The organism is Atlantibacter sp., assembly GCF_032062175.1.
In the GTDB taxonomy this organism is placed as follows: Bacteria; Pseudomonadota; Gammaproteobacteria; order Enterobacterales; family Enterobacteriaceae; genus Atlantibacter.
Genome location: NZ_DAMBQK010000019.1, coordinates 1 through 56,745, shown reverse-complemented (window position 1 = coordinate 56,745; position 56,745 = coordinate 1). Strand labels below are relative to the sequence as shown.

Annotated in this window: 55 protein-coding genes and 1 tRNA gene (1 of these 56 only partly in view); 34 read left to right on the top strand and 22 right to left on the bottom strand. The window is 55.2% G+C overall.

Features of this window, described 5'->3' with window-relative positions; translation table 11 throughout:
- The 4 genes in view from rhaA to rhaM are tightly spaced (at most 51 nt apart) and all read left to right on the top strand, a layout consistent with a single transcriptional unit that may run on beyond the window.
- Positions 1 to 856, top strand: partial view of an L-rhamnose isomerase gene (gene rhaA / locus RT120_RS16125; protein ID WP_312984163.1) — the 3' portion only. 404 nt of this gene lie to the left of the window's left edge; only the last 856 of its 1,260 coding nucleotides appear in the window; the start codon falls outside the window, past its left edge; its stop codon occupies positions 854 to 856.
- A 51-nt stretch (positions 857 to 907) separates the two neighbouring features.
- A complete protein-coding gene (gene rhaD / locus RT120_RS16120; RefSeq protein WP_312984161.1) occupies positions 908 to 1,732 on the top strand; it encodes a rhamnulose-1-phosphate aldolase in 825 nt (274 codons plus the stop codon).
- Between the two features lie 12 nt (positions 1,733 to 1,744).
- Complete coding sequence (gene fucO, locus RT120_RS16115; RefSeq protein WP_312984159.1) at positions 1,745 to 2,893, top strand: lactaldehyde reductase; 1,149 nt, start codon at positions 1,745 to 1,747, stop codon at positions 2,891 to 2,893.
- Entirely contained in the window at positions 2,890 to 3,204 is a 315-nt protein-coding gene (rhaM, locus tag RT120_RS16110) for an L-rhamnose mutarotase (RefSeq protein WP_312984157.1), read from the top strand. The genes fucO and rhaM overlap by 4 nt, the downstream gene beginning before the upstream one ends.
- A gap of 33 nt (positions 3,205 to 3,237) precedes the next feature.
- Here the strand turns inward: rhaM and RT120_RS16105 are convergent, their stop codons facing one another.
- Positions 3,238 to 3,786, bottom strand: coding sequence for an XRE family transcriptional regulator (locus RT120_RS16105; RefSeq protein ID WP_312984155.1), 549 nt, complete (start codon positions 3,784 to 3,786; stop codon positions 3,238 to 3,240).
- A 102-nt stretch (positions 3,787 to 3,888) separates the two neighbouring features.
- On the opposite strand from RT120_RS16105, the gene RT120_RS16100 reads away from it, so the two are divergent.
- From RT120_RS16100 to RT120_RS16075, 6 genes are all read left to right on the top strand, one after another.
- Positions 3,889 to 4,548 (top strand): AzlC family ABC transporter permease, encoded by a 660-nt coding sequence (locus tag RT120_RS16100; RefSeq protein WP_312984153.1) that lies wholly within the window; start codon positions 3,889 to 3,891, stop codon positions 4,546 to 4,548.
- The gene (locus RT120_RS16095; RefSeq protein WP_312984151.1) at positions 4,548 to 4,871 is read left to right on the top strand and encodes an AzlD domain-containing protein; all 324 of its coding nucleotides are present in this window, start codon (positions 4,548 to 4,550) and stop codon (positions 4,869 to 4,871) included. Before RT120_RS16100 ends, RT120_RS16095 begins: the two co-directional genes overlap by 1 nt.
- A 180-nt stretch (positions 4,872 to 5,051) precedes the next feature.
- Positions 5,052 to 5,498, top strand: a complete 447-nt coding sequence (locus RT120_RS16090) for a PTS fructose transporter subunit IIA (protein ID WP_312984149.1) — start codon at positions 5,052 to 5,054, stop codon at positions 5,496 to 5,498.
- A 14-nt stretch (positions 5,499 to 5,512) separates the two neighbouring features.
- The gene (locus tag RT120_RS16085; RefSeq protein ID WP_312984147.1) at positions 5,513 to 6,967 is read left to right on the top strand and encodes a PTS fructose-like transporter subunit IIBC; all 1,455 of its coding nucleotides are present in this window, start codon (positions 5,513 to 5,515) and stop codon (positions 6,965 to 6,967) included.
- A complete protein-coding gene (locus RT120_RS16080) occupies positions 6,957 to 8,018 on the top strand; it encodes an aminopeptidase (protein WP_312984145.1) in 1,062 nt (353 codons plus the stop codon). Before RT120_RS16085 ends, RT120_RS16080 begins: the two co-directional genes overlap by 11 nt.
- 2 nt (positions 8,019 to 8,020) lie before the next feature.
- Positions 8,021 to 9,766, top strand: coding sequence for a putative frv operon regulatory protein (locus tag RT120_RS16075; protein WP_312984143.1), 1,746 nt, complete (start codon positions 8,021 to 8,023; stop codon positions 9,764 to 9,766).
- Here the strand turns inward: RT120_RS16075 and fdhD are convergent.
- The gene (fdhD, locus tag RT120_RS16070; RefSeq protein WP_312984141.1) at positions 9,756 to 10,586 is read right to left on the bottom strand and encodes a formate dehydrogenase accessory sulfurtransferase FdhD; all 831 of its coding nucleotides are present in this window, start codon (positions 10,584 to 10,586) and stop codon (positions 9,756 to 9,758) included. The two genes, RT120_RS16075 and fdhD, sit on opposite strands and share 11 nt — an antisense overlap.
- A gap of 200 nt (positions 10,587 to 10,786) precedes the next feature.
- On the opposite strand from fdhD, the gene fdnG reads away from it, so the two are divergent.
- The 5 genes from fdnG to RT120_RS16045 all read left to right on the top strand — a co-directional run bounded on the left by fdnG (position 10,787) and on the right by RT120_RS16045 (position 17,633).
- Positions 10,787 to 13,837 carry a formate dehydrogenase-N subunit alpha gene (gene fdnG / locus RT120_RS16065; protein ID WP_312984138.1) on the top strand — a complete coding sequence of 1,017 codons (3,051 nt, stop codon included), beginning with the start codon at positions 10,787 to 10,789 and terminating at the stop codon, positions 13,835 to 13,837.
- A 12-nt stretch (positions 13,838 to 13,849) separates the two neighbouring features.
- On the top strand, positions 13,850 to 14,773 hold the full coding sequence (fdxH, locus tag RT120_RS16060) for a formate dehydrogenase subunit beta (RefSeq protein WP_312984135.1): 924 nt from the start codon (positions 13,850 to 13,852) through the stop codon (positions 14,771 to 14,773).
- Entirely contained in the window at positions 14,770 to 15,405 is a 636-nt protein-coding gene (gene fdoI, locus RT120_RS16055; RefSeq protein WP_002435439.1) for a formate dehydrogenase cytochrome b556 subunit, read from the top strand. Before fdxH ends, fdoI begins: the two co-directional genes overlap by 4 nt.
- Positions 15,402 to 16,331: a formate dehydrogenase accessory protein FdhE gene (fdhE, locus tag RT120_RS16050; RefSeq protein ID WP_312984133.1), complete on the top strand. Its 930-nt coding sequence runs from the start codon at positions 15,402 to 15,404 to the stop codon at positions 16,329 to 16,331. The genes fdoI and fdhE overlap by 4 nt, the downstream gene beginning before the upstream one ends.
- Before the next feature lie 387 nt (positions 16,332 to 16,718).
- Positions 16,719 to 17,633, top strand: coding sequence for an alpha/beta hydrolase (locus RT120_RS16045; protein WP_312984131.1), 915 nt, complete (start codon positions 16,719 to 16,721; stop codon positions 17,631 to 17,633).
- Between the two features lie 34 nt (positions 17,634 to 17,667).
- On the opposite strand, the gene yicI is transcribed toward RT120_RS16045, so the two are convergent.
- Positions 17,668 to 19,992, bottom strand: a complete 2,325-nt coding sequence (gene yicI, locus RT120_RS16040; RefSeq protein WP_312984129.1) for an alpha-xylosidase — start codon at positions 19,990 to 19,992, stop codon at positions 17,668 to 17,670.
- Between the two features lie 3 nt (positions 19,993 to 19,995).
- A complete protein-coding gene (locus RT120_RS16035; protein WP_312984127.1) occupies positions 19,996 to 21,399 on the bottom strand; it encodes a glycoside-pentoside-hexuronide family transporter in 1,404 nt (467 codons plus the stop codon).
- Between the two features lie 291 nt (positions 21,400 to 21,690).
- Between RT120_RS16035 and RT120_RS16030 the strand changes: the two genes are divergently transcribed.
- Both RT120_RS16030 and RT120_RS16025 read left to right on the top strand, forming a co-directional pair.
- A tRNA-Sec gene (locus RT120_RS16030) sits at positions 21,691 to 21,785 on the top strand.
- A gap of 149 nt (positions 21,786 to 21,934) precedes the next feature.
- Positions 21,935 to 22,963, top strand: a complete 1,029-nt coding sequence (locus tag RT120_RS16025) for a RhuM family protein (RefSeq protein ID WP_312984125.1) — start codon at positions 21,935 to 21,937, stop codon at positions 22,961 to 22,963.
- 162 nt (positions 22,964 to 23,125) lie between these two features.
- Here the strand turns inward: RT120_RS16025 and RT120_RS16020 are convergent, their stop codons facing one another.
- From RT120_RS16020 to RT120_RS16010, 3 genes are read right to left on the bottom strand one after another with little or no spacing between them, the layout of a single operon-like run.
- Positions 23,126 to 23,785 carry a hypothetical protein gene (locus tag RT120_RS16020; protein WP_312984122.1) on the bottom strand — a complete coding sequence of 220 codons (660 nt, stop codon included), beginning with the start codon at positions 23,783 to 23,785 and terminating at the stop codon, positions 23,126 to 23,128.
- Positions 23,782 to 25,335, bottom strand: a complete 1,554-nt coding sequence (gene dgt, locus RT120_RS16015; RefSeq protein ID WP_312984120.1) for a dGTPase — start codon at positions 25,333 to 25,335, stop codon at positions 23,782 to 23,784. Before dgt ends, RT120_RS16020 begins: the two co-directional genes overlap by 4 nt.
- A gap of 17 nt (positions 25,336 to 25,352) precedes the next feature.
- Positions 25,353 to 25,529 carry a YlcI/YnfO family protein gene (locus tag RT120_RS16010; protein WP_312984118.1) on the bottom strand — a complete coding sequence of 59 codons (177 nt, stop codon included), beginning with the start codon at positions 25,527 to 25,529 and terminating at the stop codon, positions 25,353 to 25,355.
- Positions 25,530 to 25,656: 127 nt separating this feature from the next.
- On the opposite strand from RT120_RS16010, the gene RT120_RS16005 reads away from it, so the two are divergent.
- Positions 25,657 to 25,965 carry a SymE family type I addiction module toxin gene (locus RT120_RS16005; RefSeq protein ID WP_312984117.1) on the top strand — a complete coding sequence of 103 codons (309 nt, stop codon included), beginning with the start codon at positions 25,657 to 25,659 and terminating at the stop codon, positions 25,963 to 25,965.
- Between the two features lie 93 nt (positions 25,966 to 26,058).
- Here the strand turns inward: RT120_RS16005 and RT120_RS16000 are convergent, their stop codons facing one another.
- Both RT120_RS16000 and RT120_RS15995 read right to left on the bottom strand, forming a co-directional pair.
- Positions 26,059 to 28,641: an EAL domain-containing protein gene (locus RT120_RS16000; protein WP_312984114.1), complete on the bottom strand. Its 2,583-nt coding sequence runs from the start codon at positions 28,639 to 28,641 to the stop codon at positions 26,059 to 26,061.
- A gap of 198 nt (positions 28,642 to 28,839) precedes the next feature.
- Complete coding sequence (locus RT120_RS15995) at positions 28,840 to 29,805, bottom strand: diguanylate cyclase domain-containing protein (RefSeq protein WP_312984112.1); 966 nt, start codon at positions 29,803 to 29,805, stop codon at positions 28,840 to 28,842.
- A gap of 549 nt (positions 29,806 to 30,354) precedes the next feature.
- Here RT120_RS15995 and RT120_RS15990 point away from each other — a divergent pair.
- On the top strand, positions 30,355 to 30,885 hold the full coding sequence (locus RT120_RS15990; RefSeq protein WP_312984110.1) for a hypothetical protein: 531 nt from the start codon (positions 30,355 to 30,357) through the stop codon (positions 30,883 to 30,885).
- Positions 30,886 to 30,923: 38 nt separating this feature from the next.
- On the opposite strand, the gene RT120_RS15985 is transcribed toward RT120_RS15990, so the two are convergent.
- Entirely contained in the window at positions 30,924 to 31,403 is a 480-nt protein-coding gene (locus tag RT120_RS15985; protein WP_125292856.1) for a ferritin-like domain-containing protein, read from the bottom strand.
- Between the two features lie 221 nt (positions 31,404 to 31,624).
- On the bottom strand, positions 31,625 to 31,795 hold the full coding sequence (locus tag RT120_RS15980; protein ID WP_312984214.1) for a general stress protein: 171 nt from the start codon (positions 31,793 to 31,795) through the stop codon (positions 31,625 to 31,627).
- A 396-nt stretch (positions 31,796 to 32,191) separates the two neighbouring features.
- Here RT120_RS15980 and RT120_RS15975 point away from each other — a divergent pair, with 396 nt between their 5' ends.
- Together RT120_RS15975 and map are read left to right on the top strand one after the other, a co-directional pair.
- Positions 32,192 to 32,440 carry a ParD-like family protein gene (locus tag RT120_RS15975; RefSeq protein ID WP_312984108.1) on the top strand — a complete coding sequence of 83 codons (249 nt, stop codon included), beginning with the start codon at positions 32,192 to 32,194 and terminating at the stop codon, positions 32,438 to 32,440.
- A complete protein-coding gene (gene map / locus RT120_RS15970) occupies positions 32,437 to 33,219 on the top strand; it encodes a type I methionyl aminopeptidase (protein WP_312984106.1) in 783 nt (260 codons plus the stop codon). The genes RT120_RS15975 and map overlap by 4 nt, the downstream gene beginning before the upstream one ends.
- Positions 33,220 to 33,245: 26 nt before the next feature.
- Here map and RT120_RS15965 read toward each other — a convergent pair whose 3' ends face one another.
- The 4 genes from RT120_RS15965 to RT120_RS15950 are packed head-to-tail and all read right to left on the bottom strand — an operon-like array spanning position 33,246 to position 36,351.
- Positions 33,246 to 33,875, bottom strand: coding sequence for an amino acid ABC transporter permease (locus tag RT120_RS15965; protein ID WP_409515062.1), 630 nt, complete (start codon positions 33,873 to 33,875; stop codon positions 33,246 to 33,248).
- A gap of 46 nt (positions 33,876 to 33,921) precedes the next feature.
- A complete protein-coding gene (locus RT120_RS15960) occupies positions 33,922 to 34,701 on the bottom strand; it encodes an amino acid ABC transporter permease (RefSeq protein ID WP_312984101.1) in 780 nt (259 codons plus the stop codon).
- Positions 34,701 to 35,519, bottom strand: coding sequence for an amino acid ABC transporter ATP-binding protein (locus tag RT120_RS15955; protein ID WP_312984099.1), 819 nt, complete (start codon positions 35,517 to 35,519; stop codon positions 34,701 to 34,703). The genes RT120_RS15960 and RT120_RS15955 overlap by 1 nt, the downstream gene beginning before the upstream one ends.
- Position 35,520: 1 nt before the next feature.
- Entirely contained in the window at positions 35,521 to 36,351 is an 831-nt protein-coding gene (locus RT120_RS15950) for an ABC transporter substrate-binding protein (RefSeq protein ID WP_312984097.1), read from the bottom strand.
- Between the two features lie 675 nt (positions 36,352 to 37,026).
- On the opposite strand from RT120_RS15950, the gene nrfA reads away from it, so the two are divergent.
- The 6 genes from nrfA to nrfF all read left to right on the top strand — a co-directional run bounded on the left by nrfA (position 37,027) and on the right by nrfF (position 43,812).
- The gene (gene nrfA / locus RT120_RS15945) at positions 37,027 to 38,472 is read left to right on the top strand and encodes an ammonia-forming nitrite reductase cytochrome c552 subunit (protein ID WP_312984095.1); all 1,446 of its coding nucleotides are present in this window, start codon (positions 37,027 to 37,029) and stop codon (positions 38,470 to 38,472) included.
- 169 nt (positions 38,473 to 38,641) lie between these two features.
- Entirely contained in the window at positions 38,642 to 39,208 is a 567-nt protein-coding gene (gene nrfB / locus RT120_RS15940; RefSeq protein WP_312984093.1) for a cytochrome c nitrite reductase pentaheme subunit, read from the top strand.
- Entirely contained in the window at positions 39,205 to 39,876 is a 672-nt protein-coding gene (gene nrfC / locus RT120_RS15935) for a cytochrome c nitrite reductase Fe-S protein (protein ID WP_312984091.1), read from the top strand. Before nrfB ends, nrfC begins: the two co-directional genes overlap by 4 nt.
- Entirely contained in the window at positions 39,873 to 40,823 is a 951-nt protein-coding gene (gene nrfD, locus RT120_RS15930; protein WP_312984089.1) for a cytochrome c nitrite reductase subunit NrfD, read from the top strand. The genes nrfC and nrfD overlap by 4 nt, the downstream gene beginning before the upstream one ends.
- Before the next feature lie 21 nt (positions 40,824 to 40,844).
- Positions 40,845 to 42,713, top strand: a complete 1,869-nt coding sequence (locus tag RT120_RS15925; protein WP_312984212.1) for a heme lyase CcmF/NrfE family subunit — start codon at positions 40,845 to 40,847, stop codon at positions 42,711 to 42,713.
- Positions 42,706 to 43,812 carry a heme lyase NrfEFG subunit NrfF gene (nrfF, locus tag RT120_RS15920; RefSeq protein ID WP_312984088.1) on the top strand — a complete coding sequence of 369 codons (1,107 nt, stop codon included), beginning with the start codon at positions 42,706 to 42,708 and terminating at the stop codon, positions 43,810 to 43,812. Before RT120_RS15925 ends, nrfF begins: the two co-directional genes overlap by 8 nt.
- On the opposite strand, the gene hypF is transcribed toward nrfF, so the two are convergent.
- Positions 43,803 to 46,040 (bottom strand): carbamoyltransferase HypF, encoded by a 2,238-nt coding sequence (gene hypF, locus RT120_RS15915; protein ID WP_312984086.1) that lies wholly within the window; start codon positions 46,038 to 46,040, stop codon positions 43,803 to 43,805. The two genes, nrfF and hypF, sit on opposite strands and share 10 nt — an antisense overlap.
- Positions 46,037 to 46,378, bottom strand: coding sequence for a hydrogenase maturation nickel metallochaperone HypA (gene hypA, locus RT120_RS15910; RefSeq protein WP_125292869.1), 342 nt, complete (start codon positions 46,376 to 46,378; stop codon positions 46,037 to 46,039). Before hypA ends, hypF begins: the two co-directional genes overlap by 4 nt.
- Before the next feature lie 478 nt (positions 46,379 to 46,856).
- Here hypA and hybO point away from each other — a divergent pair, with 478 nt between their 5' ends.
- The 7 genes from hybO to hybG are packed head-to-tail and all read left to right on the top strand — an operon-like array spanning position 46,857 to position 53,107.
- Positions 46,857 to 47,987, top strand: coding sequence for a hydrogenase 2 small subunit (gene hybO, locus RT120_RS15905; protein ID WP_312984083.1), 1,131 nt, complete (start codon positions 46,857 to 46,859; stop codon positions 47,985 to 47,987).
- On the top strand, positions 47,984 to 49,000 hold the full coding sequence (gene hybA / locus RT120_RS15900; RefSeq protein WP_312984081.1) for a hydrogenase 2 operon protein HybA: 1,017 nt from the start codon (positions 47,984 to 47,986) through the stop codon (positions 48,998 to 49,000). The genes hybO and hybA overlap by 4 nt, the downstream gene beginning before the upstream one ends.
- Positions 48,993 to 50,168 (top strand): Ni/Fe-hydrogenase cytochrome b subunit, encoded by a 1,176-nt coding sequence (hybB, locus tag RT120_RS15895; protein WP_312984080.1) that lies wholly within the window; start codon positions 48,993 to 48,995, stop codon positions 50,166 to 50,168. The genes hybA and hybB overlap by 8 nt, the downstream gene beginning before the upstream one ends.
- Complete coding sequence (hybC, locus tag RT120_RS15890) at positions 50,165 to 51,865, top strand: hydrogenase 2 large subunit (RefSeq protein ID WP_312984078.1); 1,701 nt, start codon at positions 50,165 to 50,167, stop codon at positions 51,863 to 51,865. Before hybB ends, hybC begins: the two co-directional genes overlap by 4 nt.
- Positions 51,865 to 52,362: a HyaD/HybD family hydrogenase maturation endopeptidase gene (locus RT120_RS15885; protein ID WP_312984076.1), complete on the top strand. Its 498-nt coding sequence runs from the start codon at positions 51,865 to 51,867 to the stop codon at positions 52,360 to 52,362. Before hybC ends, RT120_RS15885 begins: the two co-directional genes overlap by 1 nt.
- Positions 52,347 to 52,835, top strand: coding sequence for a hydrogenase-2 assembly chaperone (gene hybE, locus RT120_RS15880; protein ID WP_312984074.1), 489 nt, complete (start codon positions 52,347 to 52,349; stop codon positions 52,833 to 52,835). The genes RT120_RS15885 and hybE overlap by 16 nt, the downstream gene beginning before the upstream one ends.
- Positions 52,836 to 52,858: 23 nt before the next feature.
- Positions 52,859 to 53,107, top strand: coding sequence for a hydrogenase maturation factor HybG (gene hybG, locus RT120_RS15875; RefSeq protein ID WP_312984072.1), 249 nt, complete (start codon positions 52,859 to 52,861; stop codon positions 53,105 to 53,107).
- 5 nt (positions 53,108 to 53,112) lie between these two features.
- On the opposite strand, the gene RT120_RS15870 is transcribed toward hybG, so the two are convergent.
- The 5 genes from RT120_RS15870 to RT120_RS15850 form a co-directional block, all read right to left on the bottom strand.
- A complete protein-coding gene (locus RT120_RS15870) occupies positions 53,113 to 54,201 on the bottom strand; it encodes an AAA family ATPase (protein ID WP_312984071.1) in 1,089 nt (362 codons plus the stop codon).
- Between the two features lie 103 nt (positions 54,202 to 54,304).
- The gene (gene ilvN, locus RT120_RS15865; RefSeq protein ID WP_165461347.1) at positions 54,305 to 54,586 is read right to left on the bottom strand and encodes an acetolactate synthase small subunit; all 282 of its coding nucleotides are present in this window, start codon (positions 54,584 to 54,586) and stop codon (positions 54,305 to 54,307) included.
- Positions 54,587 to 54,589: 3 nt separating this feature from the next.
- The gene (gene ilvB, locus RT120_RS15860; RefSeq protein WP_312984069.1) at positions 54,590 to 56,278 is read right to left on the bottom strand and encodes an acetolactate synthase large subunit; all 1,689 of its coding nucleotides are present in this window, start codon (positions 56,276 to 56,278) and stop codon (positions 54,590 to 54,592) included.
- 112 nt (positions 56,279 to 56,390) lie between these two features.
- Positions 56,391 to 56,489, bottom strand: a complete 99-nt coding sequence (ivbL, locus tag RT120_RS15855) for an ilvB operon leader peptide IvbL (protein ID WP_312984067.1) — start codon at positions 56,487 to 56,489, stop codon at positions 56,391 to 56,393.
- Positions 56,490 to 56,506: 17 nt separating this feature from the next.
- The coding region (locus RT120_RS15850) for a hypothetical protein (protein ID WP_312984065.1) at positions 56,507 to 56,745 on the bottom strand (239 nt) is incomplete at its 5' end.

Sequence of the window (56,745 nt, the reverse complement as noted above, 5' to 3'; positions counted from 1 at the left end):
CTTCTCGCATCCGCTGAGCGCTGACGGTTTTACCCTGTCACACGCTAACGATGAAATTCGCCAGTTCTGGATCGATCACTGCAAAGCCAGCCGCCGCATTTCCGCTTACTTTGGTGAGCAACTGGGAACGCCGTCGGTAATGAACATCTGGATCCCGGACGGCATGAAAGATATGCCGATTGACCGTCTTGGCCCCCGTCAGCGCCTGCTCGCCGCGCTGGATGAAGTTATCAGCGAGAAGTTCGATGATGCCCACCATATCGACGCCGTTGAAAGCAAACTGTTCGGGATTGGCGCAGAAAGCTACACCGTCGGCTCGAACGAGTTCTATATGGGCTACGCCGCCAGCCGCCAGACCGCGCTGTGCCTGGACGCGGGTCACTTCCATCCCACCGAAGTGATTTCCGACAAGATTTCCGCCGCCATGCTGTATGTGCCGCGCCTGCTGCTGCACGTCAGCCGTCCGGTGCGCTGGGACAGCGACCACGTGGTGCTGCTGGATGATGAAACCCAGGCCATCGCCAGCGAAATCATTCGCCATGACCTGTTTGACCGGGTGCATATCGGCCTCGATTTCTTTGACGCCTCGATTAACCGCATCGCGGCATGGGTTATCGGCACCCGCAACATGAAAAAAGCCCTGCTGCGCGCCCTGCTGGAGCCGACCGATCACCTGCGCAAGCTGGAGCTGAACGGTGATTACACTGGCCGTCTGGCGCTGCTGGAAGAGCAGAAATCCCTGCCATGGCAGGCCGTGTGGGAAATGTACTGCCAGCGCAACGATACCCCAGCGGGCAGCGAATGGCTGGAAAGCGTCCGCGCCTACGAAGAAAGCATTCTGCGCAAACGCGCGTAACGACTCAGGTTCACAGGGGCCACTGGCTGGCCCCGTAAAGGAAACAACACTATGCAGACTATTATTAATTCCTGGTTCGTTCAGGGCATGATCAAAGCCACCACCGACGCCTGGCTGAAAGGCTGGGACGAGCGCAACGGCGGCAACCTGACGCTGCGCCTGGATGAGGCGGATATCGCAGATTATCAGGCCGATTTCCATGCCAAACCGCGCTATATCGCCCTGAGCCAGCCGATGCCGCTGCTGGCGAACACGCCGTTTATCGTCACCGGCTCCGGTAAGTTCTTCCGCAACGTGCAACTGGCCCCGGCTGCCAACCTCGGTATCGTTAAAGTCGACAGCGACGGCGCGGGTTATCACATCCTGTGGGGCCTGGAAGACAGCGCGGTGCCGACCTCTGAACTCCCGGCGCACTTCCTGTCCCACTGCGAGCGCATTAAAGCCACCCAGGGCAAAGACCGCGTGATTATGCACTGTCACGCCACCAACCTGATTTCGCTGACCTATGTGCTGGAAAACCGCACCGACGTCATCACCCGCAAACTGTGGGAAGGCAGCACCGAGTGCCTGGTGGTGTTCCCGGACGGCGTGGGCATTCTGCCGTGGATGGTGCCGGGCACCGATGAAATCGGCCAGGCGACCGCGCACGAAATGGGTAAACATTCCCTGGTACTGTGGCCGTTCCACGGCGTATTCGGCAGCGGCCCGACGCTGGACGAAGCCTTCGGCCTGATTGATACCGCCGAGAAATCCGCCGAGATCCTGGTGAAAGTCATCTCTATGGGCGGCATGAAACAAACTATCTCTCGCGACGAACTGATCGCGCTGGGCAAACGCTTCGGCGTCACCCCGCTCGCCAGCGCGCTGGAACTGTAAAGGACAACAGCCATGAGCTTTTTATTAGCATTGCCGAAAATCAGCCTGCATGGCGCAGGTGCCATTGGCGATATGGTTAAACTGATCGCCGGGAAAAAATGGGGCAAAGCGCTGATCGTCACCGACGGTCAACTGGTGAAAATGGGCCTGCTGGATAGCCTGTTTACCGCGCTGGACGCCCATCAGCTTTCATACCAGCTATTCGATAAGGTGTTCCCTAACCCGACGGAAGCGCTGGTGCAGCAGGGTTTCGCCGCGTTTAACGAGGCGCAGTGCGATTATCTTATCGCCTTCGGTGGCGGCAGCCCGATTGATACTGCCAAAGCGGTGAAGATTTTAACCGCCAATCCGGGGCCCTCCACCGCTTACTCCGGCGTCGGCAAAGTCACCCATCCGGGCGTACCGCTGGTGGCGATTAACACCACCGCCGGTACAGCGGCGGAGATGACCAGCAACGCGGTGATCATCGACAGCGAACGCCAGGTGAAAGAGGTGATTATCGACCCGAATATCATCCCGGATATCGCCGTGGATGACGCCAGCGTGATGCTGGATATCCCGGCTGCTGTCACCGCTGCCACGGGTATGGACGCCCTGACCCACGCGGTAGAAGCCTATGTCTCGGTGGGCGCACATCCGCTGACCGACGCCAACGCGCTGGAAGCTATCCGCTTAATCAGCCAGTGGCTGCCGCAGGCGGTGGACAACGGTCACAACCTGCAAGCGCGCGAAATGATGGCATACGGGCAGTATCTGGCGGGAATGGCGTTTAACAGCGCCGGGCTTGGCCTGGTGCACGCGCTGGCGCATCAGCCGGGCGCGACCCATAACCTGCCGCACGGCGTCTGCAACGCGATCCTGCTGCCGGTCATTGAGAACTTTAACCGCCCGAACGCCGAGGCGCGTTTTGCACGTGTCGCCCAGGCGATGGGCGTGGATATCCACGGCTTAACCGACGAACAGGCCAGCCATAAGGCCATTGATGCGATTCGCGCGCTGTCTGCCCGCGTCGGCATTCCGTCGGGTTTCGCTGAACTGGGCGTGAGCAAAGCAGATATCGAAGGCTGGCTGGATAAAGCGCTGGCCGATCCGTGCGCGCCGTGCAATCCGCGTACCGCCACCCGTGACGAGGTGCGGGCGCTGTACCTGGAGGCGTTATGATCCGCAAAGCCTTTGTGATGCAGGTGAACCCCGATGCCCATAAAGAGTATCAACGCCGTCATTCGCCGATTTGGCCAGAGCTGGAGGCTGTTCTTAAGCAGCACGGTGCTCATCACTACGCTATTTATCTCGATGCACAGCGTAACCTGCTTTTTGCAACCGTAGAGATCGAGTCAGAAGCCCGCTGGAACGCGGTGGCGGAGACCGAGGTATGCCAACGCTGGTGGAAACATATGCGTGAAGTGATGCCAGCTAACCCGGATAACAGCCCGGTAAGCGAAGAACTAAAAGAAGTGTTTTACCTGGAGTGAGTCAATTAGCCCGGCAAAAAAAGCCGGGCTTTTTTAATTCTGTTCCGCCACCAGCAGGGCCTGGGTATCCGGCTCCAGCGCTTTAAAAATGTGCTGGCGATCGGCGGGATAGCAGATGTAATCCCCCTGGCCCAATTCTTCTGGCGCTTCCGTCAGCCCCACCATCGCACGCCCTTTGGTCACGATAATATGCTCCACCGACCCCGGCGGATGCGGCTGTGAAACGCGGTCGGCACCCGGCTGCGTCAGCAGCAGATACACGTCGCGTCGCGCCCCCGGCGGGCAGGCAGCCAGCAAAATTGCCTGATAGTTGGCTTCCCCGGCGATCACTTTCATCCCCTCGCCCCGGCGGATCACCTGCGTCGTCGGCAACTGCGGCTCCAGCAAACGGGCGAAAGGTATATCCAGCGCCACACACAGCGACCACAGTGTCTCCAGGCTGGGGTTGCCGTTACCGGACTCCAACTGTGACAGCGTGGATTTAGCAATCCCGGCGCGGCGGGCGATTTCCGCCAGCGAAAGCCCGGTGCGCTGGCGTTCCCGCACTAGACTTTTAGCAATAACGCTAATTGGCTGCGTCATAAAACGGCCTCATGTTCAATAAACCGAACGAATCGTTCATCTTGATAATCGGTTGTGAAGCGTTCATTATAATGGATAAACGTTCGATATGGCTAAAAAAGTATGAAACATCCCTTCTCTTCGCTCAAAGGCGACACCGTAAAAGCCATCCTGCTGGTTTGTCTGGCTGTTGGCGTCGTGGGCGTGTCCTACGGTTCGCTGGCGATGGCGTACGGCTTCCCGATTTGGGTGCCGTTTGTGTTGTCGGTATCGGTACTGGCGGGCGCGTCGGAATTTCTGTTTATCGGCATCGTCGCCAGCGGCGGTAACCCGCTCGCCGCTGCGGCTGCGGGCTTGTTAGTTAACGCCCGGCATATTCCGTTTGGCGTGACGGTGCGCGATCTGGTGGGCAAACGCGCCGCCAGCTATCTGGGCTGCCATATCATGAATGATGAAAGCGTGGTGTTTGGCCTGTCGCAACCCACTCCGGAGCAGCGCAAAGCCGCCTACTGGCTGTGCGGTCTCGGCGTGGCGATTATCTGGCCGCTGGGCGCGCTGCTTGGCGCGGGCGTCGGCAAACTGCTGCCCGCGCCGGAAACCATCGGCCTGGACGCGGTCTTCCCCGCCATCTTACTGGCGCTGGTGGTTCCGGCTTTTAAAAACCGCACCACGCTGATCCGCGCCTGTAGCGGAGCGGCGCTTTCCCTTGCCGCCGTGCCGTTTGCCCCCGTCGGGCTGCCGGTTTTGCTGTCGCTGTTTGGCTTACTGACGAGGAAGAAATAATGGAAAACATGACGCTGTTCATCGTTGGGATTGCAATGTTATCGGCAGGCACCTATCTGATGCGGCTCGGCGGTGCGAAGTTAGGTAGCCGATTGGCGCTGTCTGAACGCGCCCAGGCGCTGCTTTCCGACGCGGCAACGGTGTTGCTGTTCTCGGTCGCGCTGGCGACCACGTTTTATGAGGGCGAGCATTTCGCCGGGATGGCGCGGGTGCTCGGCGTGGCGTTTGCGGTGTTCCTCGCCTGGCGCAAGATGCCGTTAATCGTGGTAATTATCGCGGCGGCGGTGGTCACGGCGCTGCTGCGCCTGGCGGGTATCCACTAAAACCGCCGTGATTTTCTGAATTTCTCCTTTCCACGCCGTGTCGCGCTGTGGACGTGGCGTGGCGCACAAATTCGCATCTCAACTCATGGCAAAAATGTCGCCCGCCTCTGACATACGCGCTGTTATTTAACGCGCATCCGCCCCGTAAAATCATCAGGCATTATCACAGGGAGTGAAGCTATGCCATTAATTACCCTATCGGATATCAATCTCGATATCGAAGGCAACAGCGCCTATTCCATTTTAAAAGCGCTGGCCCGTCATGCTTATCAACAAGGCCACGTCAGCGATCAGAATCGCTTTTTGCAGACGCTGCTGCTGCGCGAAAAAATTCATTCCACCGGTTTCGGCGGCGGGGTGGCTGTACCGCACGGTAAAAGCGCCTGCGTGACGCGCCCGTTCATTCTGTTTGCCCGCAGCCGTACCCAACGCGTGGACTGGAAATCGATGGATGACCAACCCGCCAACTGCTGGATTTGTCTCGGCGTGCCTGAAAACGCCGATGCCGCCCAAGTCAGCCTCATCGGCACGCTGTGCCGAAAAATTATCCATCAGGATTTCACTGACCAGCTGAAAACCGGTAGCGAGCAGGAGATCGTCACGCTGCTTAACGCCACCCTTCAATAACTGCGAGACGCGATATGGAAAAGCCTATCAGGATTGTCGCCATCACCAATTGCCCGGCAGGGATTGCGCACACGTATATGGTGGCCGAAGCGCTGGAACAGAAAGCCCGCGCGTTAGGCCACGTGATTAAGGTGGAAACTCAGGGCTCCAGCGGTGTGGAAAACCGCCTCAGCGCGGAGGAAATCGACCAGGCCAATTACGTGATCCTGGCGACTGGACGTGGACTGACCCGCGAAGACCGCGCGCGCTTCGCCGGTAAACAGGTTTACGAAATCCCCATCTCGAAAGCGCTAAAGAATATCGACCAGATTTTTAACGGGTTAGCCACCGAATCCACCCAGATGGCGGCAGACAGCGCCGTGCGGCTCGGCAAGCAGGAGGTCGAAAGCGGCAGCATCATGAGCCACTTAATGGCGGGCGTCTCAGCGGCTTTGCCGTTTGTGATTGGCGGCGGTGTGCTGGTCGCTGTCGCCAATATGCTGATGCAACTGGGGATGCCGTATCAGGACATGAGCCAGGGCGCGCCGTCGTTCACCTGGATTATCGAGTCCATCGGCTATCTCGGGTTCAAATTTATGATCCCGATTATGGGCGCGTATATCGCCTGGTCGGTGAGCGATAAACCGGCGTTCGCGCCCGCGTTTTTGGTTTGCTACCTGGCGAACGACAAAGCGCTGCTCGGCACGCAATCCGGCGCAGGTTTTCTTGGCGCGGTGGTGCTGGGGCTGGCGATTGGCTACTTCGTGCGCTATTTCCGGCGGCTGAAGCTTGGTAAAGCGCTCCAGCCGCTGCTTGGCTCGCTGTTTATCCCGTTCATCACCCTGTTTGTATTTGGCGTGCTGACGTATTACGTGCTGGGCCCCTTTATGGGCGGCCTGATGGACGGGCTGTTGCACTTCCTGAACACCATCCCGCCGTCCATGAAGATGGGCGCGGCATTCCTGGTGGGTGCGATGCTGGCCTTTGATATGGGCGGCCCGATCAACAAAACCGCGTGGTTCTTTTGTTTTTCCCTGCTCGAGAAACACATTTATGACTGGTACGCCATTGTCGGCGTGGTGGCGCTAATGCCGCCTATGGCAGCCGGGATCGCGACCTTTATCGCGCCGAAACTGTTTACCCAGCAGGAGAAAGACGCCGCAGGCAGCGCCATTGTGGTCGGCGCAACGGTAGCGACCGAACCTGCAATTCCTTATGCCTTAGCCGCGCCGCTGCCGATGATCACCGCCAATACCCTGAGCGGCGGCATCACGGGCATGCTGGTGATCGCCTTTGGTATCAAACGCCTGGCACCGGGCCTTGGGGTTTTCGATCCGTTTATCGGACTGATGTCGCCCGTCGGGTCATTCTATCTGGTGCTGGCGACAGGCCTTGCACTCAATATTGGCCTGATTTTGCTGCTGAAAGGCGCATGGATGAAACACAAAGCCCGTAAACAGGCGATGCAGGAGCTGTCTCATGAACACTGAATTACTGGAAACACTTTGCCTGGCGACGGCGGTCAGCGGCGATGAACATGACGTCCGTCAGTTGCTGATTTCCCGGCTGGAAGGCATCAGCGATGAGATCGTCTTTGACGGCCTCGGCAGCGTCATCGCCCGTAAAGGCTCGCGCGGCCCGAAAATCGCCATCGTCGGGCATATGGACGAAGTGGGTTTTATCATTAAGCACATCAGCGCCGACGGCTTTATCCGCTTCGACACCATTGGCTCGTGGTGGAACCAGTCGATGTTGAATCATCAGGTGGCGATCCGCACCCGCAGCGGCGTTAACATTCCTGGCCTGATTGGCTCTATCGCCCCCCACGCGCTGAGCGAGAAGCAAAAGCAGCAACCCGTCGAACACGGCGAGATGTTTATCGATATTGGCGCAGCCAGCGCTGCCGAGGTCGCGGCGAGAGGCGTTGCGGTGGGCGATTTTATTAGCCCACAACCTAATTTCGCCCGTTGGGGCGATGATCGCATTGTGGCTAAAGCGCTGGATAACCGCGTGGGCTGCGCGCTGATGGTTGAACTGATGCAGCGCGTAAATAATCCTGAGATTACGCTGTTCGGTACTGGCACGGTGGAAGAAGAAGTGGGCCTGCGCGGTGCTCAAACCTCCGCCGAGACCAGTAAACCCGATATGGTGATCGTGCTGGATACCGCCGTGGCGGGCGATATTCCCGGCATCGACCCGGTGCATTTCCCGCTGAAGCTGGGCGCTGGGCCGGGGATCATGCTATTCGATAAGCGCTATTTCCCGAACCAGAAACTGGTGGCGGCGTACAAGGAGCATGCCGAAGCTGAATGGATGCCGTGGCAACTGTGCACCATGAAAACCGGCGCAACCGACGGCGGGCGCTACAACGTCATGGGCGGTGGACGACCGGTAATTTCGCTGTGCCTGCCGACGCGCTATCTGCACGCTAACAGCGCCATGATCTCTGTTCGGGACTATGACGCGCTGCTCACCACGCTTGCCCGGTGGTTGAATCAACTGGACAGCGAGCAAGTGGCTGCCTTTCGTGATTTCCGCTGACGATGCTGAACGCCCGCCAACTCGCTCTGCTGGATTTGCTTGAACAGCATAAGCAGCCGATGGCGCAGCTTGCCCGTGCGCTGGACGTTTCCGGGCGCACGGTGCTGCGGGATATCGACTACGTAAATTTCACCCTGAGCGGCGCGGCGGCCATTACTCAACCGGGTAATGGCGGCTACCAGCTGGAGATTTACGATCGGCATAACTACTTTCGCCTGCTCCAGCGTCATGATATTGATGACCAGATCCTGGCGCTGCTGCTGTTAAACACCTTCACGACGCGTGCGCAGCTGGCAGATGCGCTGACCATGCCGGAAAGCATCGTCAGCGATAAACTGCTGCGCCTGAAGCAGCGTTTCGGACGCACCGTTACGTTAGCCAGCCGCCCCAATGCTGGTCATTTTATTAACGAGCCGCAAGCAAAGCGGATTTTAATTCTGGCGAATCTGATAAAAAAAGATCCTGACATTTGCCAGCCTCAGGGCATCACGACGCGCCTGTATCAGACGCTGCGCGATACGCCGGACAGCCAAAATCCGTTCACCGTCATAAGCAACGATTACCAGGCCTCGGTGCTGTTGGCCGTCTATGCATTACGCAATGCGCTGACGCTATGCCCGCAAACGGAAATAGCGCCGTCGGTACGCGCCCGCTACGACGCGGCGGGGCTTTATCTGGGCGATAATGGCTTACGCCATGCCAGCGCGATTCTCCACGATCTGGCCCAATGTGCCGCGCGCGTAAACCGGAACTGGATTGAACGCGCCGTTAACAGCCTGATGAAGCAATACCGGCTGGAGCCTGCTGACGGGCAGCTTATTGATGATTTAACCGGGCATATCACCCGCTACGCGGCGTCCCCGGTCTGGCTAAGCGACAGCCGTCAGGGCAGCATGAATCACTTACGCGCTGCCTGGCCGGTGGCCTTCGATTTAAGCATTGGCTTCATTGCCAGCTTGCGCCAGCAGCTGGATATCACCCTGTTCGACAGCGATCTTATCGGCCTCTATTTCGCCTGCGCGCTGGAGCGCAACCCCGGCGAAAAACATGCGTTAATCCTGCTGTGCGAACAAAACGCCATCGCCACCATCAACAAAATGGCGATTGAACGGGAACTGCTGAATTGCCGGGTGATGATCGTTAATACATCCGCAGAACTTGTGGCGCTACGAATCGAGACCGACCCCGTGTTGGTGATTAACAACAGTTATTCGGTGATGGACTGCCACGGGCCGGACGTCCTGACCATCAAAAATATTATCGGCGCAGCGGGCATCAGCCTAATCAAAGAGCATCTCGAATCGGCGCTGATACGCCAGAAAATCAGCGCCTGGCTGCCCGCCGCGCACAGCTTTCACTACATCAATCAGCCCAGTGAAAACTGGTTTGAGATTGTCGGGTCGGTCTGTGAAAAGCTGACGGAACGCGGGCAGATCACCGCCGCCGATGCCGCACGGATACGCCAGCGTGAAACCGAAGGCGATAATCTGGTGATCAATCACGTGGCAGTGCCCCATAGCTGGAGCGAGAAGCAGCCACAGTTTCGCGGCTATCTGGTATTACTGGCGAATCCGGTGAAAGTGAATGATGAGAAGGTATTTCATCTGCTGGTGGCCTGCGTCAGCCCTTCCGCGCGTGAAGAGCTGAAGATTTTCAGTTATCTGGCCAGTATGCTGCAACGCCACGACACGCCAACTATCGCCAGCACCCGCAGTTACGAGGATTTTGTTGAGTTAATCAGGCGGTAATGACGCGTTGCGGATGGGTATACACCGTGGCCCGGCCCTGTTTAGCAAAGCCCACCAGCGTCAGATTGCAGCGCTGCGCCACCTCCACCGCCAGGGTGGTTGCGGCAGACACCGCAATCAGGATCTCAACCCCGCACAGCGCCGATTTCTGCACCATCTCATAGCTGGCGCGGCTGGAAACCAGCACCGCGCCATCGCGCCAGCCTTCGCGCGCGCGGCGGCCCATCAGCTTATCCAGCGCTACATGGCGGCCAATATCTTCATGCCCGCCGAGCATATCGCCCCGCGGGTTTAACCACGCCGCCGCATGGGTGCAACCGGTCATCTGGCCGATGGGCTGCACGCTGCGCAACTGGCTGACCACACTATCGAGGTTGTTGAGGTTGAAGGTCTGGGTAAACGGCAGCGGCGCAACCGGCCTGCCAATATCGTTAAGCTGCTCAACGCCGCAAACGCCGCAGCCGGTGCGGCCCGCCAGCGCGCGACGGCGCTCTTTCAGCCCCATAAAGCGGCGGCTGGACAGCTCGATTTGCACTTCGATGCCGTTGCAGCTGTTAACAATATCCATCCCGAAAATATCCTGGGGGGAGTCAATAATGCCTTCCGATAGTGAAAAGCCCAGCGCAAAAAGCGTCAGATCTTTCGGCGTCGCCATCATCACAACATGGGAAATGCCGTTGTACACCAGCGCAACGGGAACCTCTTCCGCCAGCCAGTCGCTTTTCGGGTGGGTGAGATCATCGTGCTTCCACAATTCACACTCGCGGACGCCGGTGAACCCGGTCACATTTTCAACACTATCAAGAAGATTGTTATTCACTTTTTGTTAACCGTATTGGAACACCCTTAACACTATTGTGGTATTCTGGGGGAACTATCCCTCCTGGAAGGAGGGCTAATCCAGCAATTCTGAACCTTTGCGGATACAACCGCAAAATAAAAACAAAGACCCAATGAATTTCGTGCGCAGGATAGCGAAAAACAGCGGGGAAGTGACAATGTCAAAACAAGGAGCGATCCATGCAGGTCAGCAGAAGGCAGTTCTTTAAGATCTGCGCTGGCGGTATGGCAGGCACCACGGCAGCAGCGCTGGGCTTTGCCCCCAGCGTCGCGCTTGCGGAAACACGGCAATATAAATTGCTGCGCAGCCGCGAAACCCGTAACACCTGTACATACTGCTCCGTTGGTTGTGGGCTGTTGATGTACAGCCTCGGCGACGGCGCAAAAAACGCGAAAGAATCCATCTTTCACATTGAAGGCGACTCGGACCACCCGGTCAACCGTGGCGCACTGTGCCCGAAAGGCGCAGGTTTAGTCGATTTCATTCACTCAGAAAGCCGTCTCAAAGCCCCGCAATATCGCGCGCCAGGCTCTGATAAATGGCAGGACATTAGCTGGGATGAGGCATTTGACCGCATCGCTAAGCTAATCAAGCAGGACCGCGACGCCAACTTTGTGGCGCAAAATGATAAAGGTGTGACGGTAAACCGCTGGCTCACCACCGGGATGCTGTGCGCATCCGCCTCCAGTAACGAAACCGGTTATTTAACCCAGAAATTTTCCCGCGCCCTCGGCATGTTAGCCGTGGATAACCAGGCGCGTGTCTGACACGGACCAACGGTAGCAAGTCTTGCTCCAACATTTGGTCGCGGTGCGATGACCAACCACTGGGTAGATATGAAGAACGCCAACCTCATCGTGGTGATGGGTGGGAACGCGGCAGAAGCGCATCCGGTGGGATTCCGCTGGGCGATGGAAGCCAAAATCCACAATGGCGCGAAACTGATTGTTATTGACCCACGCTTTACGCGTACCGCATCGGTGGCCGATTTCTATACCCCGATCCGCTCTGGTACTGACATTGCTTTCCTGTCAGGCGTATTGCTGTACCTGTTAACCAACAACAAATTCAACCGTGAATACGTTGAGGCGTACACCAACGCCAGCCTGATCGTGCGTGAAGATTACGGCTTCGACGACGGCCTGTTTACCGGTTATGACGCCGAAAAACGCAAGTACGACAAAACCTCCTGGAACTACGAGCTGGATGAGAATGGCTTCGCGAAACGCGATACCACGCTGAGCCATCCGCGCTGCGTGTGGAACCTGCTGAAAACCCACGTTTCCCGCTATACGCCGGACGTGGTTGAAAACATCTGCGGCACGCCGAAGGCGGATTTCCTGAAGGTTTGCGAGTACATCGCGGAAACCAGCGTTCACGACAAAACCGCATCGTTCCTGTATGCACTGGGCTGGACCCAGCACTCCGTGGGCGCGCAGAACATCCGCACCATGGCGATGATTCAGTTGCTGCTCGGCAACATGGGCATGGCAGGCGGCGGCGTCAACGCCCTGCGCGGTCACTCCAACATCCAGGGCCTGACCGACCTCGGCCTGCTGTCCCAGAGCCTGACCGGCTATATGTCGCTGCCGAATGAAACCCAGGCCGACATCCAGGCCTATCTCGCCGCCAACACGCCGAAACCGCTGCTGGAAGGCCAGGTGAACTATTGGGCCAACTACCCGAAATTCTTTGTTTCGCTGATGAAAGCCTTCTATGGCGACAAAGCGACGGCGGAGAACAACTGGGGTTACGACTGGTTGCCGAAGTGGGATAAGGGTTACGACGTCCTCCAGTACTTCGACATGATGCACCAGGGCAAAGTGAATGGTTACTTCTGCCAGGGCTTTAACCCGGTGGCCTCATTCCCGAATAAAAACAAGGTTGTAGCGGCGCTGTCGAAACTGAAGTTCCTGGTGACCATCGATCCGCTCAACACGGAAACCTCCACCTTCTGGCAAAACCACGGTGAGCAGAACGACGTGGATTCGGCGGCAATCCAGACCGAAGTGTTCCGTCTGCCCTCCACCTGCTTCGCCGAAGAGAACGGTTCTATCGTCAACTCTGGCCGCTGGTTGCAGTGGCACTGGAAAGGCCAGGACGCACCGGGCATCGCGCTGAACGACGGCGAGATCCTGGCGGGCATCTTCCTGCGCCTGCGCAAGATGTACGCTGAAGAAGGCGGCGCGTGCCCGGAACAAGTGCTGAACATGACCTGGAACTTCCTGACGCCGCATAACCCGGCGCCGGAAGAAGTGGCGATGGAAAGCAACGGGAAAGCGCTGGCGGATATCACCGACCCAGCCACCGGCGCGGTGATCGTCAAGAAAGGCCAGCAGATCAGCAGCTTCGCGCATTTACGCGATGACGGCACCACCTCAAGCGGATGCTGGATTTTCGCCGGTAGTTGGACGCCGGAAGGCAACATGATGGCGCGCCGCGATAACTCCGACCCGTCTGGACTTGGCAACACGCTGGGCTGGGCATGGGCGTGGCCGCTAAACCGCCGCATCCTGTATAACCGCGCCTCCGCCGACCCGCAGGGCCAACCCTGGGATCCGAAGCGCCAGCTTCTGCGCTGGGACGGCGCAAAATGGAGCGGCGCGGATATTCCGGACTACAGCACCGCAGCGCCGGGCAGCGATGTCGGGCCGTTCATCATGCAGCCGGAAGGCATGGGACGTCTGTTCGCTATCGATAAGATGGCTGAGGGTCCGTTCCCGGAACACTACGAGCCGTTTGAAACGCCGCTCGGCACCAACCCGCTTCACCCGAATGTAGTGTCCAACCCCGCCGCCCGCGTCTTTAAACATGACCTGGAAGCGATGGGTAAAGCCGATAAGTTCCCGTATGTCGGGACCACCTATCGTCTGACGGAGCACTTCCACTACTGGACCAAGCACGCGCTGCTCAACAGCATCGCCCAGCCGGAACAGTTTGTGGAAATCGGTGAGAAGCTGGCTAACAAGCTGGGCATCGTCCAGGGCGATACCGTGAAAGTCTCCTCCAACCGTGGCTATATCAAAGCCAAAGCGGTGGTGACTAAACGTATTCGCACCCTGAAAGTGAACAATCAGGACGTCGATACCATCGGCATTCCGATCCACTGGGGCTACGAGGGCGTGGCGAAAAAAGGCTTTATCGCGAACACGTTGACGCCGTTTGTCGGCGACGCCAATACCCAAACGCCGGAATTTAAGGCGTTCCTGGTGAACGTGGAAAAGGTGTAACGGAGACGACTTATGGCTTATCAATCGCAAGACATTATCCGTCGTTCCGCGACTAACGGTTTCACTCCCGCGCCCCACGCGCGGGAACACCAGCAAGAGGTGGCGAAACTTATCGACGTGACCACTTGCATCGGCTGTAAAGCCTGTCAGGTGGCCTGTTCCGAGTGGAACGACCTGCGTGACGTGGTGGGGAATAACGTCGGGGTGTATGACAACCCGGCGGATCTCACCGCGAAATCCTGGACGGTGATGCGCTTCTCGGAAGTGGAGCAGAACGACAAACTGGAATGGCTGATCCGCAAAGACGGCTGTATGCACTGCGCCGACCCGGGCTGCCTGAAGGCATGCCCGGCGGAAGGGGCAATCATTCAGTACGCTAACGGCATCGTCGATTTCCAGTCAGAGCAGTGCATCGGCTGCGGCTACTGCATCGCCGGCTGCCCGTTCGACGTGCCGCGCCTGAACCCGGAAGACAACCGCGTCTATAAATGCACCCTGTGCGTAGACCGCGTCACCGTGGGCCAGGAACCGGCGTGTGTGAAAACCTGTCCGACCGGGGCGATTCATTTCGGCTCGAAAGAGGACATGAAAGAGCTGGCCAGCGAGCGCGTGGCGGAACTGCAAACCCGTGGTTACGACAAAGCGGGCCTGTACGATCCGGCGGGCGTGGGCGGGACGCATGTGATGTATGTACTGCATCACGCCGACAACCCGAATCTGTATCACGGGCTGCCGGAAAACCCGGAAATCAGCGATACCGTTAAATTCTGGAAAGGCGTCTGGAAGCCGCTGGCCGCCATTGGCTTTGCCGCGACTTTTGCCGCCAGCGTGTTCCACTATGTCGGCGTCGGCCCGAACCGGGCGGATGATGAAGAAGACAATCTTCACGAGGAGAAAGACCAGACTCGTGACGATCGTGAGGAGGGGCGCAAATGAGGAAACGTAACACCATCGTGCGCTACACCGCGCCCGAGCGCATCAACCACTGGGTCACCGCCTTCTGCTTCATCCTGGCGGCGGTGAGCGGGCTGGGGTTCCTGTTCCCCTCCTTCAACTGGCTGATGCACATCATGGGGACGCCGCAACTGGCGCGCATCGTCCACCCGTTTGTCGGGGTAGTGATGTTTGCGTCGTTTATCATCATGTTTTTTAGATATTGGCACCACAATCTAATCAATCGTGAGGATATCTTTTGGGCGAAGAATATTCGTAAGATCATCGTTAACGACGAAGTAGGTGACACCGGGCGTTATAACTTCGGCCAGAAGTGCGTTTTCTGGGCGGCGATTATTTTCCTGGTGTTGCTGTTGGTGAGCGGCGTCATCATCTGGCGCCCGTATTTTGCACCCGTCTTCTCGATTCCGGTGATCCGCGTGGCGCTAATGGTACATTCGTTTGCCGCGGTCGCCCTGATTGTGGTTATTATGGTGCATATTTACGCCGCTCTGTGGGTGAAAGGCACCATAACCGCAATGGTCGAAGGCTGGGTCACCTCCGCATGGGCGAAGAAACATCACCCGCGCTGGTATCGCGAAGTGCGCGAAAAACAGGATAAATCGACTGAATGAGTATTCGCATCATCCCGCAAGATCAGCTGGAGAAGGGCGAAAAACATACGGCGGATATGATTCCGCCGTTATTGTTCCCCCGGCTGAAAAACCTCTATAACCGCCGCGCAGAGCGTCTGCGCGAGCTGGCTGAAAGCAACCCGCTGGGCGACTATCTGCGCTTCGCCGCGCTGATCGCCCACGCCCAGGAAGTGGTACTGTACGACCACCCGCTGGAGATTGATTTAACGGCGCGCATCAAAGAGGCCGCCGCGCAGGGCAAACCGCCGCTGGATATCCACGTCCTGCCGCGCGACGCCCACTGGCAGAAGCTGCTGCACTCCATGATTGCCGAGCTGAAGCCAGAGATGAGCGGCACGGCGCTGGCCGTCATCGAAAATCTGGAAAAGGCCTCCGGCCCGGAACTGGAAGAGATGGCGAGCGCGCTGTTTGCTGCCGATTTCAGTACCGTCAGCAGCGATAAAGCTCCGTTTATCTGGGCGGCGCTGTCGCTCTACTGGGCGCAAATGGCGAGCCTGATTCCCGGTAAAGCGCGCGCGGAATACGGCGAACAGCGCCAGTTCTGCCCGGTGTGCGGCTCGATGCCGGTTTCCAGCATCGTGCAGATTGGCACCACCAACGGCCTACGCTATTTGCACTGCAACCTGTGCGAAACCGAATGGCACGTGGTGCGCGTAAAATGCAGCAACTGCGAGCAAACCCGCGATTTGCACTACTGGTCGCTTGATAGTGAACAGGCAGCCATCAAAGCGGAAAGCTGCGGCGACTGCGGTACTTACCTGAAGATCCTGTATCAGGAAAAAGACCCGAAAGTTGATGCGGTAGCGGATGATCTGGCTTCGCTGGTGCTGGACGCGCGTATGGAGCAAGAGGGCTTCGCCCGTAGCTCTATTAACCCGTTCCTGTTCCCGGGCGAAGGGGAGTAATTTCCCTGTCGCGTTAATTCCCGCCTTCGGTAGAGGGCGGGGATTAATTTAAATACCTATTTATATTGCTCAATGGCCTCAAGCAATAACGCTTCCTGAGAAAGCTCGCGACGCCTTGTGAGATAATGAAGCTGACGTATAACCTTGCCTGGCAATATCAGAAGTATTTTTCCATAAAACCCTCGCGATGAACTGCTCTGTTTCAATATCAACACTCTTCGGTCCTCATCTTACGGTTATAAAACAAAAATATAGTCTTTCGCGCTGTAACAAATCATGTTTTGCGAGATGCTTTCCAGAAGCCAATTTTTTAGCAAACCGGACTTGTTAACCGATGTTTTGCCAGGCTAGATTGCTGTATATCCATACAGATAAGCAGAGTGAAAAATGGCGTTTGAAACGGGAATCTCAACACTTGTCGATGAGTTTATCGCTGCCGGAAGGCCCTCGGTGCGGGATAAAACCATCGCTGAACGGCGCGCGGGATACATCGCCAGCACCGTGCTTGCCGGCGAGACCGAGCAGCGCGTCGATGTAAAAGACATCACGCTCGAAGGCATGCAGCTGCGCGTGGTATCGCCACTCAGCGGCAGCGGGAATTTACCGGCAGTGATTTACTATCATGGCGGGTGTTTTGTCAGCGGCGGGTTTGAAACCCATGACAATCAACTACGCCAACTGGCGTTTTATAGCGGTTGTCGGGTTATCGCTGTGCGCTACCGTCTGGCACCTGAACATGTTTATCCGGCAGCCCACGACGACGCTGAACGCGCCGCGCGGCTTATCTCTGCTCATGCCGACGCGCTGGCGATTGATGCTGCGCGCATTACGCTGGCGGGCGACAGCGCAGGTGGGCACATCGCCCTGGTGACTGCGCTGCGCCTTAAAGCCAGCGGCGGCTGGCAGCCCGCACGATTGCTGCTGATCTACCCCATGCTGGACGCAACGGCGCATTTCGAAAGCTACACCCGCAACGGGCTGGACTATGTCATTACTCGCGAGGTACTTTTGACCGGTTATGACGCGTATCTGACAGCCTGCAATCGCCTGCACCCCGAAGCCAGCCCATTATGGCGTGAGGATTTTGCCGGTTTGTCGCCCGTGCATATTGTGACGGCAGAATTTGATCCACTATGCGATGAAGGCGAAGCGCTTTTTGAACGGCTGACGGAGCAAGGCGTAAGCTGCACCTGCCAGCGCTGGCTTGGCGTGATCCACGGTTTCTTTCAACTAGGCGGCATCAGCCAGAGCGCCAGGGATCTGATGCACGATTTAGCATGGCGTGTGGCAGGCCGAAGATAACAGAACGCCGCCCGAAGGCGGCGGTGAAGAAGATTTACAGCGTGACGCTAAACGACAGTTCGCCGCTGATCGGGGTGATAACAATGCCCAACTCGCCCGGGTACGAACTGGCATTGGCAACCTCTCTGAGCTGGTGAATATTGCGCAGGCAGAGCGTCCAGTTGGTGGCATTACCCTCACCGTGCACCACCAGCTTATGGCCCTCGCGCTTAACATACAGCGTAAAAGCCACCGAACCGTTTGCTATCGGCACGTCGCACTGCGCTTCCCGGCCATCATCAAGGTTGAACAGCTGGAATGCGGTGCCATCATGCCAGGCATAATCCGGCTTCTGGTCATTGTTACCAAGGGCGAGCAGCGTGTTGTCGCGCACGTACACCGGCAGGCTTGAGAAGTCATGGCGCTGTTTATGCCAGCGGCTGCCGATCTGTTCATCGTTATGCCACAGATGCGTCCAGCGGCCTTCCGGTAGCCAGAATGACACATCGCCCGCCTCGCTGAACACCGGGGCCACCAGCAGGGAATCGCCCAGCATATACTGGCGGTCGAGGTAATCGCAGGCCGGATCGTCCGGGAATTCGAGCATCATGGCGCGCATCATCGGCGTCCCGCTGGCATTCGCCGTTACCGCCTGGCGGTACAGATAGGGCATTAAGCGGCATTTCAGTTCGGTGAAGTGGCGCACCACGTCGCAGGCTTCGTCATCATACGCCCACGGCACCCGGTAGGATTTGCTTCCGTGCAGGCGGCTGTGGCTGGAAAGCAGCCCAAAAGCGCACCAGCGTTTGTAAACGTGCGCGGGCGCGGTGTTCTCGAAGCCGCCGATATCATGGCTCCAGAATCCAAAACCCGACAGCCCAATGGATAACCCGCCGCGCAGGCTCTCCGCCATGGATTCATAATTGGCATAACAATCGCCGCCCCAGTGTACCGGGAACTGCTGCGCGCCCACGGACGCCGAGCGGGCAAACAGCACCGCCTCTTCTTCGCCGATGGTCTTTTTCAGCACGTCCCACACCAGCTCGTTGTAGATGAAAGCGTAATGGTTGTGCATTTTCTGCGGATCGGACCCGTCATACCACACCACATCAGTGGGGATGCGTTCGCCGAAGTCGGTTTTGAAGCAGTCCACGCCCATCCTCACCAGCCGCTTCAGATGGTCCGCATACCACGCGCTCGCCGCCGGATTGGTGAAATCGACAATCGCCAGACCCGGCTGCCATTTATCCCACTGCCACACCGCGCCATTCGGGCGCTTCAGCAGATAGCCTTTTTCCATCCCTTCCCGGAACAGCGGCGATTTCTGGCCAATGTACGGGTTGATCCACACGCAGATTTTCAGGCCGCGGGCTTTCAGGCGCTGCAACATGCCCACCGGATCCGGAAACGTCGCCGGGTCCCATTCAAAATCGCACCACTGGAATGCTTTCATCCAGAAACAATCGAAATGGAACACGTGCAGCGGCAGCCTGCGCTCCGCCATACCGTCGATAAAACGGTTCACGGTGGCTTCATCGTAATTGGTGGTAAACGAGGTGGTGAGCCACAGCCCGAACGACCAGGCAGGCGGCAGCGCCGGGCGGCCCGTCAGGCGGGTATAGCGGTCCAGCACCGCTTTCGGCGTCGGTCCGTCGATCACAAAATATTCGAGATACTCCCCTTCTACGCTGAACTGCACCTTTGAGACTTTCTCAGAACCTATTTCAAACGACACGCACTCAGGATGATTCACCAGCACGCCGTAGCCGCGATTGGTCAGGTAAAACGGGATATTCTTGTACGCCTGTTCGGTGCTGGTGCCACCGTCGCGGTTCCAGGTCTCCACCGTCTGGCCGTTGCGCACCAGCGCGGTAAAGCGCTCGCCCAGGCCGTATACGGTTTCGCCCACGCTGAGATCCAGCCGCTCGAACATATACTGGCGCGAGGCATTGCCGTCCTGCACATAGCCGTTGTTTTTCACCTGGCTGCCGGTGATGCGCACGCCATCACGCAGGAAATCGAGCGCCCAGTTTTCACCTTTGGTCACCCGCACGCTCAAATCGCCGCTTTTCAGTTCAGCAAATTCCGGCGTGTTGCGTATCTCAACCTGCACATTATCCATCATGTTAAGCGGGTAATGCGGGCCGTTGTCGACTGCGCCCTGAAAGTGCTCGAGACGTACGCCGATGATGCCCTGCTGCGGGGAGAAAAAGCGCAGGGTGAATAACGGCGTGTCGAGCTGCCAGGTGCGCTCGCGCACGTCGCGCGGCGCGGCATACACCACCATCTCGTTGCCATGCTGTTCAACATCAAACACCTGAAGCGGATGCGTTAACGTCAAGCCCGGCTGGATAAGCCAATTTCCATCGCTGATTTTCATCTGTTATCCCTCTGAATGATTCAGGTCTTTGCTGACCGGTAACTTTTCAAATTCCCGCTGATGGCTGCGCGCGCTCTGCCCCAGCTCGTTGAGGATGTTGCGTAATAGCGGCGTTTTCAGGGTGTAGAAGCGTTTGGCGATGAGGGCGCTCAGCACGTAACAGATGCCCGGCACGAGGGTAAACAGCGCAATGATAATGGTGATGGTGGCGCTGTTCTGGGTATGCGCGGTGGCGTCATAGCCGCCGCCTGCCAGCATCCAGCCAATCAGCGCGCCGCCCAGCGCCAGGCCCAGTTTCAGTACAAACAGCGTACCCGCAAAGCTGATGCCGGTGAGGCGTTTGCCGTTGCGCCATTCGCCGTAGTCCACGGTATCGGACATCATGACCCACTGGATCGGCGTGACGAGTTGGTGCAGTACGCCGATGGCGAAGTTAAACACGAACATCAGGACGGTGGATTCCAGCGGCACAAAGAACATCGCGACGCTCAGCACCGCCAGCGCGGCGTTGGTCCACCAGAACACGCTGACTTTGCATTTCCAGTCGGTGAGGGGTTTAGCGAGGGCGCTGCCAATCAGGTTGCCAACGCAGTAAACGCCGAGGAACCAGGAGAACAGCGCCGCATCCCCCATAATCCAGGTGACGTAATACATCATCGCCCCGCCGCGCACGCACACCGCCAGGATATTGAGGAGGGTGAGCAGCCCGACGACGCGCCACTGGTCGTTTTGCAGGATATCGCGCAAATCCTCGCGCATGGTGGAGGTGCTGGGCGGCGCATCGACGCGCTCTTTGGTGGTAAAGAAGCAAAACGCCAGCATCAGAAAGGCGACTACCGCCAGCACGGCGATCCCGCCCTGGAACCCGAACGCTTTATCGTCGCCGCCAATCAACTGCACCAGCGGCATCATCAACACCGTGGAGAGCATGCCGCCGAGGGTCGCCAGCACGAAGCGCCAGGATTGCAGAGAAATACGCTGCTCCGGGTCGCTGGTGATTACACCGCCCAGCGCGCAGTACGGGATGTTAACCACCGTATACATCAGGGTCAGCAGCGTATAGGTGACGGCGGCGTAAATCATTTTTCCGCTCATGCTCAGGTCTGGCGAGCTGTAGGCGAACACGCACACCACGCCGAAGGGCAACGCGCCGAACAGCACCCACGGACGAAACTTGCCCCAGCGGCTGCGGGTGCGGTCGGCAATCAGGCCCATCGCCGGGTCGGAAATGGCATCCAGCGCGCGGGCCAGCAGGAACATGGTGCCGACAAACCCGGCGGGAATACCGAAGATATCCGTATAAAAAAACATCATATAAAGCATGACGTTATCAAACACGATATGGCTGGCGGCATCTCCCATGCCGTAGCCAATCTTCTCTTTAACCGATAACACTTGATCGCTCATGGCGGCCATCCTTATCACACAGCGTAAAATTTCGCTTAAGGTGTTTTAGCCCCGCACAGCGACGCGTGGAATTGTGTTTTCTGGTTATTTATTTATGTTAATTGTTTTCTGTGATCGAATTAACTCATTGATATTTAAATCAATTAGTTTTTGTGACGGATAGAATTTTCTTATTCATACGGTAGATGATTTTTGTTTACGCGTAAGGCGAGAAAAAAGAACGCAGCGGGTATTGGTAAGCGCCTGAAACGCGCCTATAATGCGCCGGCCTCCATGTAGCAATGAAGGCTCGGAAGATCGTCGTCTCCGGTGAGGCGGCTGGACTTCAAATCCAGTTGGGGTCGCCAGCGATCCCGGGCAGGTTCGACTCCTGTGATCTTCCGCCATTTTTATCTCTATCCGCTCGGTTAATTCCCCGTGTTTCCTAAAACATTTCCAGTAAATAAACACATCACTGGCGATGAGTTTTATCCTGGTTCTCTGTCATACTTAGCCGACTACGACGTTTTTAGCCCGGATAAAGCGGAGGCGGCACATGGAAGATAAACATTTAACGCAACCCCCAGCGGGTGAGTTTCTTATATTTGCCAGTGGTGACGGGAAAGTGCGTATTGATTGCCGCTTCGAAAGCGATACGCTGTGGCTCTCTCAAGCAATGATCTGCGAACTGTACGGCAAAGCCAAAGCAACGATCAGCGAGCATATTAAGAACATCTTTGAAGAAGATGAACTCGACGAGAATTCAGTTGTTCGGTTTTACCGAACAACTGCCAGCGATGGTAAAAGCTATAATGTTCAATACTTTAGTTTACCGTTAATTCTCGCTGTTGGTTATCGCGTCCGCTCCACCCGGGGTACGCAATTCCGCCAATGGGCAACTCAAACGCTTCAGGAATACCTGGTTAAAGGGTTTGTGATGGACGATGAGCGGCTGAAAAATCCGCCTGTTGGAACGTCCGCTGTACCTGATTATTTCGATGAGATGCTCGAACGCATCCGCGACATTCGCGCCAGCGAGCGCCGGGTGTATTTGCGGGTTCGGGAGATCTTTGCATTGGCCGCCGACTATCAGCCTTCGCTTAAAGAGACCACACAATTTTTCCAGATTATTCAGAACAAGCTCCATTTCGCTTGCACCGGCCATACCGCAGCTGAACTTATTCATCAACGGGCAGACGCCAGCAAACCGAATATGGGTCTGACTAGCTACAAAGGCGATGAAGTGCATAAATGCGATATTACCGTCGCGAAGAATTACCTTAACCAGGATGAAGTCAGCGAGCTTAACCGCGTCGTTAATATGTGGCTGGATTTTGCTGAAGACCAGGCCCGACGCCGACAGCAGGTTTTTCTGCGAGACTGGCAGGAGAAGCTGGACCAGTTTCTGCAATTTAATGACCGTGATGTTTTGCAGGGCGCCGGGAAGATCAGCAAGAGGATGGCTGATGATAAGGCACAGGCGGAATATGTTCTGTTTGCTGAGCAGCAGCGGAAGTTAAAAGAGGCTGAAGGTGAGAAGAAGCTTATAGAACTGTTACAGTGGCGAAAAGATGCCAAAAATTAGTTTCGCATGCATCCCATCTCAATAAATAAAATAATTTAGGATATCAAAAATATACATCAACTAAATCATTAAATATACAAGTTTCGATAAATAAAATGATTTCAATAATCTATTTAATTAATTGTTACTTATCATCTTTATTAAAAGTCACTCTTTAAATATTTAGTAGTGTTTTTTAAATATATCTCCATCACGACTACCATGAAAGCCAGTAGCATTTATTAATCCAATATATGTCGGGTATTTTTTGTATTGCGAAGTATTTTTGCTCCACCGCAACGATGAATATCCAGCTAATATACGGTGCCCAACCCATCTATCATCAATAATCTTAGAAGCACCAGGAATATTTAACAATAATAAACTTCCCATAAATTTTATCCATTCTGATGATGTTAATATTTTGTTTCCATAGGCGTGAAATGATCTACCACTGCTGTAAACTTGGAATTCCATATCCCAATAAGAACAGAAGTCAATGAATGTGGATTCTAATAATTTGCTGTCTTTGCCACCAAAATCAATCAATGGGAAATGATATTCTGAACCCAAATCATAAATGGTTGAACTTAAAGCCAACTCTTGATCATCTTCTAAATTCACCAATAAATCAAAAATAGAAGATTTATCAAGCTCATTAATGGAAATATAAAAACTCTCTCTTTCATCTTTGAAAGAATGTGGTTTATATCTATATCTACTAAAATTAATTGAAGCTGATGATGATAAGCAATTCCAATGTTGATAAAGTGATAAAATTTCACATATCCATAAAATAGGATGGCGACTAAGTTTCATATTTCCCGACAAAGTTCTATTCATTTAATATGTATCCCCTTTAACAACTGGTACACTTCCATTGAAAACTGATCCGTCATACCTGAAACAAAGTCCACTACAAGATGAGTCCTAAGATGCCATTCATTTTCATTTTTTTCCTTATTATACATTTTTTCAAAATAATCATCACTCCATTTTTCATCTCGAACAGAAATCTGTGCAATAGCCGTTTTATAAGCATTAAGATGTTTCTCAGGCAAGCGATTAAAAAGTCTCCTTTCAATATGTAATTTTTCAATGTTGATTTTTTTAACATTATTTGTAAGCAAATAAGAGAACTGAGTTTTTGTAAGAGATAAAATCTTTATAAATTCATCAAGTATTCCTTTGATAATAGCAAATCCGGATAGTTCCATTTTTTCTGCTTCATACGAAGTGAAAAGATAATTTGCAGTATAGTTTTTGAGAATATCAAGTAGATCATACTCAATTGTTTTTCTTGCTATTAAAGTTTCATTAACATCAAACATCATAAATTGAGAATACTTCTTGACAAAATTTTTAGAAACTTTTTCCACTAAGTAATTCGATAACGTTGTTTTAAAAGATAAGAACTTACTTATTGGCTGTATGTCCTCTTCTCTTTCTAAAGAATTTATCAACTCATTGCAAATTTTAATGTCTTTTTTATATATTTTCTTTAATTTCTTTAAATCATTAATAACATAGTTAGAAAATTCTCTAGTATCAATAATCCTTTTTTCAATACCATCCTCAATGTCACTAATACAATAAGATATGTCATCTGAAGCCTCCATAAGAAAACTTAACGGATGTCTTTTATTATTAGTAATCTTAAGCTCCCCCCATGCTTTATAAATAACTTCTTTTTCGGTATCAAAATATCCAATTTTTTTGCTAAATGGCAGCTGCAGTTCATCCGACGGTTTATCACTAGGGCAGTATGTATACTTTAGAAAGCTTGCAAGTTGACTATACGTGAGATTAAGCCCGTTTAAACCATCCTCACCTTGTAACTTGGTAAGTATTCTGAATCCTTGTGGATTTCCATCAAAAACCAAAAAATCTTCTAAAAGGTATTTATAACTTTCTGATTTTGCTTCTTCGCTATTTAAAGAAAGCGACTTAACGAGAGCCTCATGAATATTATCGCTAGAAGCCCATTCTTTGATTGCTGCTTCACCAAAATGACCAAAGGGTGGATTACCGATATCATGAGCCAAACATGATATCTCTACCATATTAGCAATTGCTAAACTGTTTTCCTTCCAACAATCCTTTTCATCTTTATTTATATTTCTCGAATTTTGGACTAGCTCAGAAATAGTGGCAACTATATATCTACCAATATGTGAAACTTCTATTGAATGCGTTAATCTTGAACGTACAGAAGAATTACTTTCAAGAGAAAAAACTTGAGCTTTTTGCTGTAAACGTCTAAAAGCGGCTGAATAAATTAATCTTGCACGATCACTTTGCGTAGCTGCTAAAAGCCTTAAGTATGGAGATGTAAGTTTAGAATGTTTTGTTGTCGATTTACGATGCCGTTCAATTGTAAGATACCTTTGCATTTCAAAATCCTCAAAATTTAATTACTGTATTTAAAGCTGTTGCTGAGCCTGGCCCTACAAGCTTCTTTAACCCACTTACTAAAATTCCCTTTCCCAGCAGCTTTCTCAATCTGTTCCAGTAAATCATCTTCGAAGCGAATGTTTTTCATTGTACTTTTAGTGCGATCAAAACTGAGCTTCTTTTTATCTTGCATGGTAGGTACCATTTGAGTTAAGTTATGCTCAGATGGTACCTACCATCTGAAACCGAATCAAGCGACGCTCTAAAGTGCTGCAACACAAGAGAGCGTCTAACCACCACCAACTATCAAGGAGTTGATCATGGCTACCAACCATTCTACCAAATCCCCCCGCACTTCCAGAACAGACAAACCTCTCATTGTGGGATATCGACCGCAAGGCGGGGATACCAGCACGCCGCAAATTACGCTTTCCGGTAAATGGCTCGGTGAGGCCGGATTTGAACCCGGCCAGCATTACACCGTAAAAGCGAGCGATGGCTGTCTGGTAATTATGGCAATGAACTCGCGTGAGGAAGAGTTACTCGCCGAGTTAGAAACCACGCTCCGCACTATGGCGGAAATGAAGCGCTCATTAAGCCAGATCGGGAATGCCTTTAAAGCAGCCTGATTTTGCAAAGAGGCAGGCGCAAAGCCTGCCTCCATAACAAACCTGCTATCACCAAAGCAAAGCGTTAAAAGCCATCATGCCCTTTCACCGCATTCACACACCAAACCCCACACTAAAATCCAGTTTATCCAGCGCCACAGGCCGTCCGATAAAATATCCCTGCGCCTCATCGCACTGGTATTCTTTCAGCCGTTTTAACTGCTCCGCCGTTTCCACGCCTTCGGCGGTTATCGCCAGCGAATAGGCCTTACCAAGCCCAATAATATTCTCAACGATAATTTTGGCGTTATCAGACTCTTCCATAGCGAACACAAACGATTTATCCAGCTTTATCCCATCAAACGGGAAGCGCTTGAGATAACTTAATGCCGAATATCCCGTACCAAAATCATCAATCAGGAAACGAACGCCAATTTCTTTTAGCTGCGTCATCGTTTCCAGCGTAACCTCAGGATTGGAAATCGTGACGCTCTCGGTTATTTCCAGTTCCAGCCGCGACGGATCAAGTCCGGTTTTTTGCAGAATGGTTTTCACCCGCTTCGCCAGGCCACCGGTATTAAACTCCACCGCCGAGATATTCACGGAAATCTTTAAATCCGATGAAAGACGCATACTGTCGAGGCAGGCTTTTTCAAGCACCAGATCGCTCATGGCGATAATCAGGCCCGTCTCTTCCGCGAGAGGAATAAACTGATCCGGCATCAGTAATCCATAGCGCGGATGCTGCCAACGGACCAGCGCTTCAACAGCGGCAATACGCGACGTTTGAAGATCATAACGGGGCTGATAGACCAACTGGAATTGCCCTTCGCTCAACGCCTCGCGGAACTCTTTTTCCATTTCCCGACGCTGGATTAAATACTCGCCCATATCCGGCTTGTAGAACACCCAGTTATTACGCCCGCTGTTCTTCGCTTTGTACAACGCAATATCGGAAAAGCGGATTAAATCACTGGCATCCATTGCATCCTGCGGGGCTAATGCAATCCCCATGCTCACGCTGATATGTACTTCATTCCCGTTAACCATAAAAGGGCGGCTTATTTCTTTGGTGATGCGCTGGCAGAGTGTCTCAATATCTTTTTGCACATAAATATCCGGCAAGATAAGGATAAATTCATCACCCCCCTGCCGGGCGACGAGATCGACTTTTCGGGTACAGGCGCGCAACCGGCTGGCGACTTCGTTAAGCAGTTCATCACCCGCGTTATGTCCAAATAAGTCGTTAACCGGTTTGAATTTGTCCAGGTCGAGGCTAATCATTGCCAACGGATGCGCCGGATCGGGCAGCGAGCGCAGCTTACCTTCCAAAAACTCTTTCATTCTTAGCCGGTTAGGCAGCCCTGTTAGCTCGTCATGGCGCGATAAATACTCTATGCGTTCTTGCGCTTCTACCTCAAGCGTCACATCGGTTACCGTGCCGCGAAATCCCAACGAACCGTCATCCATAATGGTGCGTTTCGCCACCAGGTTGCAGTACCGCTGATGCCCATGCGCGGAATAATAGCGGGCCTTTTTGATGGTGAAAGTGCTGCCCGCCTGCGTGTTAAGCAGCCATTGGGTAAAAGCAATTTTATCTCTGGGGATGAAATCCAGCATGCTCCGTCCAATCCAGCCCTCTGAATGATGGCCGGTAATGCCGGAAAAGCGGTCGGACAGCCACGTCAGGCGCGACTGGCTATCGGCTTCCCATATCCAGTCGGTGGTGGCTTCGATAACGTCGCGAAAGCGCCGTTCGCTTGCCGCCAGCGCTTGCCGGCTCTGCTCAAGAAGAAATACGTTTTCATCGTTTCTTTGCGCTTTGATGAGTGCGCCGCGCCGCATGGCCCAGGTGAACGTTAGGGTCGAAAGCATCAACAGCACGATTAACGGCAGTTCCCGGCTCATTAATTCTTTACCTGGATCATCGCTTCGCCACTCAATCAGCACATTGCCGCTATCGATTGGCAAAATAAGCTGCGCTTCCCGATAATTCGGTTTGGTTTGCAACATGCTTCCGTAGGTATGTACTTCCTGAACGCCATATTCGTTGCCCATCTGGCGCATTTTGGCTGGCGTCAGGACATCAACAAAAACCATCAGAGAGGCGTCACCCACCACGGGCGTAATGCTTTCATCATCGCCTGCCGTGATCCGGGCGGCGGCCAGTAAAGTCAGTTGTCCATTCGCCATCAGTAACCGCGAGATAGCTTTGCCCTGGGTTTGAGAAAGGTCGTTTATCAGTTCAGCGGTGACGCTGCGGTTGAGCCATTTCTCGAAAGATTGGCTGTCAAGACGGCCCTCAATCACGCTGTAGCGGGTTTCGCCAGTCGACGAAAGAACAAACACGCCCTCATAGTGGTAATTGGTATAAAGCGACTCGCCAAGGTTTTGGCTGTCCCATGCCCATTGCACATTAATCTGCTTATGAAGATTGTTGTACGCCTCCCCCCAGTCGGCGTTGTCCATTAAATTGGAGCGTATTTTTTCCTGTCGAGTAGTCAGCGCTTTTTGCAAAAGCAGGCTGCTGCGGGCGTCCGCTTTATCGTTAAGATTGTCGGCGATATAAAAAAGGCTCACTATCGCTGCCAGAAAAAGACAGCTCAGCAGCGCCACGGTAACAATAAATGTTTTCTTTACTATCCCGCTGGTTTCCCCTGAAAACGTGCCTACGTGATTAAAACGCTGCCAGTTCATTTTTTCTCCACCTCTTAATGGGTGAGTAAGAGTTAGCCTGCAAAACGGCTTCACCAGTAAAGGGGTTATCGGCAAACCCTGACCGTTATTGGGTACTGGCTATCCGTTTTGCTAACTGGATCATCTAATGAGGATCCTGATGATACGCGTAAGGTTTATGGTCATTCGCCTGGATCCCTGTAAACAGGCGCATGCGACTTACCGCGGGTGTTTTTTTCTTTTCTCGGTAAAGGTTGTCATGCTGGACAGTTCCAGCAAGCTCATCAGTGAACCGTGAACGTCTGGATCATAATTCGTCAGGCCGTAGGCATAATTAATGTGATAAGGCTTTTTTGATTTGTTATTAAAATCATCCATAAAAGATTGCAGATTGAACAGATAACTCTCGTCTGCATTATCAGTATGATGTTCCAGTAAAACAGCGAAGTCGCCTCTTCCTAAATACGCGCCGATATCATGCTTTTTAAGTGTGGATTTTATACAGGCTGCAAACGCTTTGAGGACAGTATCAGCCTCTTTATCGCCCATAATATCTCTTATTGATTTAATACTCTCAATTTCAAAATAGATCAGGCTGAAAGGAAGCTGATATTTAGTAAACTTCTCAAAACGTTTTTGACCGATTTTAAGGAAGCTTTGCTTATTCATCAGTTCGGTGACGTTATCCGCCATAGTCTTGCTGATAATAAGAAACTCATCCTCAACAATCGCCGCAAAATCAATCAGCGCATTGGCTTCTTCCATCGAAAAATCGCGCGGGACGCTGTCAACGATACAGAGCGTGCCGGCAATCATGCCGTCCGGCAACCGCACCGGATACCCTGCATAGAAACGCACGTGCGGCTCGCCGGTTACGAAGGGATTGTCGTGAAATCGTTTATCCTTCAGCGTGTCTTTAACCACAAACACCCCTTCTGAAAGGATGGCATGGGCGCAAAAAGAGGTGCTGCGCGGGGTTTCCCGTATATCGACGCCTGCGCTGGACAGTACCCACTGCCGCTCCCTGTCCAGTAAACTTAGCGAGGCGATAGGAACGTTAAAGGTTATCCTCATCAGACGGGTCAGTCTGTCGAATCTTTCATCGTTGTTTTTATCTAACAGATCAATTAAGTAGAGTGACTTTAGGCGTTCTGCTTCATTGGGTGGCGTGTCAGGAAATATCATATTTTTTCTCAAGCGTGACATCTATACATTAATTATCTTAGGTGAGGCGGAAAGAGATGGGAAACTTAATTTCATTCGCAATGTGATGCTCACGTTTAAATACTATTGAGATATGCCAGCGGGTAGGGAATGATATTTAAGCCAGGGGAGAGAAAAATGCTTTCTGCTTGTTATTAAATAAAAAGCAATGACCTAATCATCATTTTATGTTCTAGAAAACCCTCCTGAATTATATTTCATATATCTTAGGGCATAGAATACCCAGCAACCGCTTTTTTTTTATTCACTCGGTAGGCGTCTTATCTCTTCTGATAAGATTAATTGTTTTTTGAATCGAGCGATATTGACTCAATGTTTTAAATGCACTTGTTCGGTATTACCGAACAAGTGCCCCACGAACCAGTAACGCCACGCTCACTGCCTGAGGGCACCACTCAGCACCAGGCCCGGCGACGGGCCTGTGTCCTCTTATTTTCCCAATCTTTCCTGATACCAACCGGCTTAGCTTTGCTACAGTTTTCTAATGTTGCTTAATTTCAGGAACCACGCATGAAAATCGCCTGTCTGGGTTGGGGCTCACTTATCTGGAAACCGGAAAATTTACCCGTTGTCGGAGAATGGCAAACCGATGGCCCATTGTTACCGATCGAATTTGCCCGCGTCAGCGACGGCGGCGAACTGGCGACGGTGATTTGCGTTAACGCTGCACCCGTTCAGGTGCTCTGGGCCTGGCTTGATTTCGAAGACGTCACCGTTGCCTGCGATGCGTTACGCCAGCGGGAAGGCATTGATGAGGAGCGCGTTGATGGTATCGGGCTACTGATCATAGACGACACGCCGGAAGGCGAACTGGCGGAATGGGCGCAGGAACACGGTATTGAAGCCGTAGTCTGGACCGCATTGCCGGCGAAAAGCGCGGAAATGGAAGGGCGTGCGCCGACGGTGACCGAAGCCGTGGCTTATCTGGATAGTCTGACGGGAGAAACGCGCGAGCACGCGCGGGATTACGTCAAGAGCGTCCCTGAACAGATCGACACGGTCTATCGTCGGGCCATTGTTGAGGCGCTGGGGTGGCAGTAAGCAAAAAACGGCCTGCTTTCGCAGGCCCGCTTTGCTGACTATTTGTTACCTTCCGCGATACCGGTTAGTTTGGTATCGGTGGCTTTTTCCTCATTGAGGGTCTCTTCCAGCAGTTTCGCTGCTTCTTTATAGCCCAGTTTCAGGGCCAGGGTACGCAGCGTACCGTAGGAAGCGATCTCGTAGTGCTCCACTTTCTGTGCCGCACCGATAAGCCCTTCATCACGCAGCGTACCGGCTTCTACCGATTCGATGATTTCCTGCGCTTCTTCAACCAGGCCTTCCAGCGCATGGCACTTCATGCGGCGGATGCGAACACCCTCTGTCAATTCAACCAGTTGGTCGATACGCTCAATCTGGCCGCGGGTTTCTTCGAGGTGCGCCTCAAAGGCCGCTTTCAGATTCTTATCGGTTGCTGCACGTGCCATTTTTGGAAGCGCACGGGTAATCTGCTTTTCCGCGCTGTAAATATCTGACAGCTCGTGAATAAATAGATCTTCAAGTGTCTTAACTGAAGGCATAATATATTCCTCGTCTCGTCATCTTTGCCGTTACGGTTAATTATGGTGCATAAAAAACGGCACCCCTTTTCACTGAACGCAAACTTCCTGCGTAAGGGATACCGTTTGTATGCTTCGCTTAAAAATTAATTAAGCGGATAATAGAAACAACCTTCATTTAATTAGGTAATTAAACGACTGCTAATTTCAAAGGTAGGTAAACTTACCCAACGGAACCCGGCTTAACGACCGCCGCCGCCGCTGCTTTTACCGCCTTTTTTCCCCGCTTCGGATGCTTTCTGCGGGTCATTTTTGAAATTACCGCCGCTGTTTTGGCCGCCTTTTTTGCCAGCCTCAGAAGCACGCTGTTTATCTTCTGCAAAATTACCTGAACCGCCACGATGCTGAGTCATAATAATTTCCTCATTATGTTTTGGTGAAAGTTTTAATAAATTGGGAAGCGTTATTCCCGTCAAGCAGTGTTAACTATAGCCTGCATCACACTTCACGCAAGAATAAAATCCACTGCCGTCAGGTAATATATCCTGCAAATAAGATTTATCTCAGCATTAAATATGTGGGTAAAAAAACTAACTCCTTAAAATTCTGTCGTTTTAATAATTTTTAATAATTTTGAAGATCATATTTTAATAAAATCAATCTAAATATTCGTTATTAAAAAAATGATCTATCAGTATTTCTTATAGTTTCCAAAAATATATCCTGTATCCAGAACGGGTAAACGGCAGTCGCCAGCACCGGGATCGCGTGATAATATACGAATCGTATATGATTCGTATAGGTGAACCATGGGTATCGTTAAGATCTCTGATTTGATGCATGAAAATCTGCGTGTCGCCAGTAACGCCATGAGCCGTTCGATTAATGCCCAGGCGGAACACTGGATGAAAATCGGCATGCTGGCGGAACTGTATCCGCACCTCACCCACCAGCAACTCGCCCGCGCGCTGGTACAGGCTGAACTCAAAGGCGGCGTGGATATCACCTCTTTACTGGATGACACGCTTCCTGAAACCCAGGAAGGTGCCACACAATGACCATTGTTCTGCATACCCAAAAAGAAATCGAAATGGCGCGCGCCGCAGGCCATGCCGCCGCCAGGGTGCTGGAAATGATCGCGCCGCATGTGCGTCCCGGTATCTCCACTGACGAGATCGACCGGATCTGCCACGATTATCTGGTTAATGAGCTGAACGTGATCCCGGCGAACATTGGCTACCACGGTTACACCAAAACGGTCTGCACCTCGGTCAACCACGTGGTGTGCCACGGCATCCCTTCGGACAAGCTGCTGAAGAAGGGCGATATCGTTAATATTGATGTGGCGATTATCAAAGACGGTTGGTACGGCGATACCAGTCGCATGTACTTCGTGGGCGAACCGTCCATACGGGCACGTCGCCTGGTGGAAGTGACCTACGACTCGATGGTCGCGGGGATCAAAACCGTGCGTCCGGGCGCCACGCTGGGTGATATCGGCGCGGCGATCCAGCGCGTGGCGGAGGATGCCGGTTTCTCGGTAGTACGTGAATACTGCGGGCACGGCGTAGGGCGCGAATACCATGACGAGCCGCAAATCCTGCACTACGGTATACCGGGCACCGGCATCGTGCTGGAGCCGGGGATGATTTTCACTATTGAGCCGATGATCAACGCCGGTAAGCCCGCCACCAGCGTGCTGAGCGATGGCTGGACGGTGGTGACGAAAGACCGCTCGCTGTCGGCCCAGTGGGAGCATACCGTGGCGGTCACCGAAACCGGTTATGACCTGCTGACACCCTGGCCGGACGGCGTTGGTCATTACGCTCCGCTATAAAAAAGCGCGCCGAAGCGCGCGTTACATTATGGCTGAAGGGCCCGCCGCTGCCAGCGGCGGGCCAAAACGCCCAGCCCGCTACACAGCAGGTAATAAACCACGCCGACGAAGATAAAAATCGCCGTCGGGTAAATCTGCACCCGGCTGTTTACCTGCCCGGCCACCGTGGTCAGCTCCGGCACGTTGACGATAAACGCCAGCGACGTGTCTTTCAGCAGGCCGATAAAAATCCCCACCAGCGACGGCAACACATTGCGCAGCACCTGCGGCAGCAGGATCAGCCGGAGCGCCTGCCAGGGACTAAACCCCTGGGTCTGCGCGGCTTCATATTGCCCGGCCGGCAACGCCTGTAATCCGGCAAGCGTCGAGTGCATCACCGATGCCGAAGTAAACCACGCCAGCGCCAGCGTCACCGTGACCGCACCCGGCAGATCGATGCCCATCATCATCGGCAGCAAATACCACAGCCAGAAGATAACGAAGATCAGCGGGATGCCGCGGATCAGTTCCGCCCAGGCAAACAGCACGCGGCGCACCACGCCGGAATAACGCCATGCCACGCACGCCAGCGCAATCCCGCCGGGCAGCGCCAGCACACCAGCGCCAAAGGCCATCATCAGGGTCAATAGCACCCCACCCGGCTCGCCCTGGGCCATGCGGCCCCACAGCAAATAGTCGAGGTTATCGGTAATCACAGTGATATTAGCGATCACGTTGTACCTCGCGTTGCGCGATAGCACGCTGGGCCACGGGTTTGCGGCGCGCGCTTCCGGGCCCAATCCTGCCGAGCATCAACCCCATCACCACGCCGAGTAATAAATAGAGCACAGTACCGACGGCAAACGCCTCCAGCGCGTGGGCGTTATAGCTCTCTATCTGGCGGACCTGGTACGTCAGCTCAGCAAACCCAATGCCGCTGGCCAGCGACGACAGTTTCATCAGATTCAGATACTGGCCGACAATCGGCTGCCACGCGTTCGCCAGCCCCTGCGGCAGCAGCACACAGCGAAACAGCGCCCAGGTGGAAAAGCCCTGGGACAGCGCCGCTTCGCGCTGGCCGGCGGGGACGGCGCTTAAGCCTGCTTCAATCTCCTCAATTAAAAATGCCGAGGTGAAAACGCCCAGCCCCCAGGCCGAGCAGAGAAATTCCGGCGTCAGCCACCAGACATCGCCCGGCAGAATCGACCAGGCATGATCGGCATTGACGAAATCGCGCACCGCCAGCGGTAGCAGGTTCCAGGCCGCGAAATACCAGAACAGCAATTGCACCAGCAGCGGCGTGTTGCGAAATACCGATACCCAACTTGCCACGGCGGCACGCCCGCCAGCGCCGCCCGCCAGCCGCAGCGCCAGAAACAGTACGGCCAGTACGGTAGCCAGCGCCATGCCGATTAGCGACACCCACACCGTGGTCAGAAAGCCCGAAATAATCCATTGCAGAGGAAGCCCTGTCAGCACCCCCTGCCAGTCCAGGTTAACCATCAGTCGGGCCGCTCCTGGTGTAAAGGGTCGAGCACTTTCTTCAGGAAGCGTTGGGCGCGGGGGTGTTCAGGGGCGGAGAAGAACTGCGCCGGGGCGGCCACTTCAAGGATGTCGCCGCCGTCGATAAACACCACGCGATCGGCAATCTCCCTGGCGAACTGCATTTCATGGGTCACCACAATCATGGTGATGCCGCTGTGCGCCAGAGACTTCATCACGTACAGCACTTCGCCGATCATCTCCGGGTCCAGCGCCGAGGTGGGTTCATCAAACAGGATAATCTGCGGCGAGGAGGCCAGCGCACGGGCAATCGCCACGCGCTGCTGTTGCCCGCCGGAAAGCTGCGCCGGCAGTTGATCGGCTTTGTCCGCCAGGCCGACCTGCTGCAACAGCTCGCGGGCACGCTGGTCCGCCGACGCCTGTTTCCAGCCGTGAACCTGCACCAGTGCCAGCGTGATGTTCTGGCGCGCGGTCAGGTGGGCATACAGATTGAATTGCTGGAACACAAACCCAACCCGGCTGCGAAGCTGGCGCAGCGCGCGGCCCTGAATGCCGTGGGTGGGTTTATTGTCGATCAGGATATCGCCGCCACTCAGCGGCTCAAGCTGGTTGATCAGACGGATCAGCGTAGATTTGCCCGAGCCCGAAGGCCCAAGGATCGCCACCACTTCGCCCTGGTTGATCGTCAGATTGATGCCGTTCAGTACCCGGTGATCGCCGTACTGTTTCACGACATCGCGAAACTCAACGCTCGCCTGCTCCAGATGTGAAAAATCCGCGGACGATGCCGCGGAACGTGTGATGAGGCCAGAAAGCATATTACTTCGCTTCTATGGTAAAGGAACGCGGCTGCGGAGTCTGGGTAGACGGGCCAAACCAGGTGTCATAGATACGGCTGGCTTCGCCGCTCTTCTCAAGGTTCACCAGTTCGTCATTCACGGCTTGCAGCAGCGCGGTTTCGCCTTTTTTCACGCCGACGCCGATCTCTTCTTTACTCAGCAGGTCCGGCAAAATTTTAAAGTTGGCTTTGTCCGGCGCGCCTGCCAGCAGGCCAGCCAGAATAGTGCTGTCCTGGGTGATGGCCTGAACGTTGCCGTTACGCAACGCGGTCAGGGCCAGCGGGATATCGTCATACGCCAGCACCCGAGCCTGCGGGTAACGCTGGTGCAGCGCCTGCTCCCCAGTGGTGCCTTTTACCGCACCAATGCGTGCGCGGCTGTAGTCATCCAGCTTGTCCGGGGATTTCGCCGGGACCAGGAATTGCTGGCCGGTGACAAAATACGGGGTAGAGAAATCGATCACCTGGGCACGTTCCGGGGTGATGGTGATATCCGCGACAATCAGATCCGCTTTGCCGGACTGCAATAAAGGAATACGGTTTGCCGGGTTGGTGGCAACCAGTTCCAGCTTCACGCCGAGGGATTTTGCCAGCGCTTTGGCGAAGTCCACGTCGTAACCGACAATTTCATGGGTTTTCGCATCCACGGAACCGAACGGTGGGTTAGCATCAAAGGTCGCCACTTTTACGACGCCCGCTTTTTTAATATCGGCTAATTGGTCGGCCTGCACGGATGAGGCAGCAAAACCGCCTAATGCCACTATTGCCAGAGCCAGCAGTGCTTTGCGCTGTGTGCCAAGTTGATGTGCCATAGTTTCCTCTGATTACCCTGTATTTATTAGTTTGTGGTATTACGCTCCCATAAGTTTTTCGCTTCTACAAATGCCAAAAATGACTTAATACATACAAAAAAGTTATTAGTGAACAGACTGTTAACTATGACGGAATGCCCTGTTACCCGGAACGACAAAACGAGCGGTGATTTGCTTTATAGCGGTAGATACATCGGTACACACAGCGTCCTGGGTGTCTGGAGTGCGCTGAACTGGATTCATTTATTAAGAACCTTTAAATGATAATAAAATGACGAAACCCCCTATTTTTCTTTTTAAAAACCCGGCATGTTAAGCCTCATTAAATTAAATATCTGGCTAAACATGCATTTTTGATGCAAATCATGTTCAATACCCCTTTGGGGGTATTTTTAATATTCCGTGATCGCCGATCGCACCGTTTTTTTAATTCTGTAATCAACGTCATTTATTTTACTGCAATTAATAATCGTTACTTAACTGCTTGTTCCCACTGCGCATTTATCCCTAACCTATATATTTACTTACTCTTCTTTACTCTTGATCGAAAACAATATTTTTAATGGGGTTTTTGCTAATTTACGCTCAGAGCAATGTCGAGATGGCAATTATTGTCATTCCCTTTAGTGAATAAAAATAACCGCACTGACGCGGCTTACTTTGGACGGAACGCTCATGGCCAGGATAAGCAAATTTCTTCCCTACTTCTGGAGCCTATTCGCCGGCTTATTGTTGTTAAGCCCGGCGCACGCAGAACAAGCTCCTGCTGCAACCGCACCCGCGAAAATTGAAGCACATAACGAAGTTTTCGCCAATAAACATGCCGATCAATTCAATTCATGGAAATCCACCAGCGAGCAATCTGAACGTGAAGATGCGCTGGCGGAAGACCCGAATATGGTGGTCCTGTGGGCGGGTTATCCGTTCTCGCGGGATTACAACAAACCGCGCGGCCACGCTTACGCGCTCACCGATGTACGTGAAACCCTGCGTACCGGCGCGCCGAAAACCGCTGAAGACGGCCCGCTACCCATGGCCTGCTGGAGCTGTAAAAGCCCCGACGTCGCCCGTCTGATTCAGAAGGACGGCGAAGCGGGTTATTTCCACGGTAAATGGGCGCGCGGCGGGCCGGAAATCGTTAACGATTTAGGCTGTGCCGACTGCCATAACACCGCGTCAGATGACTTTGCGAAAGGCAAACCGGCGTTAACCCTGTCCCGCCCTTATGCGGCGCGCGCCATGGAAACCATCGGTAAACCGTTCGATAAAGCCAGCCGTCTGGATCAGCAGGCTATGGTCTGCGGCCAGTGCCACGTTGAATACTATTTCGACGGCAAAGACAAAGCGGTGAAATTCCCGTGGGATAACGGCCCGAACGTTGACGGGATGGAAAAATACTACGACGAGATCGCCTTCTCCGACTGGGTCAACCCGCTGTCAAAAACGCCCATGCTGAAAGCGCAGCACCCGGAATATGAAACCTGGAGCGCAGGTATTCACGGCAAGAATAACGTGACCTGTATCGACTGCCATATGCCGAAAATGCAGAACGCTGAAGGCAAAATGTTTACCAGCCATAAGATTGGCAACCCGTTCGATACCTTCGATCAGACCTGTAAAAACTGCCACACCCAGACCAAAGAAGCACTGCAATCTGTGGTCGCCGAGCGTAAAGCGGCCATTCAGGATCTGAAGCGTAAAGTGGAAGTACAGCTGGTTCATGCGCATTTCGAAGCCAAAGCCGCGCTGGATGCCGGTGCGACCGACGAAGAGATGAAACCGATTCAGACCGACATCCGCCACGCGCAATGGCGCTGGGACCTGGCAATCGCGTCTCACGGCGTTCATATGCACGCGCCGGATGAAGCGCTGCGTATGCTCGGCACCGCGCTGAATAAAGCCGCCGATGCCCGCGCTAAGCTGATTCGTCTGCTGGCCACTAAAGGCATCACCGAAGAAGTGAAACTGCCGGATATCTCCACCAAAGCCAAAGCCCAGGCGGCGATTGGCCTGGATATGCAGAAAATCAACGCAGAGAAACAGGACTTCCTGAAAACCGTCGTACCGCAATGGGACGAGCAGGCGCGTAAAAACGGATTGCTGGGAACCGAAGGCAAATAACCCCTGTAAACAAGAGCCGCTCCATTAGGCGTAATTGGTGCAGCCAGATTGGGCACGGACAGCGCGGAAAAACCGGAGCGTACACGTAGTACGCGAGGATTTTGAGCACTGCCCAGGCCCAAGATGGCAAACAAAATAGCCTAATGGGGTGGCGAAAAATGGAGTCAATATGAGCGTACTACGTTCGTTATTTACTGCTGGGGTGCTGGCGTTAGGCTGTTTATGGATATTACCCGTACAGGCTGCGCCGTCTTCCCAGGCAGATACCGATTCGCAGTGGACCGTGACGCAACAGCGCAACCCTGATAAAGCGTGCCTGGATTGCCATAAGCCCGAAAAAGAAGGGATGCACGGAAAACACGCAGAGGCCATCAACCCGAACAACAATTTGCCGGTTACCTGTACCAACTGCCACGGCAATATTTCGCCGGAACACCGCAACGGCGTGAAAGATGCCATGCGGTTTAACGATCCGATGTACACCGTCGAGCAGCAGAACAGCATCTGTATGGCGTGCCACCTGCCGGAGCAACTGCAAAAAGCGTTCTGGCCGCATAACGTGCATGCCACCAAAGTCGCCTGCGCCAGCTGCCATAATCTGCATCCGAAGCAGGACACCATGCAGACCCTGAACGATAAGAGTCGAATCAAGCTTTGCGTCGATTGCCACCGCGAACAGCGCGACAATCCTGCGTTCAATCCCTCCTCGGTTCATCTGGGTAAGGATCATCCATGACATGCTCTCGTCGTCAATTCGTTACCAGAATGGGGGCATTGATCGCCGTGAGCGGAACGATGGGAGTTTCAATTGCTCAGGCGCTCACCATCAACGGCGTGCGCTACGGCATGATCCACGACGAGTCGAAGTGTATTGGCTGCACGGCCTGCATGGACGCCTGCCGCGAAGTGAACAATGTGCCTAAAGGGGTATCGCGTCTGACGATTATTCAGAGCGAACCCATCGGCGAGTTTCCGGATGTGAAATACCAGTTCTTCCGTAAATCTTGCCAGCACTGCGATCACGCGCCGTGCGTGGACGTGTGCCCGACCGGCGCATCGTTCCGCGACGCGGCGACCGGCATCGTGGATGTGAACCCCGACCTGTGCGTAGGCTGCCAGTACTGCATCGCCGCCTGCCCTTACCGCGTGCGGTTTATCCACCCGGAAAACAAAACGGCGGATAAATGCGATTTTTGCCGCAAGACTAACCTCAAGGAAGGCAAACTGCCGGCCTGTGTGCTTTCATGCCCCACCAGCGCACTGACCTTCGGCAATCTCGACGATCCCAATAGCGAGATTTCGTTGATGCTGGCGAAGAAACCGACCTACCGTTACAAGCTGGCGCTGGGCACTAAACCCAAGGTGTACCGCGTGCCGTTTAAATATGGGGAGGTCACCCAATGAACCCCGTGAATCCAACCCCGTTCCATTTTGAATCACTGGTGTGGGACTGGCCGATTGCCGTCTATCTGTTTCTGATTGGTATTTCGGCCGGGCTGGTTACGCTGTCGATTCTGCTGCGCCGTTACCACCCGACGCTGGGCGGCGCGCAAAGTACGTTGATCCGCACCACGCTGGTGCTGGCACCGACCACCATTATTCTCGGCCTGCTGATCCTGATTTTGCACCTGACGCGGCCCTGGACCTTCTGGAAGCTGATGTTCCATTACAGCCTCACCTCGGTGATGTCGATGGGTGTGATGCTGTTCCAGGTCTACATGGCGGTGATGGTTGTCTGGCTGGCGAAAATCTTTGAAAGCGACGTGCTAAAACTGCAACAGCGCTGGCTGCCGCGCCTCACGTTGGTGCGTACCGTGCTCGGCTGGCTGACGCCGTTTCAACGTTCAATCGAAACGCTGATGCTGGTGCTGGCAGTGCTGCTGGGGGCGTATACCGGTTTCCTGCTGTCGGCGCTGAAGTCCTATCCGCTGCTGAACAACCCGATCCTTCCGGCGCTGTTTTTGTTCTCGGGGATTTCATCCGGCGCGGCGGTGGCGCTGCTCGCCATGTTCCGCGACCCGCATAACAAAGAGGCGCACTTTCTCCATAAGCTGGAAACGCCGGTGGTCTGGCTGGAAATCTTCCTGCTGGCGGCGTTTTTCGTCGGCCTGGCGTTAGGGGATGACGGGAAAATGCGTTCGCTGGTGGCGGCGCTCGGCGGCGGGTTCTGGACCTGGTGGTTCTGGATTGGCGTAGTGGGCATCGGGCTGTTAATCCCGATGCTGCTGAAACGGCTGCTGCCACAGGCCGCGACGCCTTCTGGCGTGCTGTTGATCAGCGGTGCCAGCCTGACCGGCGTCTTATTACTGCGCTTTTTTATCCTCTATGCGGGGCAATTAACCGTTGTCTGAACAGGATGAACAGTGGAACTGATGTTGCCCGAGCTTGGGTTTATAGCACTGCTTCTTGCCTGTGGTATCTCGACGGCGACAGCCTGGCTGGCGCTTGCCGGATACCGTTCTCACTGGTCCGGCGTTTCGCGCCTGGCCAGTTCTCTTACCCTCGCCCAGTTCGGCCTGCTACTGCTGGCCTTTGGGTTGCTGATCCTGGCGTTCCTTACCGATGATTTCACCCTGGTGTATGTGGCCCAGCACGGCCACCGCCAGTTGCCGTTTGGCCTCAAGCTCGCTGCCGTCTGGGGCGGGCATGAAGGGTCATTATTGCTGTGGGTGCTGTGTTTATCCGGCTGGAGCGCCCTGTTCGCCTGGCGCTATCGTCACGCCCAGGACCCGTTTTTCGCGCTGACGCTCGCCCTGCTCGGTATCATTACCGCCGCGCTGCTGATCTTCGTGCTGCTGTATTCCGACCCGTTTACCCGCATTTTCCCGCCCGCCATTGAAGGGCGCGATTTAAACCCGATGCTGCAACATATCGGGCTGATCCTGCATCCGCCGCTGCTATATCTGGGCTACGGCGGCCTGACTGTCGCCGCCGCTGTTTCGCTTGCCGCCCTGCTGCGCGGAGAATTTAACGCAGCGATGGCCGGGCTATGCTGGCGCTGGACGGTGCCCGCCTGGAGTGCCTTAACCGCCGGTATCGTGCTCGGCTCCTGGTGGGCCTACAGCGAGCTGGGCTGGGGCGGCTGGTGGTTCTGGGACCCGGTGGAAAACGCCTCGTTACTGCCGTGGCTCACCGCCAGCGCGTTGATGCACAGCCTGTACGCCACCCGCGCGCGCGGCGTGTTCCGCCACTGGTCGCTGTTGCTGGCGATTTTCGGGTTTATTTTCAGCCTGTTGGGCACGCTCATCGTGCGGTCGGGCGTGCTGGTGTCGGTTCACGCCTTCGCGCTGGATAACGAACGCGCCGCCCCGCTGTTCACCTTGTTTATCGCCCTGAGCGCCGGCGCGCTGGCGCTGTACGGCTGGCGTGCCAAAGAGTGGAAGCCTGCGGCACGCTTCGCGGGATGGTCGCGGGAAACCTGGCTATTGCTGTGCCTGCTGCTGTTTACCGCCGTGGTCGTGATTGTCCTGTTAGGCACGCTGTATCCGATGCTGTATACCCTGTTCGGCTGGGGCAAAATTTCGGTAGGCGCGCCCTATTTCAATACCGTGCTGCTGCCGTTTGGCCTGGCGATGTTACTGGTCATCGGTCTGGCGGCGGGAAGCTACTGGAAACGCAGCCCACGCTGGACGCGCCTGCGCCTGTTCGGCTCGCTCGCCATCGGTGTGCTGGTCGCGGTTGCCCTGCATACTCACGGGATGATTGTCGCCTGCGCCACAGCGCTGGTGTGCTGGGTATTGAGCGCGCAATGGCTGACCTCGCCCGCCCTGTTAACGCGCCAGTTGCCGATGCTGCTGGCCCACACCGGCGTCGGGATTTTTGCCCTGGGGATTGTGTTCTCCTCCGGCGAAAAACAGGAAATAAGCCTTAACGTCACCCAGGGCGAGCAGGTCAGCGTGGCGGGCTACCAGTTCCGCTTCCACACCCTGAATCTGCTGGCCGGAAAAAACTATACCGCTGAGCAAGCGATTATCGACATCAGCCGGAATAACCAGCCGGTTGCCCAGGTCGCCCCGGAGCGGCGTTTTTACACCGCCCGTAGCCAGTTGATGATCGAGCCGGGTATCGCCTGGGATGTGCTAACTGAATGGTATGTGGTGATGGGTGAAAAAACCGGCGACAACCGTTACGCCATGCGCTTTTACGTGCAGAGCGGCATCCGCTGGGTGTGGTTTGGCGCCGGGATCATGATGGCGGGCGCGCTACTGGGCTGGTGGCGCGGGAGAAAAGCCTATGCGTAAGCTCATCATCCTGCTGTGGGTGCTGCTCGCGCCGCTGTGCCAGGCACAACTGGTGGATACCTGGGAATTCCACAGCCCTGAACAGCAACAGCAGGCGCTAAAAGTGGCCGGGCAGCTACGTTGCCCGCAGTGCCAGAACCAGAGCCTGCTGGAATCCAATTCGCCAGTGGCGGTCAGTATGCGCCATGAAGTGTATGCCCTGACCGAAGCGGGCAAATCCGAAGCGGAAATCATGACCTTTATGACGTCGCGCTACGGGGAGTTTGTTCGCTATAACCCACGGCTACAGCGCGAAACCAGCATTCTGTGGTTTACACCGCTGGCCCTGCTGTTGGGCATTGGCCTGGCGATGGTGTGGATGCGGCGGCGTGGCGCGCGCAGGCAGGACGATGTGATCCTCCGCGCCCAGGGCACGATAGCCCGCCACGCGCAGTCGCAAACCCAGGATGAAGCGTTAAAACAGGAGCTGGCGCAGGATATTCCCGATACGCCAGCGGCTAACTGGCAGCCGCAGCGCGCGCTGCCTTTGCGCGCGGTGTGGGTAATGCTAGGTGCCGTACTGCTGGTCAGCGGGGGGATTTATGCGTTAACGGGCCGCGCGCCGGCGGTGATGGCTGAGCATAAACGTCTGGCCGATCCGCTGCTGAATTTTACCGACGAAGAAAGGGTGGAACAGCAGCTCGCCGCGCTCCAGAAAAAAATCCGCGCCAATCCACAGGACAGCACGCTGTGGGCGGAGCTGGGCGAATACTATCTTTACCGCAACAGTTACCAGAATGCGTACCGGGCGTATCAGCGCGCGATGCTGTTGCGCGGCGAGAATGCCGAGCTGTGGTCGGCGCTCGCCACGGTGCGTTACTACCAGGCCGGACAGAAGATGACGGAAGAAACCCGCCAGCTTATCGACAAGGCCCTGGCGCTCGACAGTAACGAAGTGACGGCCCGCATGCTGCTGGCCTCCGATGCCTTTATGCATGCCGATTACGCCGAAGCCATCAGCCAGTGGCAACGGCTGCTCGATCTCAACTCACCGCGCGTTAACCGGGCGAAGCTGATCGAAGCCATCAACATGGCGAAGATGCTGCAAAATCAGGGCTGATTGCGCAGCCAGCGCGCCGCTGCCACTACCGCCTGGCCGAAGGATACCGCGCCGTCCCCCGCCGGAAGCTGCATCGGGAAACGCAGATCGAAATCCGCCAGATAGTAGGCAAAACGCGCTTTCAGTAACCGGTTATGCAGCACGCCGCCGGAAAACACGACAGTGTTGAGGCCGTGTTGCCCGGCGTGATGACGCGCCATTTCCGCAAAGCCCTGCGCCAGCGCGTCGTGAAATGCGTATGCCCGTTCGGCATCCGGCGCTTGCCAGGCCAGCCACTGCTGCCAGAAAGCAGCCATATCCAGCGCATCATTGATAAACGGCAACGTGACCGGATGCGCGGTCTCCACCGCCTGCATCGCCAGCGCTTCCAGCCGGCAGGCGACTTCGCCCTCATAGCTTTGCGTGTCCGGCGCCAGACCCAGCGCACAGGCCACCGCATCAAACAGCCGCCCGGTCGACGAGGCCAGCGGCGCATTGATTTGCCGCGCAATGGCGCGCGCCAGCACCTCCCAGGCGTGTGAGTGCAATACTTTAGCTTCTGGATAGCTCTGCCAGTCAGGCACAAACGCCTGCCACTGCGCCAGCAGATTGCGCCACGGCTGGCGCGCCGCCAGATCGCCGCCGGGCAGCGCCACCGCCGGTAATCCGCCCAACCGCTCACAATGGTCATAATCCACCAACAGGCACTCACCGCCCCACAGTTGGTCATCCGCGCCGTAGCCGATGCCGTCGAGCGTGAGCGCAATAACCGCCCCGCCATCCAGCGGCCACTGGTGCTCTGCCAGGCAAGCGGCGGCATGGGCGTGGTGATGCAACACTACGTCTGGCGAGGCATTCATTTCGCGGCCCATCTGGCTACTGAGGTAACCCGGATGGGCATCCACCACGACCCGCGCCGGGGTGAAATCATACAGCTCACGCATTATTTTCAGCGCCAGCCGCCACTGCTCAGGGACGCGTTCTTCGGTGAGATCGCCCAGATGCTGGCTCAGCACGGCGCTGTTGCCGCGCAGCAAACAGAAAGTGTTTTTTAGATCCGCGCCCACTGCCAGCACGGGCGGTAGCCCTTCAAAACCCGGCGGCAGCGCAATCGCGTCGGGCACATAGCCACGGGCGCGGCGCAGCACTTCGCCGCTCTGGCGCACCACGGAATCATCCATGCGCTGGTTGATATCACGGTTGTGCAGCAGCCAGCCGTCGGCGATATCCGCCAGCTCATCCAGCGCCTGCTGATTGGTGATGGCGGGCGGTCTGCCGTTCAGATTGCCGGAGGTCATCACCAGCGGTGCGCCAAACGCCTGCAACAGCAGATGCTGCAACGGGTTAGCAGGCAGCATCACGCCCGCTTCGCCGAGACCGGGGGCGATATGGCAGCTCAGGCCGGAAACGGTTTGCGCATCCACCAGCACCACCGGCGCAGCGGGGGATCGCAACAGAGACAGCGCCGCATCGGGCAGACCAGCGCCATCCGGCAGCATCACCGCCAGCGGTTTCGCGGGGCGCTGTTTGCGTTCGCGCAGCCGTAACACCGCGTGGTCGCTGCGCGCGTCTACCGCCAGGTGCATCCCGCCCAATCCTTTGATGGCGACGATCTCGCCGCGTTGCAACGCCGCCACGGCAGCCTTCAGCGCGTCATCGCGATACAGGGTTTCATCGCCCTGTGGCCAGAAAAGCTGCGGGCCGCAAACCGGGCAGGCCAGCGGCTGGGCATGGAAACGGCGGTCCAGCGGGTTGCGGTATTCACGCTCGCAGTCCGGGCAGAGCGGAAATGCCGCCATCACGGTGTACGCGCGGTCATAAGGCATCGCCTTAATAATGGTGAGCCGGGGGCCGCAGTGAGTGCAGTTGGTGAACGGGTAGCGGTAGCGCCGGTTGCCAGGGGTATTTATTTCTTCGAGACAGGCCGGGCAAGTGGCGGCATCGGGGACGATTTGCGTATCCATCGCGCACTGCTGGCTTTGCACGATCACAAAATCCTGCGGCGCGACATCCCAGAATATCTCACTGCGCGTCACGGAATGGATAGCGGCCAGCAGCGGACATTGCGCGTATAGCCGCGCGACAAAATCGCCTTCGCCGCCAGCAATACGCACCACCACGCCATTACCGGTATTGCAGACGTCGCCTTTAAGATCCAACTGCTGCGCCAACTGCCAGACAAAAGGCCGAAACCCCACGCCCTGGACTTTACCGCGAATATGCAGCTGCACGCCGGGAAGCCGGGTCATTCGACCTCCATTTCACGCACCCGCATCGCGTTGCCCTTATCAATCTGGATCTCCCAGGAGCCGCAGTGCGGACAAGGTGATGCGTGCTGTTCGGCGCTAAACGCGCTGTCGCAGGCAAAACACCAGCCTTTCGCCGGCACAATATCAATATGAAACTGCGCTTCGGACGCCACGGTTCCCCGGCGTGCCACCTCAAGACCAAACTGCAAAGAGGAAAGCTCAACGCACGCCAGCGCGCCGACATCCAGCCAGACATGAGTGATGCGCTGGAAATGTCCGGTAGCGGCTTGATCTTCCAGTAACTGAATAACGCCCTGGGCTAACGATAATTCATGCATATTTTAAAGTGTGAATTTAAAATTAAGAATTCATGTATATACCCTGCCTGAAGTCCATTTATTTTTCATTGATGGATAGCAAGGTGTAATTACTAAAAACCGATCAAATTGTTTTAACAAAGTTATCATCAACCCCCGTGATAAGCCGCCTTGCGGCACGTTATCAATAATTCTTCTCAATTAAGATGTTATTATTATCAGATACCCATTACGGGTTATATTTTGCGCAAGATTAACTTTTTTAATTATCGGAATATTCATCTTTCGCCATTACTGAAACGTTCAGCCTCACAATATTGTTCATCACGCGGAATCAATTAAAGTTTCGTTGATAAGTGTCAAAAAAATAATTATCAAAAGTTTCACTGTATAGCCCACAACGAAAACAAGGACTTTATGCTCGTGAAACTTCACCTCGCAGGGGAGATCGCTTCCCTGCGCCCGGAGCGTTCAGAGCAGAGGCTTTCGGGAGAACAGCATGTCCGAAGGACAAAACGCTTTTTATCATAATGGTATTTCACGTCGTGATTTCATGACGCTATGTGCAGCATTGTCGGCAACGATGGGGTTAACAGGCACCGCGTCAGCGGAGATGGTTGAGGCGATGTCTTCGCCGTCCCGTCCGCCGGTAGTCTGGATTGGTGCGCAGGAATGTACCGGTTGTACGGAATCGCTTTTACGCTCAACGCATCCCACGGTGGAAAACCTCGTGCTGGATGTGATTTCCCTTGAATACCATGAGGTGCTCTCCGCCGCCTTTGGTCATCAGGCTGAAGCAAACAAACATCGCGCCCTGGAGCAGTACAAAGGCAAATTTGTGCTGGTGGTGGATGGGTCGATTCCGCTGAAAGACGGCGGCATCTACTGCATGGTGGCGGGTAAGCCCATCGTCGAGCATATCCGCGAAGCAGCGGCCAATGCGGCGGCGGTGATTGCTATCGGTTCCTGCGCGGCCTGGGGCGGCGTCCCGGCGACGGGCGTGAACCCAACTGGCGCGGTTTCGCTTCAGGATGTCATTCCCAACATTCCAGTCATCAATATTCCCGGCTGCCCACCGAACCCGCATAACTTCCTGGCGACCGTGGCGCATGTGATCACCTTTAATCGCCCGCCGAAGCTGGATACCAAAAACCGTCCGCTGTTCGCCTATGAGCGCCTGATCCACGAAAACTGCGAGCGCCGTCCGCATTTCGATGCCGGACGCTTTGCGCGTGAATTCGGCGATGAGGGCCATCGCCAGGGCTGGTGCCTGTACCATTTAGGCTGTAAAGGGCCAGAAACTTACGGCAACTGCTCGACGCTGGAGTTTTGCGATGTGGGCGGCGGGATTTGGCCGGTCGGCATCGGCCATCCTTGCTACGGCTGCAACGAAGAGGGCATCGGCTTTAAAAAAGGCATCTTCCAGCTTGCCGAAGTGCATCAGCCCACGCCGCGTGCGCAGGTGCCAGAGGTCAATCGCCCGGAAGGCGGCGCGGTCTCCATGAGCGCAGTCGGGCTGCTGGGCGCGGTGGTTGGCGCAGTTGGTGGCGTCAGCGTGATGGCGGTGAAACAGCTTGGCCGTAAAAATCCAGCCGATAAATCCGCTGCGGATCGGGAGGAGAAGCATTGAACCGGCGTCACTTTTTTAAGCTGGCTTCCGGGGGCGCAGTATTAGCAGGGATAGCTCCCGCCGTACAAGCCGCAGCAGAAAATCGCCCACCGATCCCCGGTGCGCTCGGCATGTTGTTTGACTCGACCCTGTGCGTGGGTTGCCAGGCCTGCGTCAGCAAATGCCAGGAAATTAACCATTCACAAGCCAACGAATACCGTGGGGATACCTATGCCCACGGCGATAACACCTGGTCGGTGAACGACAAGCTCAGCCCCTACACCAATAACATCATCCAGATTTGGCGCAGCGGCGACGGCACCCATAAGAACCAGGAAAACGATGGCTACGCGTTTATTAAGAAGCAGTGCATGCACTGCGTCGACCCGAACTGCGTCTCCGCCTGCCCGGTCTCGGCGCTGACCAAAAACCCGAAAACCGGCATCGTGCAGTACGACAAAGACGTTTGCACTGGCTGCCGTTACTGCATGGTGGCCTGCCCGTTCAACGTGCCGAAATACGATTACGATCATCCGTTCGGTTACATCCACAAGTGCGAACTGTGTAACCAGAAAGGCGTTGAGCGGCTCGATAAAGGCGGTTTGCCCGGCTGTACCGAAGTTTGCCCGACCGGCGCGGTGGTTTTCGGCACCCGCGAGGAACTGATGGCGGAGGCCAAAAAACGTCTCGCCCAACAGCCTGGCAGCGAGTACCCCTATCCACGCCAGCGGGTGAACGGCCAGGATGTGTATCTGCATCCGGTTGCCCATTATCAGTCGCATATTTATGGCGAAATGGAAGGCGGCGGCACCCAGGTGCTGGTGCTGTCGGGCGTTCAGTTTGAGCACTTTGGGCTGCCCGCGCTCGATCCGCTGGCAACCGGGGCACGCTCCGAGCACGTCCAGCACTCACTGTATAAAGGCATGATTTTGCCGGTGGCGGCGCTGGCGGGCATCACTTTCCTGGTGCGTCGCAACTCCCGTATTCAGCATGAACAGGGTTCATCTCATAACAAGGAGGATGGCCATGAGTGACCATGCGCTTCGTCCCCTCGGCGGCAAGCTGTTTAGCTTCAGCATCAAGGTTCTCGCGCCGCTGGTGATTATCTGTTTCCTGCTGGTCGCCAAACGTCTGGTCATGGGGATTGGCGATGTCTCCGATCTTAACGGCGGCTACCCGTGGGGTATCTGGATCGCCTTCGACCTGCTGATCGGCACCGGTTTTGCCTGCGGCGGCTGGGCGCTCGCCTGGGCGGTGTATGTGTTTAACCGCGGCGAGTATCACGACCTGGTGCGCCCGGCGCTGCTGGCGAGTTTGTTCGGTTACTCCATGGGCGGGCTGTCGATCACCATCGACCTGGGCCGCTACTGGAATATGCCTAACTTCTTTATGCCCGCGCACTTCAACCCCAACTCGGTACTGTTTGAAACCGCAGTCTGTATGACGATTTACATCGGCGTGATGAGCCTTGAGTTGCTGCCTGCGCTGCTGGAACGGCTGGGCTGGAAAGTGTCGCTGCGTCGCCTGAATAGCGTGATGTTTTTCATCATCGGCCTTGGGGCGCTGCTGCCGTCTATGCACCAGTCGTCAATGGGGTCGTTGATGATTGTCGCGGGCTACAAGGTGCATCCACTGTGGCAAAGCTATGAGCTGCTGCCGCTGTTCTCGCTGTTAACGGCGTTCATCATGGGCTTTTCGATTGTGATTTTCGAAGGCTCGCTGCTGAAAGCCAGCAATACCGTCAAACAGGATGAAACGCCGCTGTTCCGTAAGCTCACCACTGTGATCAAGGTATTCCTGTGCCTGTTCCTGGTGCTGCGCATCGGCGAAGTGGTCTGGCACGGCAAGCTGCCGCTGGTGTTTGCCGGCGACCGCTACTCGTGGCTGTTTATCGCCGAAATCGTACTGCTGGCCTTGCCGCTGGTGATGCTGCAAAGCGCCATGCGCCATAGCGCACGTGGGCTGTTTATCAGTGCGGTATGCCTGCTGCTGGGCGCGGCGCTGTGGCGTATGAACTATTCGCTTATCGCTTACGATCCGGGTAACGGCTATCACTATTTCCCCACCGCCAGCGAAATCCTGATTTCCATCGGCTTCGTCGCCGTTGAAATCGCCGCATACGTATTACTTACCCGTTTACTGCCAATTTTACCTGCGCAACAGGGCCGGTCAGAACGCATTAAGGAAGAGATAAAATTATGAGTCAACGTATCACTATTGATCCCATTACTCGCATCGAAGGCCACTTGCGGATCGACTGTGAAATTGAGCAGGGTAAGGTGGTTAAGGCATGGTCCTCCGGCACCATGTGGCGCGGCATGGAAGAGATTGTCAAAGGCCACGACCCGCGCGATGCCTGGATTATCGTACAGCGTATCTGCGGAGTGTGTACCACCATTCACGCTATCGCCTCGGTGCGCGCGGTGGAAAACGCCCTGAAAATGGAGATCCCGGTTAACGCCCAGTACATCCGCAACCTGATCCTCGCCGCTCACCAGATCCACGACCATATCGTGCATTTCTATCAGCTTTCCGCGCTCGACTGGGTGGATATCACCTCGGCGCTGAAGGCCGACCCGGAAAAAGCCGAAGCAATGCTGAAAGGCGTATCGACCTGGTCGCTGAACAGCGCGGCGGAATTCACCAAAGTGAAGCAGAAGATCCAGGCGCTGGTGGACAGCGGCCAGTTGGGCATTTTCGCCAACGGCTACTGGGGCCACAGCGAAATGAAGCTGTCGCCGGAAGTGAACCTGATTGCCGTGGCGCACTATTTACAGGCGCTGGAGTGCCAGCGCGATGCCAACCGCATCGTGGCCATCCTCGGCGGTAAAACGCCGCACATCCAGAACCTGGCGGTAGGCGGCGTGGCAAACCCGATCAATCTTGACGCGCCAAGCGTACTGAACCTTGAGCGGCTGATGTACGTGAAGTCGTTTATCGACAAGCTGGGCGACTTTATCGAGCAGGTTTACAAACCGGACGCGGTGATTTTCGCCGCCAGCTATCCGCAATGGCTGCAACTGGGTAAAGCCGCCGATTTCTACCTGGCGGTGCCGGATTTGCCGGTCGATCGCAAAGGCGAAACCTTCGCTATCCCCGGCGGCTATATGAAAGGCGCGGATTTCACCACTTTCCGCCCCATCACCAGCCATACCGACAAATATCTCATCGACGGCATTGAAGAGAGTGGCAAACACGCCTGGTACAAAGACGACCAACCACTGAAACCGTGGGAAGGCGAAACCAATCCGCAGTACACCGGCTGGCAGGAAGACGGCAAATATTCCTGGGTAAAAGCGCCAACGTTTTACGGCAAACCGGTGGAAGTTGGCCCGCTGGCCTGGCTGCTGTGCGGCCTGGCGGCGAAGCACGAAGGCACCGTCGCCCATTACGAAGGCATGAGCAAGCTGTATCAAACCCTGACGGGCCAGACGCTGACGCCGGATCAACTGCAATCCACCTGGGGCCGCATTCTGGGCCGCGCGGTACGCACCGGCGTATTGCAGGATTCACTGACCCAGCAATATCAACTGCTGATCGACAATATTAAGCGCGGCGACGTGGAAACCTTCGTGAAGCCGGAATTCCCGGCGGGCGAAATCCGCGGCGTGGGTTTTGAAGAGGCGTCACGCGGCATGTTGTCCCACTGGATTGTGATTAAAGACGGCAAGATCGCTAACTATCAGGCGGTAGTGCCTTCCACCTGGAACGCTGGACCGCGCAACTTTAACGATGAGCCGGGCCCGTACGAGCGCGCGCTGATCGGCACCACCGTTGCCGACCCGGAAAAACCGCTGGAAGTAGTGCGTACCGTACACTCCTTCGACCCGTGCATGTCCTGCGCGGTACATATGGTGGATCTCACCGGCAAAGAGCTGAGCAAGGTTAAGGTGCTGTAATGCGCACACTGGTATTAGGGATTGGGAATCTGCTGCTGAGCGACGAAGGGATTGGCGTTCGCGCCATTCAGGCTCTGGAAGCGCACTATCAGATCCCCCCGGAGGTCGAGCTGTTTGACGGCGGCACCTCCGGCATGGAGCTGATGGAAGCCATGGCGGACCGGGATTTACTGATCGTGGTGGATGCGGTGCGCAGCAATCACGAGGCAGGCAGCGTGTTTATCCTCGAAGATGACGAGGTGCCCGCGCTGTTTACCGAGAAACTGTCTCCGCATCAGCTTGGCCTGTGTGATGTGCTGATGGCGCTGAAAATGACCGGGGAGTATCCCCGGAAGTTGATTCTGATTGGCATCGAACCGGCGTCTCTGGCGCCGGGTATGACGCTAACCGCCACCGCGCAGCGGGCGCTGGAAGTGGCGCTGCGCGAAGTGCAGCGCCTGCTGGCCGAACACGGAATGGAAATACAACGGCAGGATGAACCATGTGCGACGATCTGATCTGGGACGTGGAAGGCTGGCGTAACAGCCCGGCGGCAGCGCTCGAAGCGCAGTTTAACCGCGTCGCCGAACTGCAAATGGCCGATTTGCCGTTTTATCAGGCGCATATGCCCATCAAAGCCTGTGGCTTTCAGCTTTTTGAAGGCCAATGGGTGGGGGCGATGCTGACGCCCTGGATGCTGGAACTGGTGGTACTGCCCGGCCCGGAACAGCAGTGGCCGCGCCGTCAGGTGGGCTCCCGGCTGGCGTTAACTTTTCCGGCGGGCGACATGGCGTTTCGCGTCGGCGAGTTATCGCCGGAACTGCATTACGTCGCCTGTTCGCTGATGTCGCCGCTCGATCCGCATCTCAATGCTGAGCAGGCCATTATGCTGGCAGAAAACAGCGTCAGCCTGGCGCTGTCGTTACCGGTGCGACGCGACGCGCCGGTCAATATGAGCCGTCGGGCCTTACTGCGCGGCAAAGTCGCCTGAGTTAAGCATTACAGGAGTAAATTATGTGCCTGGGCGTTCCGGGGAAAATTATTGTCGTCGGCGAAGAGATCCACGAGCTGGCGACGGTGGAAGTTAACGGCGTGCAGCGTCAGGTGAATATCGCACTGGTCTGTGAAGACCATCCGAGAGATTTACTGGGCTGCTGGGTGCTGGTCCACGTCGGGTTTGCCATGAGTATTCTCGATGAGGACGAAGCGCGCGATATGCTTAGCGCGTTAGAAAATCTCACCGGCGAAGCCTATCTGCATTAATCCTGTTATGAGAGACGCGTCACCTGCGTCTCTCCCTCTTCCATCCCCAATTGATACAGCGTGAATGGGGTGTATTGCTCAATCAGATTCGCCAGTTCCGGCGAGTGGCTGGTCAACCAGATTTGCGAAAAGCGCGAAGCTTCGGCGATCAGTTTCGCCAGCGCGGGCAACATTTGCGGGTGCAGGCTGTTTTCCGGCTCATTCAGGGCAATAAACGCCGGAGGACGCGGGCTTAATAACGCCACGGCCAGGCACAAAAAACGCAACGTCCCGTCAGAAAATTCGGCAGGCTCCAGCGGACGGGTTAAGCCTTCTCGCTGCATCAGCAGTTGAAAACGTCCACCCGGATTTTCACAAAAGAACCGGCAGCCCGGAAATGCCTGCTCGAGAATCGACATCAATAGCCCTTCATCGCCAATTTCAACGATGGTCTGAAACGCCGCCGCCAGGTTCGCGCCGTTGCTGGCTAAAACCGGGGAGCGGAATCCCACCTGCGGCTCGCGCAGCGCGGAGTTTTTCGATACCGCAAACTCATGGTAAAACCGCCAGTTACGCATCGCTTCGCGCATTTGCGACACTTCCGGGTAAAGATGCGGTTCGCCCAGTTGCCCGAACACCGATTCGTTCTCATACAGCGTGCCACTGTGGGTCACTTTTTCATGATGGACATTGTTTAAGAACACCGCCTGATTTTTGCGGCGCATGAGCTGTGCCGACGCGCGGCGCTGATGATCGCTCAGCCAGATACTCTCTTCTTTGATGACCGGATCGAGGTTAAACAGCGAGGGATACGGTACTTTCTCGACAAAACCGAACTGCAATTCGTATTCATAGCTTTCGGTTTCCACCGCCAGCGTTACGCGGCGCTTTTCATCACGTCGGCTTTGCCCGGCCCAGAATACCTTAAGTATGCCGCCTTCTGCGGCGAGTTCCTGCGAAAACGCGCCCTGCGCGGCGCTGTGCATCAAATGAATCGCTTTGTAAACGTTGGATTTACCCGTGCCGTTCGGCCCAAAGATAATATTCAGCCGTTCAAGCTCCAGCGACAATCGCTTGATGGAGCGGTAATTTTCAATATGCAGCGTTTTGATCACAGATACCTGCCGGGCTAACGGACTGTGGAGCTCAACGCCACAGCCGGTTTATCATCAGCCCGAGGGTAAAGTAACTTTTCGCGTGATGCAAAAAGTCAGCGCATTACTGGAAGAACAATTCCAGTTTATTAAACACGCCCGGATCGTCCTGATGGCGGATAATCTGGATCACGTCTTCCAGCTTGTCGATTTGGCTGACCATTTGTTCCAGACGCTGGTCGTCTGCGACCTGTAGCCAGATGCGGCTGTGGTCACCGTCCGGTAGCGGCAAACACAGAATGCCTTCCACGTTGAACGCACGACGGGCGAACAGCCCGCACACATGCGACATCACGCCAGGGTGGTTGCGTACCGTCAGTTCCAGAATTACGTTTTGTTGTTGCATGGCTTATTCTCCTACCATCTCTGTATTAGCCGCACCTGGCGGAACCATCGGGTACACTTTTTCCTGCGCATCGATACGCACGTGGATCAGGCAGGGGCCAGGGCGCGCCATCGCTTCGCACAGCGCCGCCTGCGGGTCCTGCGCCTCGTTCAAATCACAACTGCTCATTCCAAAGCCTTCGGCGATTTTGATGAAATTGGTCATGCCCGGATAGGTAGCCTCAAACACGTTCTGCTTGTAGAACAGGCTTTGCTGCTGATGCACCAGCCCCAGCGCCTGGTTATTCATCAGGATCACTTTGATGTTCAGGCCGTTTTCGGCGGCGGTCGCCATCTCCTGGATGTTCATCATCAGACTGCCGTCACCGGAGAAACAGATAATCTGGCGCGCTGGTTCAGCCAGCGCAGCGCCAATCGCCGCAGGCAGGCCAAAGCCCATGGTGCCGAGACCGCCTGACGTCAGCCACTGGCGCGGACGGCGCAGCGGGTAAGCCTGCGCCGCCCACATCTGGTGCTGGCCCACATCGGTGGTGATGATGGCGTCTTCTTGCGCACAGGCTGCCACCGCTTTGATCAAGCCGTAATGGCACAGCGGATCATCGGCATTGGGCATACTGAACGGAAATTCCTGTTGCAGCGACGCCACCAGCGCACGCCACGGCGCACGTTCAGTGGGCATAATGCGCGGTGTCAGTTGCGTCAGCACTTCGGCTACGTCGCCCTGAATGGCGATATGCGGCTGTTTGATTTTGCCCAGCTCGGCGCGGTCGATATCCACATGGATGATTTTGGCGTTCGGGCAGAATTCCTGGGTTTTGCCTATCGCCCGGTCATCAAAACGCGCGCCGAGAACAATCAGCAAATCCGCTTCCTGCAAAATAAAGTTGGTGCTGCGCGCGCCGTGCATCCCCAGCATACCCAGCGACAGCGGGTGATCGGTGGGCAATACACCCAGCGCCATCAGCGTCATGGTGGTGGGTAAGTTAGCCTGCTCCGCCAGCTTGCGCACCTGCGGCGCGGCATTGATGGTGCCGCCGCCCAGATACAACAGCGGGCGCTTCGCCTGGTTGATCATCGCCGCCGCATCGGCGACCTGCTGCGGGTTAAACGCCGGGGCAGGTGCACAGCGGCCCGGCTCCGGGAAGCTCTCAATGTCGATTTCCGCGTTCTGAATATCCTTCGGAATATCAATCCATACCGGCCCCGGACGGCCTGACTGGGCGATGCGGAATGCGTCGCTGATCACCTGCGGCAGTTCGCTGATATGACGTACCAGATAGTTATGCTTGGTGATGGGAATGGCGATGCCGTAGGTGTCGACTTCCTGGAACGCGTCCGCGCCGATCATTGAGGTGGCGACCTGGCCGGTAATGCAGACCATGGGAATCGAATCGAGCCGCGCGTCGGCAATCGCCGTCACCAGGTTAGTCGCGCCCGGTCCGCTACAGGCGATGCACACCGCCGGTTTGCCCTGAGTCCGCGCCATGCCCTGGGCGATAAAGCCCGCGCCCTGCTCGTGGCGCGCCAGAACGTGGCGAATTTTTGTGCTCTGGCTCAGCGCGTCGTATAACGGCAGAACGGTGCCGCCGGGAATACCGGTTACGGTGGTGATGCCCTGACGCTCCAGCAAATGAACGATCAGTTGCGCGCCGGTAAAGCGTTGTGGTTGTGAAGTTGTGCCCATTGTCGCCATGCTCCAGTCCTTTCTCTTTCTGGGCCAGCTTTACTTTCCGGGCGAGATAAACAAGAAACCCCGCTCGGTTGCGCCGGCGGGGTTTTTGGAATCGATGCGTTGACTCGGGACCCTACGGCGCATTGCCGACGACCACCACCACACGCACGACGACCACCGCGGCAGGTTGCGCGGTTAGTAGTAGGTCGGAAGTGTGTATGAATGCGGTCATGGGATCTCAGTTCTTGATCAACGGTAAAATTTATACAAACACAGCGTTGCGTTGCTGACAAGGGGTTTATTGTGTGCAGAAAAAAATCCGTGAGATTTATCACAAACGCATTCAACCCAACGCAGCAGGGAAAAATCAGGATTAACGCTTAAAGAATGGAGAAATTCAGGCGGAACTGAAAAACAAAAAACCCCGCCAGAAGCGTAATGCCGATCAGTTAAGGATCGGTTGACCGATCCGGCAGTTGTGCAAAAAT

Excerpts from the sequence above, each read along its gene's own strand:
- rhaD (WP_312984161.1), top strand. The coding sequence starts at position 908 with ATGCAGACTATTATTAATTCCTGGTTCGTTCAGGGCATGATCAAAGCC.
- fucO (WP_312984159.1), top strand. The coding sequence starts at position 1,745 with ATGAGCTTTTTATTAGCATTGCCGAAAATCAGCCTGCATGGCGCAGGT.
- rhaM (WP_312984157.1), top strand. The coding sequence starts at position 2,890 with ATGATCCGCAAAGCCTTTGTGATGCAGGTGAACCCCGATGCCCATAAA.
- RT120_RS16105 (WP_312984155.1), bottom strand. The coding sequence starts at position 3,786 with ATGACGCAGCCAATTAGCGTTATTGCTAAAAGTCTAGTGCGGGAACGC.
- RT120_RS16100 (WP_312984153.1), top strand. The coding sequence starts at position 3,889 with ATGAAACATCCCTTCTCTTCGCTCAAAGGCGACACCGTAAAAGCCATC.
- RT120_RS16095 (WP_312984151.1), top strand. The coding sequence starts at position 4,548 with ATGGAAAACATGACGCTGTTCATCGTTGGGATTGCAATGTTATCGGCA.
- RT120_RS16090 (WP_312984149.1), top strand. The coding sequence starts at position 5,052 with ATGCCATTAATTACCCTATCGGATATCAATCTCGATATCGAAGGCAAC.
- RT120_RS16085 (WP_312984147.1), top strand. The coding sequence starts at position 5,513 with ATGGAAAAGCCTATCAGGATTGTCGCCATCACCAATTGCCCGGCAGGG.
- RT120_RS16080 (WP_312984145.1), top strand. The coding sequence starts at position 6,957 with ATGAACACTGAATTACTGGAAACACTTTGCCTGGCGACGGCGGTCAGC.
- RT120_RS16075 (WP_312984143.1), top strand. The coding sequence starts at position 8,021 with ATGCTGAACGCCCGCCAACTCGCTCTGCTGGATTTGCTTGAACAGCAT.
- fdxH (WP_312984135.1), top strand. The coding sequence starts at position 13,850 with ATGGCTTATCAATCGCAAGACATTATCCGTCGTTCCGCGACTAACGGT.
- fdoI (WP_002435439.1), top strand. The coding sequence starts at position 14,770 with ATGAGGAAACGTAACACCATCGTGCGCTACACCGCGCCCGAGCGCATC.
- fdhE (WP_312984133.1), top strand. The coding sequence starts at position 15,402 with ATGAGTATTCGCATCATCCCGCAAGATCAGCTGGAGAAGGGCGAAAAA.
- RT120_RS16045 (WP_312984131.1), top strand. The coding sequence starts at position 16,719 with ATGGCGTTTGAAACGGGAATCTCAACACTTGTCGATGAGTTTATCGCT.
- yicI (WP_312984129.1), bottom strand. The coding sequence starts at position 19,992 with ATGAAAATCAGCGATGGAAATTGGCTTATCCAGCCGGGCTTGACGTTA.
- RT120_RS16035 (WP_312984127.1), bottom strand. The coding sequence starts at position 21,399 with ATGAGCGATCAAGTGTTATCGGTTAAAGAGAAGATTGGCTACGGCATG.
- RT120_RS16025 (WP_312984125.1), top strand. The coding sequence starts at position 21,935 with ATGGAAGATAAACATTTAACGCAACCCCCAGCGGGTGAGTTTCTTATA.
- RT120_RS16020 (WP_312984122.1), bottom strand. The coding sequence starts at position 23,785 with ATGAATAGAACTTTGTCGGGAAATATGAAACTTAGTCGCCATCCTATT.
- dgt (WP_312984120.1), bottom strand. The coding sequence starts at position 25,335 with ATGCAAAGGTATCTTACAATTGAACGGCATCGTAAATCGACAACAAAA.
- RT120_RS16010 (WP_312984118.1), bottom strand. The coding sequence starts at position 25,529 with ATGCAAGATAAAAAGAAGCTCAGTTTTGATCGCACTAAAAGTACAATG.
- RT120_RS16005 (WP_312984117.1), top strand. The coding sequence starts at position 25,657 with ATGGCTACCAACCATTCTACCAAATCCCCCCGCACTTCCAGAACAGAC.
- RT120_RS16000 (WP_312984114.1), bottom strand. The coding sequence starts at position 28,641 with ATGAACTGGCAGCGTTTTAATCACGTAGGCACGTTTTCAGGGGAAACC.
- RT120_RS15995 (WP_312984112.1), bottom strand. The coding sequence starts at position 29,805 with ATGATATTTCCTGACACGCCACCCAATGAAGCAGAACGCCTAAAGTCA.
- RT120_RS15990 (WP_312984110.1), top strand. The coding sequence starts at position 30,355 with ATGAAAATCGCCTGTCTGGGTTGGGGCTCACTTATCTGGAAACCGGAA.
- RT120_RS15985 (WP_125292856.1), bottom strand. The coding sequence starts at position 31,403 with ATGCCTTCAGTTAAGACACTTGAAGATCTATTTATTCACGAGCTGTCA.
- RT120_RS15980 (WP_312984214.1), bottom strand. The coding sequence starts at position 31,795 with ATGACTCAGCATCGTGGCGGTTCAGGTAATTTTGCAGAAGATAAACAG.
- RT120_RS15975 (WP_312984108.1), top strand. The coding sequence starts at position 32,192 with ATGGGTATCGTTAAGATCTCTGATTTGATGCATGAAAATCTGCGTGTC.
- map (WP_312984106.1), top strand. The coding sequence starts at position 32,437 with ATGACCATTGTTCTGCATACCCAAAAAGAAATCGAAATGGCGCGCGCC.
- RT120_RS15965 (WP_409515062.1), bottom strand. The coding sequence starts at position 33,875 with ATGGCCCAGGGCGAGCCGGGTGGGGTGCTATTGACCCTGATGATGGCC.
- RT120_RS15960 (WP_312984101.1), bottom strand. The coding sequence starts at position 34,701 with ATGGTTAACCTGGACTGGCAGGGGGTGCTGACAGGGCTTCCTCTGCAA.
- RT120_RS15955 (WP_312984099.1), bottom strand. The coding sequence starts at position 35,519 with ATGCTTTCTGGCCTCATCACACGTTCCGCGGCATCGTCCGCGGATTTT.
- RT120_RS15950 (WP_312984097.1), bottom strand. The coding sequence starts at position 36,351 with ATGGCACATCAACTTGGCACACAGCGCAAAGCACTGCTGGCTCTGGCA.
- nrfA (WP_312984095.1), top strand. The coding sequence starts at position 37,027 with ATGGCCAGGATAAGCAAATTTCTTCCCTACTTCTGGAGCCTATTCGCC.
- nrfB (WP_312984093.1), top strand. The coding sequence starts at position 38,642 with ATGAGCGTACTACGTTCGTTATTTACTGCTGGGGTGCTGGCGTTAGGC.
- nrfC (WP_312984091.1), top strand. The coding sequence starts at position 39,205 with ATGACATGCTCTCGTCGTCAATTCGTTACCAGAATGGGGGCATTGATC.
- nrfD (WP_312984089.1), top strand. The coding sequence starts at position 39,873 with ATGAACCCCGTGAATCCAACCCCGTTCCATTTTGAATCACTGGTGTGG.
- RT120_RS15925 (WP_312984212.1), top strand. The coding sequence starts at position 40,845 with ATGTTGCCCGAGCTTGGGTTTATAGCACTGCTTCTTGCCTGTGGTATC.
- nrfF (WP_312984088.1), top strand. The coding sequence starts at position 42,706 with ATGCGTAAGCTCATCATCCTGCTGTGGGTGCTGCTCGCGCCGCTGTGC.
- hypF (WP_312984086.1), bottom strand. The coding sequence starts at position 46,040 with ATGACCCGGCTTCCCGGCGTGCAGCTGCATATTCGCGGTAAAGTCCAG.
- hypA (WP_125292869.1), bottom strand. The coding sequence starts at position 46,378 with ATGCATGAATTATCGTTAGCCCAGGGCGTTATTCAGTTACTGGAAGAT.
- hybO (WP_312984083.1), top strand. The coding sequence starts at position 46,857 with ATGTCCGAAGGACAAAACGCTTTTTATCATAATGGTATTTCACGTCGT.
- hybB (WP_312984080.1), top strand. The coding sequence starts at position 48,993 with ATGAGTGACCATGCGCTTCGTCCCCTCGGCGGCAAGCTGTTTAGCTTC.
- hybC (WP_312984078.1), top strand. The coding sequence starts at position 50,165 with ATGAGTCAACGTATCACTATTGATCCCATTACTCGCATCGAAGGCCAC.
- RT120_RS15885 (WP_312984076.1), top strand. The coding sequence starts at position 51,865 with ATGCGCACACTGGTATTAGGGATTGGGAATCTGCTGCTGAGCGACGAA.
- hybE (WP_312984074.1), top strand. The coding sequence starts at position 52,347 with ATGTGCGACGATCTGATCTGGGACGTGGAAGGCTGGCGTAACAGCCCG.
- hybG (WP_312984072.1), top strand. The coding sequence starts at position 52,859 with ATGTGCCTGGGCGTTCCGGGGAAAATTATTGTCGTCGGCGAAGAGATC.
- ilvN (WP_165461347.1), bottom strand. The coding sequence starts at position 54,586 with ATGCAACAACAAAACGTAATTCTGGAACTGACGGTACGCAACCACCCT.
- ilvB (WP_312984069.1), bottom strand. The coding sequence starts at position 56,278 with ATGGCGACAATGGGCACAACTTCACAACCACAACGCTTTACCGGCGCG.
- ivbL (WP_312984067.1), bottom strand. The coding sequence starts at position 56,489 with ATGACCGCATTCATACACACTTCCGACCTACTACTAACCGCGCAACCT.